We start from the raw sequence: 57,671 nt of genomic DNA, 5'->3' as shown, positions 1-57,671 counted from the left end.
TCTCGTGCAGCTCCTGCAGACGTTCGTCGATGACGGCATCACTTGTGGCCCGCTTCGAGACAGGCCTACTCTTGCGGGCATAATAGGAGCTTGGGGCGATCGCGATTCCAGTCTCTTTCAGGACCTCGCAGATCGGCTCGACCCCATGCTCGTCGCGGTGCGCGGCAATGAACGCATCGACGTCTACGGTCGGCGGTCGAGCTCCGCCTGAGCGAAATAGGCACTCGCCTGGCGCAGAATCGTATTCGCGCGCCGCAGTTCGCGGTTCTCCTTCTCCAACTCTGCGATCCGGGCCGCGTCCGTACTCGTTGTGCCGGGGATCTCTCCGTCGTCGATCCGTTCGCGTTTGACCCAGTTCCGCAGCGTGTCGCCGTTGATCCCGAGCTGCTCACCGGTCAACCGGCACGCACGCGAGACCGCCAAGCCGGGCTCGGCGGCGATCCGGTCGCGAACCAACCGGATCGCTCGTTCACGCAACTCGTCGGGGTACCTCTTCGGTGCAGGCATGACTCCATCCTCCTGGGGAGATCAAGCCCTCCACCCTTCCCGGGGCGATCCAGTGCTCGGAGTCGTGACCAGCACACTGGATCTGGCCAAGGCCCGGTTGGTGAGGCTGGACCAACTGCTGGGCGAGGGACTGATCCTGCCGGCCCTCTACGCCCGCAGTTCCTCGTTGCAGGGAGAGGCGGGGCTGGATTTCGCCGCGTTGCGGGACATCTCGAGGATCCACTCGCTGCTGCCCTTCGTGAGGGAGACGACGTCATGAGCGACTTCACCCCCGTGTCCTTGGTCTCCGAGGTGCTGGTCTCCGAAGCCCTTCGGAAGCTGCTCACCAGGCCGCCGGCTCTCACGCGTCTGGAACCGCAGACCGTGTCGGGCGACCCTCGGCCCGGCGCGGAGGCCGTGATCGCCGACCCGCTGTGGATGATCGGCCGACAGTGGCAGCTCGGTGAACTGCTGGGCGAGGACGTGGGCACGGCCGTCTCCGTGACGGTCAGGTCGCGGGCGCTCCCGGTGACGGCGTGGGCGCCGGGCGGGCAGCCTGACGACACGGATGGACCGAACTCCGAGCCGACGTGGCGGAGGTGGCCGACCGGGGCGATGCTGGAGGAGATGGTCGAGCACGTTCCGAAGGCGAGCTCGGGCCTCCGGTGGCGGGCCGAGGCAGGCGCCGCGCTGATCGAGGCGCTGACCGATGCCGGCCACCCCGACGCGGCGGACGGCGCTCGGACGGCTTATCCGCTCACGGACTCGGATGACCCCCGCGATCCCGACCGTCGGCTCGACCCGGTCGCGGACGACCTCGCGCTCTGTCTCGTAGGCAGCGTCCCGGACGGAGAGGCCGCGCTGGCCGCGCTCAGGAGCGGCGTGCCCGAATGGATCGCCAGCGCGGCCGATCCGGCGGGCGCCGAGATCGCCGCGCGGGAATGGCTCGCCTGGGCGGACGGGCCACCGGATCGCGGCGGGTGCTGGACGACGAGCAGGCTCGAGCATCGTTTCCTTCTCCGATTCGGGCATGGGGACACCGCTGCAGTCGTCGCGGCGACCGGCTTCGGAGGCGGCTCGGCGCGCTGGCACCACCTGACGTGGTTGCCGGAGGCCATGGTTGCCCTCGACGGCGACGACGAGCTGGACGAGCCCGCAGAACGTACAGACGTTCTCCTCGCGACCCCTCTGCGGTATCCGGGACAGCCCGCCGACCGCTACTGGCAGCTGGAGGATGGGGCCGTCGACATCGCCGCCATCGAGGCGCAGCCGCACGACCTGGCTCGGCTGTGCCTGGCGGAGTTCGCGCTGAACAGCGGTGACGACTGGCTCATCGTGCCCGTCGACGGCCGGGCCGGTGCGTTGAACCAGGTGCGTTCGGTGGTGGTCCGCAACAGCTTCGGGGAGGAAACATCGATCGGCGACGCCTCCGCCGCACGGCGCGGGCGAGGTTTCCGGATCTTCGAGGTCACCGCCGAGGACGGGCGCGAACTCGACGGCGTGGTGTTGGCCCCGACTGGTCCGACGCCACTGGTGGGAGACCCGATCGAGGAGGTGGCGCTCCTGCGGGACGAGGTGGCCAACCTCGCCTGGGCGGTCGAGACGGTGGTTCCCGGACGCAGTGGTGACGGCCGGCGGCGGGACGGGGAGTCGCCATCGCGACGGCCGAGGACTCCGGACGACATCGAGCCCGGGGATCTGTGGTACGAGCTGGCCGGCACGGTGCCGGCCCACTGGATCCCGCTGGTACCGGTGCGGCTGGCACCCGGGCAGGTGGCCCTGCGCAAGGGCGCCATGCTCGACGCGGCCGGGGAACCGGTTCACCCGGCGGGGGAACTCCTGACGCCGACGCCGTTGACCTTCCCCATGGAGGAGATCCCGCGCGAGGGGGTGACGGTCCGGACGGTGCCGGTGCTGTCGCGGCGGCGGAACGGCAGCTATGCCCGCTGGACCGGCCACCGGGTGAACGTCGGGCGCGGCGAAGGCGCGAGCGCGTTCGTCTCCGACGCGGCGCATCTGCCCCCGGCCGCCCGTTGACCGGGCGACATCCGACCGATTCGGTGGCGCTGTAGTCGCCCGCCGGTCCTCGCCTCCATCAGCTCTTCGAAGACGCGGCCGCGGATCGCGCCTCAGGTGGCATCGGTCGGTGGCGCTGCGGCGGACGACGACGCTCGCCTTCACCGCCGCCGGCAACAACTTCGAGCTCGCGATCGCGGTGGCTATCGCGACCTTCGGCGTCGCCTCCGGACAGGCGCTCGCCGGAGTCGTCGGTCCGCTCATCGAGGTGCCCGTGCTCGTCGGCCTCGTACGTCTCGCTGGCCCTACGTTCCCGCTACCCTCACCGATCCGTCACGGAGGCCGTGTCATGACCAACCCTTCCCGCCCGTCCGTCCTGTTCGTGTGCGTCAAGAACGGCGGGAAGTCCCAGATGGCGGCCGCGCTCATGCGACAGGTCGCAGGCGACGCCGTCGAGGTGCACTCGGCCGGGACCGCGCCCGGCGGCGCACTCAACGAGCTCTCCCGCGAGGTCGTCGAGGAGATCGGCGCCTCCATGGCCGGCGAGCATCCCAAGGCGATCGACCCGGCGCTGCTCGACCGTGTCGACCGGGTCGTCGTCGTCGGGGGCGAGGCGAGCATCGAGCGTCCCGGAAGGGGCCCGGTCGAGACGTGGGAGACGGACGAACCCTCGACGCGCGGCATCCACGGACCCGAGCGGATGCGCCTCATCCGCGACGACCTGCTCGTCCGCATCCGCGCCCTGCATGCCGACCTGACCGGCGAGCTTCCGGCCACATGACCGGTCCACCCCGGCGCGCTCGTCGGATGCCACCCAGGCGGAGATCAGGGGTCACCCAAGATCGAGCACCTGTCGCATTCCACGGTCGATCGCGATCATGAGCTGTTCGCGCACAGAACCGACGGGATGAGGGTCGAGGTCGCGTCGGTCCACTGTCACCATCGCGGTGACGTTCGCGACGGAGTCCTTCGGCAACCCGGTGAGGACAGCGGACAGGAAGACGTTCCCGGGCATGGCGGCCAGAGCCGTGTTCGAGGTGAGGACAAGAACGAGAGTCGTCGCCAGACGGCTCCTGTTGTACACGTCGCTCTGCACCACGAGTACTGGTCGTCGTGTCGCCGACGCACTGCCCGCCGGCTCGCCGAGGTCACACCAGTGAATGTCCCCCCGCGTCACCATGCGTCATCGGCGGCCGCAAGCCTGCGACGTCCCAGCGCCACCGCATCTGCGGCAGAACCGTCCTCGCCGATCTGCGCGAGCACGTCGTCGATAGCGGCCGTCAGGTCACTGCCCTCCAACTCACGCGCGTACCGCTCGGCTGCCGCCGCGTAGAACTGGGACCGGTTCATGCCGTGCTTGCCGGCGGCAGCCTCGGCACGCCGAAACGTGTCGTCGGGAACGGAGATCGCTGTCTTCATCCTCCGAGTATAACCGGGTATGAAACATGGTCACCGCGCTCGTGCCACCGGCGGGAGTCGACGATCGCCGACGACGGCGCCCTCATCGTCAGCGCGTCGACGTCACGCCCGTGACCTGGACGAACGGGGTTCGAACGGGAGGACGTCGCCGTGGCTGTGGTTGCCGGCGGGACGTCGCCGCCGCCCTCAGCGGTCGCCCGAGCCGGCCGCAGCCTGCATAGTGGGACGCGGGGCTCGTTCTCGACACCGAAGGTGACCATGCCGATGACTCCGGCGCCGCTGCGCCGGCGATCCGCGCCTGCCGCGGCGGGCCCGGGCCAGCACCTGCAGGCCGATGCCGTTCTCACCGGCGAAGGTGACGTGCACGATCACGTCCGCGGCATCTGCTTCAAGACCGGGCCGCCCGGCACCGTCGGCGCCGAGCTCGAATGGCTCGTCGTCGATCCCACCCATCCCGCGCGTGCTGTGGCCCTCCCCCGGCTGCAGCGCCTCCTCGCCGGACCGATGCCCGGCGGCAGCCTCGTCACCTTCGAACCCGCGGGTCAGGTCGAGCTCAGCTCCCGGCCCGCCCCCGACGTCATGACCTGCGTCGCCGACCTGCAGCGTGACGTCGCCCACCTCCTCGCCGTGCTCGCCTCCGACGGCCTGACCGTCGTCCCGGCGGCGACCGACCCGCACCCGCGGCGTCCCCGGCAGCTCGACCGGCCGCGCTACGCCGCGATGGAGGCCTACTTCGACGCCCTCGGTCACGATCTCGGCCGCACGATGATGCGCTCGACGACCGCGGTGCAGGTCAGCCTCGACGCCGGCGCGGACGAGGCGGACGTCGCCGCGCGGTGGCGTCTCCTGCACACCGTCGGACCGACCCTCGTCGCCGCCTTCGCCAACTCGCCCCGACTCGGCGGCCGCGCGACCGGGGCAGTGTCGACGCGCCAACGCGTCTGGCGCGGCCTCGATCCGGCGCGCACCCATGCGCCGACGCCGAACGGCGACCCGGCCGCGGCGTACGCGGAGTTCGTGCTCGACGCGCCGCTGATGTTCACCGGCGAGGGCTGCCGGCCGCACCCCGGAGGCACGCTGCGCGACTGGGTCAGCGGCCGCCTGCCGCACCTCGACCCGCCGACGACGGCCGACCTGCAGCGCCACCTGACGACGCTCTTTCCGCCGGTGCGGGCGCGCGGCTGGTTCGAGGTCCGCTATCTCGACGCGCTGCCGCCGCAGTGGTGGCCCGTGCCGGTGACGGTCCTCGCGACCCTGCTCGAGCGGCCCCGAGCCGCGGCGGCCGCCGAACACGCCTGCGCCCCGGTCGCCGACGCCTGGGATCGCGCCGCGCACCTCGGCCCGCGCGACAAGGCCCTCGCTCGCGCCGCGGGCGCTCTCTTCGACGCCGTCGAGGCCGAACTTCCCGCCGTGACGGGCGATCCCGCACTCGCCCGGCTCGTCGCGGACTATCGGCAGACCTACGTCGACCGGCGCCGCTGTCCCGCCGACGACCCCGCCTTCCACGACTCTCCGCTCGTTCATGGACCCGACGCCACCACCCCCGCCCGGCAGGAGACGGCATGAGCATCGACCCCCGCGCCCTCGACACCGAGGGACTGCGTACCGCGATCGCCGACGAACTCGAGCGGGTCCGGCGGCGCTCGACGGCGCTGACCACGGCGATCCTCGACGAGGACGAGCTCACCGCCCAACACAGCCGGCTCATGTCGCCGCTCGTGTGGGATCTCGCGCACGTCGGCAACTACGAGGAGCTGTGGCTGCTGCGGGCCGCCGCGGGCATCGAACCGATGCGCCCCGAGATCGACGACATCTACGACGCCTTCGAGCACCCACGCGCCGAACGGCCCACCCTGCCGTTGCTCTCACCGCAGGAGTCGACCGGCTACCTCGACCTCGTCCGGCGCAAGGTGCTCGACTCCCTCGACGGGCTACGCCTCGACGGCGACGCGCCGCTGTTACGCGACGCGTTCGTCTACGGCCTCGTCCTCCAACACGAGCACCAGCACGACGAGACGATGCTCGCGACCCACCAACTCCGGCGCGGGGCACCGGTGCTCCCGCTCGACGACGAGCGGCCCGCGCCGCGCTCGAAGGGCGCCCTGCCGCGCGAGGTGTTCGTCCCCGGTGGCCCGTTCGTCATGGGCACCGACGACGACCCGTGGGCCTACGACAACGAACGCCCCGCGCACGAGGTCGACGTCGCCGCGTTCTGGATCGACACGACACCGGTGTCGACGGGTGACTACCGCCGGTTCGTCGAGGCGGGCGGCTACGACGACGAGCGCTGGTGGCACCCCGACGGCCGCGAATGGCTCGCCCGCTCCGGCAAACGGACGCCCGCGTTCTGGGTGCGGGACGGCGGGGGCTGGGCGCGGCGGCGCTTCGGCCGGCTCGAGCCGCTGCCCGAGGACGAGCCCGTGCAGCACGTCTGCTGGTTCGAGGCCGACGCCTACGCCCGATGGGCCGGACGCCGGCTGCCCACCGAGGCGGAGTGGGAGAAGACCGCCTCGTGGGATCCGGCCACCGGCACCAAGCGCCGATTCCCCTGGGGCGACGCGCCGCCCACCGACGAGCTCGCCAACGTCGGGCAGACGCCCTACCGGCCGTCGCCGGTCGGGTCGTTCCCCGCGGGCGCCTCCCCCACCGGCGCGCTGCAGCTCATCGGCGACGTCTGGGAGTGGACGAGCAGCCGCTTCCACGGCCACCCGGGCTTCTGCCAGTTCCCGTACCCCGAGTACTCCGAAGTCTTCTTCGGCGGCGACTACCGCGTGCTGCGCGGCGGCTCGTGGGCGACCGACGGCCTCGCCGCGCGCGCGACGTTCCGCAACTGGGACCACCCGATCCGCCGGCAGATCTTCGCGGGCTTCCGCACCGCGCGCGACGAGGATGCCCGGTGATGTATCGGTACAACATGTCATCCGCGCCCCTGTCGCGTCACGCGCCTGTTGGACTCGCTGATCGCGACGCGCGCACGGTCGTGGAAGCGCGCCCCTGATGTGTCGACACATCGCGTGGCTCGGGCCGCCGCGCACGCTCGACGACCTCATCCTCCGACCGGAGTTCGGGCTCCTGCGCCAGTCGTGGGCGCCCCGCCGGCAGCGGCACGGCACGATGAACGCCGACGGCTTCGGCGCGGCCTGGTACGTCGACGGGCGAGAGACGCCCGTGCGCTTCCGCCGTGCTCAGCCGATGTGGACCGACGCCTCGTTCGCGTCGATCGCGCCGACGATCGACTCGGGCTGTGTGCTCGCGGCCGTGCGCTCGGCGACGGTCGGCACCGCGGCCGACGAGTCCTGCGCAGCGCCCTTCGTCGACGGCACCTCTGCTCTCAGCCACAACGGGGCCCTCCGTGATTGGCCGGGCGACCGGGCGCGCTTCGCCTCCGCGGTGGCGAGCGTCCCCGAGGCCGCGGCCGGAGTCGACTCCGCCCTGCCGTTCGGCCTCGCGGCCACGGCCTGGCGGGCCGGCGTCGACCTGGCCGGCGGGCTCGCCTCCGCGGTGCGACAACTCGAAGAGGGGGCCGCCGGCGCGGGCCGCCTCACCCTCCTCGCCACCGACGGCCAAGCGATCGCGGGGGTCGTCGTCGGCGAGCCGATGTACGTCACGCGCCGCGACGGCGGTGTGCTCGTCGCCTCCGAGCCCGACGACGACGGCGAGACCTGGGAGCAGATCCCCGACCGGCACCTCATCACCGTGACCCGCGACGGGGACGAGTTCACCGTCACCATCGATCCCCTCGACCAGCCCTCCCGCACGCCCGCCACGACAGGAGAACCGCCATGGCCGACCGCACGATGACGATCGACGTCCACCTCTCCCCCGGCGACCTGCGGGAGGCGATGCGCCGCGACGTCCGCGACGGCCTCGGCTCCCGGCCGCGGACGCTACCGCCGAAGTACTTCTACGACGCCCGCGGCAGCGAGCTCTTCGTCGACATCACCCGGCTGCCGGAGTACTACCCGACCCGCGCGGAGGCCGGGATCCTGCGCGCGCGGGCCGACGACATCGCGGCGGCGAGCGGCGCCGACGTGCTCGTCGAGCTCGGCTCGGGTGCGAGCGAGAAGACCCGGCTGATCCTCGACGCGCTGGACCGCACCGGCGGCCTGCGACGGTACGTGCCGTTCGACGTCAGCGCCGACGCCTTGCGCGAGGCGATGGACGCACTCGCGGGCGACTACCCGCAGATCGACCTCCATGGCGTCGTCGGCGACTTCGACCACCACCTCGGGCTCCTGCCCGACGGTGGACGGCGGCTCGTCGCGTTCCTCGGCAGCACGATCGGCAACCTCGACCGGCAGGAACGGCACGCCTTCCTGCGTCGTCTCCGCGACGGGCTCGGACCACAGGACTCCCTGCTGCTCGGCACCGACCTCGTCAAGGCCCCGGCACGCCTCGTCGCCGCCTACGACGACGCGGCCGGCGTGACCGCGGAGTTCAATCGCAATGTGCTGCACGTCCTCGTCCGCGAGCTCGACGCCGACGTCGACCCCGAGGCGTTCGCCCACGTCGCCGTGTGGAACGAGGGGACCGAACACATCGAGATGCGCCTGCGCGCCCGCCGCGACCTGCGTCTTCGCATCGCCGAACTCGACCTCGACGTGCCGTTCGACGAGGGCGAGGACATCCTCACCGAGATCTCGGCCAAGTTCCGGCCCGAGGGTGTGCGCGAGGAGCTCGCCGCGGCCGGGTTCGAGGTGACCGGGTTCTGGACCGACGACGCCGGCGACTTCGCGCTCGTCCTCGCCCGGCCCGCGTGAACACCGCTCCCCGCACGCATAGGGTCCGCCGCAGGCAGAACCTCACCGGAGCCTGACCGACTTGCGGCGTTCGCCCTCTTTGCCCGAGCCCTCGGGGCGGAAACGACGGCTGTTTCGGCGGCTGGGGAGGCGGTCGGCGGGGTCGCCGGGCGAGGGACGGCGAATCTCGCGCAACAAAGACCGGTCAGTTCCGCCTCCCGCGCCGCACCTTCGCGCGTCGTGCCTGGTCAGAAGTCTGCGCCTTCGTGGAGCCGGTTCAGTGACCGGTCTTTCTTGCGCGAGATGGAGCGACACCCCCTCCCGGCCGGCGACGGCACGGGTGTGTCACGCGCATCACCCGCGCCACGGCCGGTGCCCGCGAGGCCGTCGCACATCCCGCACCTCGACGCCGTCGCCCTTCGAGGCTGATACGTTCATCGCTCGTGAACCTGTGGACCCTGCACCGCGATGGTGCCCTCGCCGGCCCCGACGACGTCGTCGCTCCGTCAGAACGTCTTTCCTGGGGCCGCACGGTCGGCCTCGGAATGCAGCACGTCGTCGCGATGTTCGGCGCGACGTTCGTGTTTCCCCTGCTCATGGGGCTCTCCCCGCAACTGGCGATCATGATGTCGGGCATCGCCACGCTGCTCTTCCTCGCCCTCACGGGAGGCCGGGTGCCGAGCTATCTCGGCTCGTCGGCCTCGTTCGTCGGTGTCACGGGAATCATCGCGGCCCAGGGCGGCACGACGTCGGACAAGACGGGCGCACTGCTGTGGGTCGGCGTGGCGCTCGTGCTCATCGGCCTGGCGATCCACGTCCTCGGCGCCACGTTCATGCACCGGCTCATGCCACCGGCGGTCACGGGCGCCGTCATCATGCTCATCGGCTTCAACCTCGCCCCCGTCGTCGCGAACACCTACTGGCCGCAGGACCAGTGGATCGCCGTGATCGTCATGCTCTTCGTCATCGTCGTGAGTGTCGCCTCGCGCGGATTCCTCTCGCGCATCGCGATCTTCGCGGCGGTCGTCGTCGGGTACACGCTCTCGTGGCTCACCGACGTCGTGGCCGGCCCGATCACCGCCCCGACGGCCGCCGGCGAGGTGACGACCCACCTGCGCGTGGACTGGAGCGCCGTCGCCGCCGCGCCGTGGTTCGGCCTACCCGGTCACACGACGGCGACGACACCGGGTTGGCACCTGCCCACCTTCCACGCGGGATTCGCCCTGGTCGCCTTGCCGATCGTCGTCGCTCTCGTCGCCGAGAACATCGGCCACGTCAAGGCCGTCGGTGAGATGACCGGCGCCGATCTCGACCCACTCATGGGGCGCGCCGTCGGCGCGGACGGTGTGGCGACGATCCTCGCGACCTCCGTCGGTGGTGCTCCCACCACCACGTACGCCGAGAACATCGGGGTCATGGCCGCGACCCGCGTCTATTCCACGGCCGCCTACGTCGTCGCAGCGATCACCGCCATCGCCTTCGGGTTCTCCCCCAAGTTCGGCGCGGTGGTCTCGGCGATCCCCGGTGGCGTCCTCGGCGGCATCACCGTCGTGCTCTACGGGATGATCGGGCTGCTCGGCGCGAAGATCTGGGTCGAGCACAAGGTGATGTTCGGCCACCCCGCCACGCTCGTTCCCCTGGCCGCGGGCATCATCATGGGCGTCGGCAACGTGAGCTTCCACCTCACCGAGGGATTCGAGCTCTCGGGCATCGCGCTCGGCACGGTCACGGTGATCATCGGCTACCACCTCGCCCACCAGCTCTCCCGGCGCACCCGCCCACAAGCCGGAGTTCCCGACTTCTCGGGCACCGACCTCGAGGTACCCGACCTCAACGATGTCGAGAAGGGTTGGGACGGCCGCGCCTGAACGACCGCACGCCTGCTTCGTCGTACGGTGGACTGGAGTCCGGCCCCAATCCGGTTGCGCCGCCACGACCTTCAGGTGAGGAGACCATGCCCCCCACCGCGCCCTCCCCCGTCGTCATCGGCATTCCCACCTACCGGCGGCCCGAGCTGCTCGCGCGACTCCTCGATTCGCTGAAGCCGGAGATCGACGGACGGAACGTGCTCGTCGTCGTCGGAGACAACGACGCGGGCACGGAAGCCCCGCAGGTCGTACACGCGAGCGGACTCGACGCCGTCTGCGTGCCCGTGCCGCGGCCCGGGATCGCCGAGGTGCGCAACGCCCTCGTGCGCGCGGCGACCGAGCACCGGCCCGATTGGGAGTGGCTCGTCATGCTCGACGACGACGGGTTCGTGACCCCCGGCTGGTTCGAGGCACTCACGTCGGCCGCATCGACGAACGGCGCAGACGTCACGGCCGGGCCCGTCCTCGGCGAGTTGCCTTCGGGCGCCTCGCTCCTCGCGCGCAACAGCATCTATGCAGGCCGTACCCGGCACCCCTGCGGGCGCGTCGACATGCTCAACGGTGCCCAGAACATCTGCATCCGGCGAGGCATCGCCGACCGGATCGGTGACCCGTGGTTTCCCACCCACCTCGCCGGAGCGGGCGGGGAGGATCACTTCTTCTTCCGCGCTGTGCTCGATCAGGGTGGCGCCCTCGCGTGGTGCGACGATGCGGTCGTCGTCGAGCCCACCGATCCGGCCCGTCTCGTCGCCTCGACCCTGCTGCGACGGGCCTTTCGCAGCAACGTCGTGGGTGCCCAGACCGATCTGGCGTTTCACGGCCGCGCCTTCGTCGCCCGGGAGCTTGCCCGTGGGATCGGCCGCACCATGCGCAACACCGCTGCCGGTGTCGTCCGACGCGACCCCGACCGCCTGGCGCGGGTCGTGATCGACGCGGCTGCGCTCTCGGGGCGTGCCGTGGGTCTCGTCCGTCGCACTCCGCCGTCGGGCTCACACGCCGGTCACTGAACGACACCGAACGTCACCGAACGACACCGACACTGACGTCGCTGAACAGCGCCGACACCACTGATGCCGTGGACCTCACACGTGCGTGTGGACGACGCTGCCTCGACCGGTGAGCGGGATCTGCCAGGTGGGCACGCGACGGTGTCGCACGACGTCGGGGATACGAGCTGCGGCAGCGATGAGTCCGTCCTGGGCCCGTTCCACGGCGGCCATGTCGGCCGGCCTCGCGGCGGCCGCGACCTGAGCGAGCGAGGACACGTCGGCGGCGTCGATGTCGCGAGCTCCGGAGGGCCGGACGACGCTCTCGTGGTCGTGGAACTTGAAGTCACCGCCGTACAACGACCTCGGCATCCGGATCCACGCCGCCGGAATGCCGAACGCGTCGGCCGTGATGACACCGTGCAGGGACGTCGACACGATCGCGCGACAGGAGGCCACCTGGCGGGCCACGGCGGAGGGGCGCTGGGCGACGTCGATGGGCAGCACCGTGTTCGCATGATCGGGATGACCGGAGACGAGGTCGTGGAGCCACTCGTCGTCCGCATGGACGTAGTGCGCCACCACCCCGACGTCGTACGACACGCCCGGCCGCCGAACCCGGCGGGAGACCAGCAACCCAGGATCACCGAGCGCATCCACGTGCGGCGAACCCATCCGGTCCCGCGTCAGATCCCCGCGCAGCGCCAGACAGGTCGCGTCGGGCAACTCGGTACGCCGGTCGTGGACGAGTCCGGTGCCCCACAGGGCTCCCCCGAAGTCGGGCGGCAGGTGCTGCACGAGTGATCCCACACCGACGAGGTCGGCCTGCGCGGGCGGCGTGAGCACCGGCACGATGCCGCAGTCGCGCAGAAGGTAAGGGGTGAGCAGGTCGCCGAAGTTCTTGACCTTCTCCCACCAGAAGGTCGAGACGAGCACGGCATCCGGCCGGCAGGAGGCGTTGAGAACCGCCCGGGCGATGCGCTCGGCCTCGCGCCCCTGGCTGCGTACCCGACCCGTGTAACCCATTCGCGGCCGGGCGACCGTGCGGCCCACGCGCTCGATCGCCGATTCCCACTTGCTCATGGCGTCGACAATAGGCAACGAGGTTCAGTCGAGGATCTAGCCACGCTCAAGCGTCGCCCATGTGTGTCTCCGGAGCTGGGCAGCGTTCAGGCGCCGTGCGGTACGCCGATCGCGTCGAGGAGGACCTGGTCCTTGTAGACCTCGTCGGTGGCGTGCGCTCGCACCCAATCCCGCGCCCGACGACCCATCTGTGCGTAGCGCTCGGCGTTCGCCGGATCCATGACGTCGAGGATCGCGGCCCGCAGGGCCTCCGGCTCGGGAGGAACGACCACGCCGGTCACCCCGTCCTCGATGTAGTCGTGGACACCGGGGGCCTCGGTGACGATGACCGGCTTACCCAACGCCATGGCGTTGAGGTACGACTGCTGCCCCGCCGAGCGCCACCGTTGCTCCAGCGGCACCACCGACGCCCTGCAGCCGGCCAGCAGCGAGACGAACTCCTCGTGCGACACCGGACCGGCCGCGATCTCGGACGCTGCGGAGGGCTGCCACTCACTCGCCACCCGACAGGGGACGTCGGTGCCCGCCAGCGCCTTCTCCAGCAGGGAGTAGTCACGCAGAGAGTTGCCGCCGGCGAACAGATAGTCACCGTCGCTCGTCGGGGTGTCGGGATCGATCGTGGCGGGGAACGGCGTGAAGAGCACCCGGTGCGGGTCCACGCCCCAGAGCTGCGGGAAGGTCTCGACCTCGTCGGAACTGAGGACGGCGTAGCGCACGTGCGGACCGTCGATGAGCCGGACGATGCCCCGCTGCAGGGCGGAGAACCAGCGCGGCGGGATGTGGGTGAGCCGCGAGAGGGCCTGGCTCTCCGGCTGCCACGTGGCATCGGTGACGAGGACGCGAGGACGCTTCGACGGGCGGTTCGTGAGCTTGAGCAGCAGCGCGAAGACGAAATCACGGTAGAGATGACGACGGGTGACAGAGCCGAGAAGCACGACACCTGCCTTGCCTCGGGCGAGTCTCAGCAGACGCCGCAGGTCGCCGGGCGTTCCGAAACGTTCGGTCACGTAGAAGTCGACGTGCTCGCCCCAGCGGGGCGTGGTGCCCCACATGGTGCTCATCACGGGGCGATCCGTGGGCACTGCGTCCTCCGGCAGCGCGCCCTTGCTCGCGTCGTACCGATCACGGTGGTCGGTCACGGGAAGCCTTTCGTCGGTGCGGATGGTCGTGAGTCGCCGTGAGGCATTCGGAGTCGGCGGAGTGGGAAGCACGTCGGCCGGACGCCGGAGGCACGAGCCTCTCACCGCAGAGGTGTCGGCGCGAGAGCGCACGCTCAGGACCGGGAGGTCTCCCCCGCACGGACCCGCTCGCGCCAGGCGTAGAACGACCCCGCGCCGGGCACCGAGCGCAGGGCCCTCGCCTTGAGCTGCAACGGCCGATCCCAGGGCACGAGGGATGAGGCGTCCGCGAACTCGCGGGCCGCGTCCCGGGTACGTCCCTCGCGCAGGGCCGCATCGCCGCGGTCGAGGTAGACGTTCTGCGTCTCCATGCCGGCGACCCGGTCCAGATATCGGCGCTCGTCGTCGGTGAGGTCGGCGTCGTGGCGCTCGCGCACCTGCGCCCGCAACCGGTGCTCGTACTCGGCCATGCGCGCGAGCTGCGCCGACAGGCTGGTGCCGGTGCGCCGGTAGAGCGCGGTGGGCTCGGTCTCGTAGAGGGTCGTCCATCCCGCGAAGGCCGCCCGGACCCAGAAGTCGTAGTCCTCCAGCACGCGCATCTGCGGGTCGAAGCCGCCGATCTCCTCGTGCATCGCGCGCGGGTACACCGAGAGCACCGACACGATGTTGCGCTGCAGCAGCGCGAGCCGGTGCCCCTGCTCGGCCGGGGCCTTACGGGGCAGCACCGTGCGCCGGGGGACGATGCCGGCCGCGCCCATCGTGTACGCGTTGCACGTGACGTACGCCTTCTCGGTGCGCCGTTCCCGCCATCGGGCCACGGCGCGGTCGACGTGGGGCGGCAGGAGGACGTCGTCGGCATCGAGCAACGCGACGAGCTCACCGGACGACGCGGCCACGGCGGCGTTGCGGGCGCTGGACAGCCCCTGGTTCTCCTGGCGCACGACCCGTACGAGGTCGCCGTACGCATCGACGATCGCCGCGCTGCGATCGGTGGGTCCGTCGAGACAGACGACGACCTCGACGTGCGGATAGGTCTGCATGAGCGCGCTGCTGATCGCCTCACCGACCGTGCGCTCCGACTGGTAGACGGGGATGACGACGCTGACGAGCGGGCCGTCGGCCATGGGTCGGTCCTTTCGCCTCGATCCGTGGACGCCGGCGCGATCGACTCGCTGGCGATCGGGCGAGGTCGACGCGAGTCGCACTCACCGGACCGTGCCGGCCGGTCGATCCCACCCTACAGGCCGCCGGTCACGGCCCCGGCGTCCCACCTGCTCGTCGCCTCGCTTGGGGTGCCCGCCGCCGCCGTGTTGGACATATGTCCATTCGCCGTCTTGGACAGATGTCCGAGATGAAATCGCCATCGCTCGTGAGTAGGCTTGTGACGCAATCGGATTCGGGGGGTCCGCCAGTCGTAGCGAAGGTGAGTCCCCTGATGCCCGATCCCCGCGTCTCCGTGCTCGTGCCCGCCTACAAGCGCGCCGACACCATCGTCGCCGCCGTCCGCAGTGCCCTCGATCAGACGTGGACCGACCTCGAGGTGATCGTCGTCGACGACCATTCCGAGGACGGCACCGCCGAGGCCCTCGCCTCGATCGACGATCCCCGTCTGACGCTTCTCACCCATGACTCCAACCAGGGCGGCAACGCGGCACGGCGCACGGCGATCCGAGCCAGCCGCGGCGAGTTCCTCGCGTTCCTCGACGCCGACGACCTGTGGTTGCCGACGAAGCTCGAGAAGCAGGTGCGCTCACTCGAGGAGGCCGGCCCTGGAGCCGGTCTCTGTTACACGTGGTACGACCTGCGCTACCCCGACGGTCGCCTCGAGCCCGGACGCCGCCCGACGGCCGAGGGCCTGCGACTCACCGAACTGCTGCAGGGCAACCTCATCGGCACGTTCTCGTGTGTCCTCGTGCGGCGCGAGGTCGTCGACACCGTCGGTGTCCCCGACCCCACTCTGCGCTCCTGTCAGGACTGGGAGTTCTACCTTCGCGTCAACGAGGCCTACGGGATCACCAGCGTGCCGGAGGTTCTCGTCCACTACTGGCGCGACGACTCCGACGCGGACCGCATCTCGGCGAGCGCCGAGAAGGTGGTCGCCGGCCACCAGGAGGTCTACGCGCGCATCGTCGAGAAGCTCGACGCGTTGCCGCCGCGCGAGGCGTCGGTCGGGCGTCGGTACTTCCTCGAGACGTTCGCCAACCATGCGTCCCTGCCCGGAGTCGCCTCCGTCGCCGCCGACACCCGGCTCCGCGACCTCACGGCGACCGACATCCGGTTCATCGTGCGGATGGCGATGCGGGCAGCCCGCAAGAGCGCCCAGGCCCTGCGACGCTGATCCGTCGGACAGGCGTCATCCCGACACGCCCGGGCCGAACGCCTGTCCGCGCGCGTTCTTCGGTGTGACGCGCCGGTGTGAACGAGCGGGCCCTCAGCGGCGACGGACCAGCGCGATCGACTCACGGGCGCCGCCGATCCCCAGCGAGGTGAGAACGAACAACACCGCGCCCGGAACCGCGATGAGGCCGGCGAGCAGGAGGCCGATCGGGCCGCCGGGAAGAAACGGCGCAGCGAGGAGTTCGAGCGCGAGCGTCACGGCCGCCGCGAGCGCCGCCTGCCAGTACGGCACGTCCCGCATGAACCACCGGATGCGCGTCTGCACGACTCGGCGCACGTCGTAGGAGAGGAACATCGCGCCGGCGAGGTTGCCGAGCGAGGTTCCGGCGACGACGCCGAGCAGGCCGAACGGAAACCAGAGCACGACGCTGAGCAGGACGTTCGCCAGGAGCGAGACGACGCTCTGACGCATCGCCAGCCCGGCGTGGCCGAGCGTGAGGGCCCACGTGCGTCCGACGATGCACACGAGACCGAAGTAGTGACCGGCGAGCAGGATCGCCGCGACGTCACCGGCCAGGGCGTAGCTCTCGGGCAGCCAGGCTCGGACGCCGACGAGGGTGGCCGGCGCACCGACGGCGCACCAGCCCGTGACGGCGACGACCCAGATGTACTGCAGACGCTCGACCTTGCCTCGCGCCTCCGCCGGCCCGACCGCCCCGATCTCGGCGCCGATCAGCGCTTGGATGGGCGCGAGCGCGTTGAGCGGCACCATGCGCAGCTGGTTCGCGAAGTTCGTGCCCTGACCGAACGGCCCCGACTCCTGCGCCGAGACGATGCGCGCCGCGACGAGCTGGTCCTTCTGCGAGGCGAGGATCGCGGCGACGCCGCCGACCTGGATCTTCCAGGCGTAGGCAGAGAACTCCGCCGCCTCCGCACGGGTGATGAGGCCGACCCCTGCGCGGGTGAGGTACCGGATGCCGACGGGCACGGTGATGATCGTGCCCACGACCTGCTGCAGGATCATCGTGACGCCGACGCCGTAGAGACCCCAGCCGTTCTCGATGGTGAGCACGAGCCCGAGCGCGTACACCAGGTGACCCGCGATCACCGCGATCGAGAGGGTCTGGAACCGGTGCCGTGCCGAGACCACCGCGTTGTACAGGTTGCGCAGCAGCAGGAAGGCGACGACGACGGTGAGGGTGACCAGGAGGAACGTGGCCTCCGCCAGGTACGCGTCCTGCAGGTGGAAGAACGCGAGGATAGGCCCGGAGAAGGCCGCGACTGCGACCGAGATGAACACGCCGAAGGCGGCGATGACGATCGAGACCGACCACAGCAGGCGGGTCGTCGCCACCCGATCGTCACGACCGGCGTAGATCGTGAAGTAGCGAAGCGCCGACTGGCCGATACCGCCGTCGAACTGGCTGAGCAGCATCGTCACGGCCGTGATGAGCATGAAGATGCCGTACCGGGCGTCTCCCAGCCCGCGGATGATGTACGGGGTCATCCCCAGGTTGATGACCAGGGGGATGAACTGCGAGATCGCACTCCAGGAGGTGCCGCTGACGAGGGTGCGGGCCGACCCGCGGGAGGCGCCGCCCGGAACCTCGGCCGCCGGGGGCGGCGTCACGATCGGGTCGGGTTCGTGCTCCTCTGCCGGTGGCTGGGCCCCCGTCATCGGCTTCGGGAATCGTGTTCGGCGGTCCGTGGCACGGGGTTCATCGTAGAGGCCGTGAGCGCGCATGGCGCGCACCCGTGCCTGGGCCGGGCACCGCGCCGCACGCCCCCGTGGCTCGCCGAGGCCCGCGGAATGCCCTTGCACCCGAGCACGATCCCCACTGCCGTCGTGCGGATGTGGGGCGGCGACGCCCATCGAGGTAGGGTCTGCTGCGACCGCCTCCCGCCCACCGTCCCCTGCCGAGGAGTCACCAGTGTCCGCCCGTTCAGATCACGGTGAGCCCGTCGGGCCGATGACCTCGGTGCTTCGGCACCCCTTCCTCGTCGCGTTGTGCCTCGCTCTGGGTCTCGCGCTCGGCGTCGGTACCGCCCTCGCGATGCCCGCCACCCACACCGCCGAGGCGCGGGTGGCCGTCGTGCCCGCCGACAGCAACGCCTACACCGTGGCCGGTTACCCGGTCGGTGCGCAGAGCCTGGCGGCCGACTACGCCCGGTGGGTCCAGAACCGCGCGACCGACGGGTCCTGGGCGCCGGCCGGCACCAGCAAGGTGAGCGCCTCCCCCATCCCCGACTCCGCGGTCATCCGCATCGAGGTCGAGTCGCAGGATCGCGACGCCGCCGTCGCGGGCGCCGAGCAGGTGGCGAACACGCTCATCTCGACGGTCGCCGGCGCCAGGTCCGGCCACGACCCGGAGTCTGCCTACAAGGAGTTCCAGAGCATCGCCCCCAAGGTCGCGGCCGCACGGGGTGATGTCTCGGAGGCAGAACGCGTCTACGCGCTCGCCAGGGGCGCCGACGCGCGGGAGCGCGCGAGCGAGGCGTTGCAGAAGGCCCAGGTCGCGCTCGCCGAGCTGCAGCTCAAGCAGGACGCCGCGGGCGAGCTGTACCGCAAGCTGTTCGTCGACGTCGCCGGCAACAGCACGCTCAAGGTCGTCGCGCCGCCGGCCGTCCAGGGCGACGCGGCTCGTTCCGGGCTGATCCGGTACGGCATCGTCGGCCTCGGTGCGGGCGCGCTGCTCGGCCTGCTGCTCGCGGTGCTCGTGGACCGGCGTCGCGCCGGCCGAGCCCGCCGCCGGGTCGAGGACCCCGGTGTCGGGTGACCCGATGACGCCTCCGGCCGACGCCGCCTCGCACGACACCGCGTCCGCCGTGCCATCCCAGGCACGACAGGCAGACGGGCTCCGCGCCGGCGACCGGCCGTCGCGCGAGTCCCTGCGCGACGTGCCGCTCGCGTTCTGGCTTCTCGTGTCGGCCCTCCTGCTCAACGTCTTCTCGGGACGCTGGGGCGAGATGGGCATCCCACTCGGCCCCGACCGGCTGCTGCTCGTCGGCGGCCTGCTCCTCCTGCTGCTGGACCCGAGGATTCCCCGCCCGCGCCCCCGGCTCCTTCACGGGGCGATGCTGCTGTTCATCGCCTGGACCGCGGCGTCGATGATCCTCCACGGGGCACTCGGCACGGCCTCGATCTTCGCGGTGCTCGACCGCGTCGTCATGCCGTTCGTGCTCTTCGCCACCGCGCCGATGCTCCTCAGGAGCCGGCTTGAGCGCCTTCTGTTCCTGCGCGGGCTCGGCCTCCTCGGCGTGTACCTGTCGCTGACCGCGCTCTTCGAGTCCGCGGGTGTGTCGGCACTGGTGTTCCCGCGGTACATCGAGGTGCTCAAACGGCTGCCGGAACTCGGTGACAACGCGATTCGCGCCGGCGGCCCGTTCGTCTCCGGAGAGGCGAACGGTATGGCGCTCGCCCTGTGCGCCGTGGCCGCGTTCCTGCTCGCGCGCCTGGACCGGGGTGGATGGCGTGTCTTCGGCCTCGTCGTCGGTCCGCTGGCGACGGCGTGCTCGGTGCTGTCGATGACCCGCTCGGTGTGGCTCGGCGTCGCCCTCGCGGCCCTCGTCGTCGTCGGTTCTCGCCGGGGCCTGTGGCCGTGGGTGCCGTTCATGGCGATCGCCGCCGCGATCCTCGCCGTCGCGGGGGTGGCCGCGGTGCCGGACGTCGTCGAGAACATCGCGACGCGGGGATCGACGTCCCGGTCCCTCAACGACCGCCAGAACTCCAACGTCGCCGCCGTGCGAGCGATCGGCGAGCACCCCCTCGCCGGCGTCGGGTGGGGGCGATTCGTCGAGGTGGGGCCGGACTGGGTGCGTCAGGCCGACACCTACCCCGTGACCACCGTGAACATCGAGGTGCACAACGTCGTCCTCAGCCGGGCCGCGGAGCTCGGGCTGCCGGCGGCGGCACTGTACGTCGGGATCCTCCTCGCCGGCCCCGGTGCCGCGGCGATTCGACGCCGCCGGGACGACCCCGAGGCGGAGGACTGGCGCACCGCCACCCTCGCGGCCGGGCTCATCTGGTTCGTGCCGGCGATGACGAGCCCGATCCCGTATCCGTTCCCCACGTTCGTGTTCTTCACGCTCGCAGGGCTCGTCTGGGCGTTCCCCCCGCCGAGGGCGCGCACGACGAACGGCGACGAGAACGACCACGTGAACGGCGGGGATGTCGCGCAGAGCGGCGTCACCCGTGTCGAGGAATACGTCGAGGAGTACAAGGAGTAGCCGTGCCGCTCAAGGACTTCGCCCGCTCGCTGCGTGACGGCATCCTCGCGCGGGAACGACTCCGGCGGGCCAACCCGGGGGCCTGCGTCGCCGGCACGGTCATGTTCGCCGGTGACGCCCGGCGCACCCGCCTGGCGAAGGACGTATCGGTGCTCGGGCCGACCGCGTTGTTCGTCACCGACGGCGGCGGTCTCACCGGTGCCTCGCTGGAGGTGGGCGAGCGCACCTACATCGGCGAGTTCAACAACATCCGGTGTGCCGGCGCGTCCATCCGCATCGGTCGCGACTGCCTCGTGAGCCAGCACATCACGATCGTCGGCAGCAACCACGGCACCGAGCCGGGGACGCCGATCGTCGATCAGCCCTGGCACGGCGACGGCGTCGTCGTCGGTGACGACGTCTGGATCGGCGCGGGCGCGGTGATCCTGCCCGGCACCCGTCTGGGCGACGGCTGCGTGGTCGCCGCGAACTCGACGGTCAAGGGCGAGATTCCGCCGAACTCGGTCGTCGCGGGCTCCCCGGCACGAGTGCTGCGCACCCGCTGAGACCCGCGCACACGCCTCCGCCTCGCACGCGACCGACAACCGCCACCGGCACTGCCACCGGCACCCAGCAGGCGCACCCGACATGGAAGACGGGATGGCAGCGAACCCGGGGTGATCACCCCCGTTCGGCTGCCACCTCACCTTCCATCACGGCGACGCCGTGGACGGCTTGCCGTAGTTCGGCGCGATGACCTCCACCTTGTCCCAGGGGAAGTTCTCGAGCTGCTTGTAGGTGGGCGTGCCGCCGAGGATCTTCGGCCATGGATCGGTGCCGGTCTTCTGCTTCCACGGAATGCCGGACTCGGCCATCACCGCCACCGAGCCCGCCGTGTCGACGACGATGAACCCGTACTTCTGGGCGGCCTTGGCGACGGCCTTGCCGAGCGGGGTCAACTGGAGACTGTCGACGTCGAGGTTCGGATCGAGGCGCAGCCGCGCACCCTCGGGGATGGCATCGGGCGAGGCATCGGGACCGTCGCTGCGTTGGGCGGGGTACCAGAACCGGTCCCAGCGCGCCGGGCTGATGAGCGCGATGCCGATCGCGTGATCGATCTGCTTGCGGCGTGCCTCCTCGACCGTGATCATCGAGCCGGTCGTGACGAGCCCGGAGGCGCTGACGCCGTAGGGGGCGGGAAAGTAGCCGGGCGAGGTGGAGACATGGTCGATCCGGCCGCCCCAACACGCCGACCAGCCCTTGTCGGCGCGCTTCATCACCCAGAACTCCCAGAGCTGGTCGGTGGAGGGCGACCAGAGGGTGATCGTGGAGTCGGTCCCGACGGAGGTGCGCGCGTCCTCGGGCACCGGGACGTCGACGAAGTGCTTCGCACCGTCGAAGAGCCCGGGCGGGGTGCTCCCCTTGTCCTGGCAGTCGTCGAACTCGACCGTCGTGCGCGGGGTGCTCTCGTCGACGACGTAGAGGACGGGGTTGTACTGGTGCGTGTTGAGCCCGGCGATGCCCCCGTAGTGGGGCTCGATCTGCGAGCGCAGGTTGTCGATCATCGCAGGCGAGCGCGGGGCGACGGGCGCGCCGGTGAGGTCGACGCGAAAGACGTCGTCGGGACCGAAGGACGGGTACGCACCGAGTTGCCCGGCCGTGGGCTTCGGCGTCGGCGGGGGCGGCGGCGGAGGTTCCGGTGGCCGGCCGAGGAAGGTGGCGAGGAGCCCGAGGACCGCGAGGAGGACGACGACGACGCTCCCGATGATGAACGCCGATCGCTTGCGCGCGGAGGCATCCCGGCCGGGGGCGTTCGAGACGTGGTCGGGGCCCGAACCGTTCTCGGCGTCGACCGCACCTCGTGTCGCGTGGTCCTCGCCGGCCGGACCCTCGTGGCTCGCGTCGCCGCGCCCGTTCTCCTGACGGGCGCTCATCGGCCCGTCACCGTGGCGGGAACGCCGACGTAGGTGCGCCCGGGCTCGGTGTCGGTGGCGACGACTGCGTTCGCGCCGATGCCGCAGCCGTCGGCGACGTGCACGGGACCGAGAACGGCCGCGCCGGCACCGATCTCGACGTCATCGCCGATGGTGGGGCCGGGGCGGGAATCCCGTACGCCGAGCGACACGCGGTGGTAGATCGTCACCCCCGAGCCGATGCGGCAGGTCGAATGGATCATGAGGCCGCGACCGGCGTGCGGCAGCCGCAGACCCGGGCCGATCCACACCATCGTCGGGATCTCCGAGCCCATGAGCCCACGCACCCAGACCGCGTCGGCGAGGGCGACGACCCGGCGCAGCACGAGCGCGACCGGCCCCCGGCAGCGATACAGCACCTGACCGGCGCGAACGATCGCGACCGTGAGGCGCCACCACGGGTAGGGGTTGCGTGGGAGGTCGGAGGCGAGGAGGGCGCGGTACTGCGCGATGCCCTCGGCGAGCGGCCAGCCACGACGACCGGGATCGACGGTGGCCGGTCTCGGTGATGACGGGCGTGCGGGAGGTCGTGTGTGCGTCATGCGGCCGGATCGGGTCGGCGGATCGGAGTCGACACGTTCTTCACTCTAGTGCCGTCCCCGGGCCGGGCCGAACACGCCGCTAGGCTGGCGTCGATGCTGCAGGACCCAATGACGATGCCGCTGAGAGGAGTCGGGTCGTGAACGCTGGTGACGACGGCACGAGCGCGGATGCGGCGGTGATCATCCCGGCCTACGACGAGGAGCGCGTCATCGGCCGGTGCCTGGAGGCCCTGACGCCTCACACGCAACCCGGCTCGTCCCCCCGCGTGGAGGTCGTCGTCGCGGCGAACGGGTGCCACGACCGCACGGCCGACGTGGCGCGCAGCCATCGCGGGGTGACGGTCCTCGACATCCCCATCGGATCGAAGTCGCTGGCCCTCAACGAGGGAGACGGGGCCGCCTCGGCGTTCCCCCGGATCTATCTCGATGCCGACATCGCACTGTCGCCGGAGGCGCTGCCGGCCCTGGTGGCGGCCCTCTCGGGACCCGAGCCGCTCGTGGCCGCGCCCCGCATCCGGTTCGACCTGTCGCGTTCCTCGTGGCCGGTGCGCGCCTTCTACCGGGTGTTCTCCGAGCTGCCCTACGTCAAGGACGGTCTCGTCGGGCTCGGCGTGTACGGGCTGTCGCGTGCCGGGCGGGAGCGTTTCGAGCGCTTTCCCGACCTCGTGGCCGACGATCTCTACGTGCAACGCCTCTTCGCCCCGGAGGAGCGGCGCGTGACCTCGGGAACGTTCACCGTCGCCGCCCCGCGCACCCTGAAGAGTCTGCTCGCGGTGCGGGTACGAGTGGCCAAGGGCAACGCGGGCCTGGCCGCCCACGACGACGACGCGAAGTTCGCCGCGAGCACCACCTCGACCGGCCGAGCGCTCGTGGATCTCCTTCGCCGCCGGCCCACCCTCGCCCCATCGGTGGCCGTGTACCTCGCGGTGACCCTCGCCGCCCGCGCGCGAGCCCGGCGTCGAAGCGCCCGACACGCCGGTACGTGGGAGCGCGACGACTCCACCCGAAGCTGACGAGCCTCCGAAGCCGCGGCGCATCCCGGCAGACACGATCGGTCGAAGAAGGGACCACCATGACCGTCGCCTACCTGACGAGCCAGTACCCGGCGTTGTCGCACACGTTCATCGAGCGGGAGGTGCGTGCCGTCCGTGACGCCGGGGTGGACGTCGCCACGTTCAGCGTGCGGCCCTGCCCGCCCGACGAACTGCGTTCGGAGGCCATGCGCGAGGACGCCGAGCAGACCCCGACGCTGCGCGGCTCGTCCCTGTCGACGTGGGCGAGGGCACACGCGAGCCTCGGTCGGCGCAACCCCCGGGTGTTCGCGGCAGGGCTGCGGCGCGCCCTCGCCTCCGGACCCCGGACGCCGAAGGGCCGCACGTGGCAGCTCTTCTACCTCGCCGAGGCCGTCCTGTTGTACGAGCGCCTGCGCGCACGGGGCATCACGCACGTCCACGCGCATTTCGCCAACGTCGCGAGCGATGTCGCCCGCCTGGTGGCCTACCTCGGGCAGGTCGAGGACGGGCCGGGCTCGCCGTGGCGGTGGTCCCTCACCATGCACGGGCCGACGGAGTTCGAGGCCGTCGAGGCGTTCGACCTGCCGGCCAAGGTGCGCTCGGCCGACGGCATCGCCTGCATCAGCGACTTCTGCCGCAGCCAGCTCATGCGGTTCGTCGAGCCGGATCACTGGGACAAGATGGACGTCGTCCGGATGAGCGTCGACGCGGCGCGCTACCGGCCCGCCGACGACGCGGCCATGCAGGCCCGACAGACGGATGATCCGTCTGCGGGGGGTGGGGACGCCACCGGCCGGCCGCTGCGCCTGTTGTACGTCGGCCGGCTCGTACCGGAGAAGGGCTCCCCCGTGCTGCTCGACGCCATCGGCCGGCTCACCGACGAGGGCGTGCCCACGACGACTCGGATCGTGGGGGCCGGCGACCTGCGCGACTCGCTCGACACCGCCATCCGCGCGCGGGGTCTGGGCGAGCGGGTCGAGCTCGTCGGTCCGGTGGGTCAGGACCACCTGCCCGAGCTCTACCGCGAGAGCGACGTCTTCGTGCTCCCGAGCTTCTCCGAGGGGTTGCCCGTCGTGCTCATGGAGGCCATGGCCACGGGAATCCCCGTGGTGACGACGCAGATCGCGGCCGTCGGCGAGATGGTCCAGGACGGTGTGCAGGGACGCGTCGTCCCGGCCGGGCGGGCCGACCTGCTCGCCGACGCGATCGCCGATCTCGCACGCGATCCCGCCCGGCGCCGCGAGATGGGCCGGGCGGGTCGCGAGACGATCCTCGCCGAGTTCGTTCCCGAGGTGACCGGACCGGCGATGGCGCGGTTCCTGCAGGGAGTACGTCCGGCGCGCTGACGCGCGTCGTTCACCGATCGGTGGGCGGCAGACTCCTCACCGCGTAGCGGTCGGTGTGGCGGATGCGGTCGGCGTGGTGGTGGGCGTCGGCTCGCTCGGCGCGTCCTCCGGCTTGCCGTGGTCGGCCTCGATGAGTTCGACGCGCTCCCACGGGAACTTCGCCAGGGCCAGGTACGACGGCCCGCCGAGGAGCACGTCCCACGGGTTGAGGCCGGTCCGGCGCTCGTCGGGGCGGCCGGACTCGGTCGCGATCGCCACGGCCCCTCCGATGTCCGAGACGATGAACCCGTACTTCTGCGCGGCTCGCGCCACGGCCTGCCCGAAGGTCGTCAGCCCGAGCGTGGTCACGTCGATCGACGGGTCGAGGCGCAGTCGCTGACCCTCCATGGGCACGTCCTCCGCGTCGGTGCGCCCGTCGGTGCGGTTGGCCGGGTAGCTGAACCCGAGCGCCTTCGCCTCGGTGACCGTGAGGTAGAGGGCGTGGTCGATCTGGCCCCGGGCGGCCTCCTGGATGCTCACGACGCCACCTGCCATCGCCAGCCCGGAGGCGGAGACGCCGAAGGGTGCCGGGAACGCGCCGTGCGAGCTCTTGACGTCGTCGATCCGCCCGCCCCAGCACGCCTCCCATCCGCCGGTGGACGTGCGGCGCATGACCCAGAACTCCCAGAGCTGGTCGGTGCTCGGGTCGTAGACGCCGAGCTGGGCGTCGGTCCCCGTCGCGGGCACGGCCCCGTCGGGGATCGGCACGTCGACGAAGTAGCGCGGGCCGTCGTAGAGGCTCGTCGGGATCCAGCCCTTGTTCTGACAGTCGTAGAAGCTCACCGTGTGGCGGGGCGTGGTGGGCGTCGCGGTGTAGAACGCAGAGTTGTACTGGTAGGCGTTGACGCCCGCGGAGTAGCCGTAGCCCCCGTCGATGTTCTTGCGCAGGCGCTCCATGACCGCCCCGGAGTTCTCGGCGCGGGGGGCGTTCGTGAGGTCCTGGTGGAACACGCTGGAGCCGCTCAGGGGGATGAGGGAGGCCGACGGGAGGTCGATCGCCGCCGTGGGATCGGTGGAGGTGACCTCGATCCCGGCGATCATCGGAAGATCGGCCCGTGCCGGGAACTCGAGGGTGAGCATGCCGTCGGTGACCGGGGTGTCGAACACCACGTCATGGGCTGCGCGAGGTCCGGCGGCGGCGACGATGTCGACACCCGTGGCCACCGTCTTCCCCTCGGCGCGCACGTCGAACACCCGCTTGCCGGGCTCGGTCCAGTACCCCTCGGCGAGCAGCAGACGCACGCGGTAGTCGGCGGCGGCGGAGACGGGGACCAGCATCCCCTTCATGCCGAACGCCGAGGTCCGGTAGAGCGCGTCCTCCTCGGTGTTCGCGACCTCCTTGCCGACGAGGTTGGTGTTGAGACGCGTTGAGCCGAAGCCCGGGCCGCGGCGACGCCACGTGTTGCCGGCGGAGTCGACGACGTCGGTGGACGCGGCCACCATGCGGGAGGCGAACGTCTGCACCTTCTTCGGCGGGACGGGTGCCTCCTTCACCTCGGTGACCTCGATGGCGGTGACGACCGCGAGGTCGGCCTTCGCGGTGAAGCGCAGGTCCAGCGTGCCGTCGGCGACGCCCACGAGGAACGACACGTCGAACGCGGTGCCCTTGCCGACGGACCGGAAGATGTCGACGTCGCTCGCGGCGGGCAGGTTCTCGGCGGAGATGTCGAAGACGCGCTTGCCGGGGGCGCTCCAGTACGGCTCGGCGGTGAGCACACGCACCTGGTAGGTGCCGGGGCGCGGCACGGCGAGCCGGTAACCGGTCACGCCGATGGCGCCCACCTGGTAGAGGTCGTCCCGCTCGGTGCCGATGATGTCGGCGTTCTGCAGCAGGAGCGTGGAGCGGTTGGTGCCCAAGGAGGACGATCGCGGGTCCCACTTGACGCCGGTGCTGTCGGTGTAGGGCGTCCACCGCGCCGTCATGCGCGAGACGAAGGGTGCCGGCTCCTGGGCGACGGCCGGGGCAGCCGGCGAGGCGACCAGGAGTGCGAGCAGGGATGCGAGAACGGCGGCGAGGGCACCGGGAAGAGTTGCGCGCGCTGGGCGCGAGGGTGGGTGGGGGTGCGGGGAACCGTTCAGCGTTCCCCCGCTGGGAGACGGGCGGCGACCACGGGTCGCCGCCCGTGGGGCGGGCGGGGTCATCGGGCGAGCAGGCGATCGTCACCTCCCGACGGGTGGTGCGGGCGATCGGAGAGTCACCGGCAGGATCGACTGCCGGGCGCCGACCGTCGGGCGGTCTCCGGCGAGGTCGACGGCAGGGTGAACACGTCGCGGTCGCGACGACTCACCGGCTCAGCGCTTGCCGTAGTCCTTGGGCAGGACCTGCATCGAGGCCCAGGGGAAGCCCTGCATGGCCTGGTAGTCGGGGCCGGCGAGCAGCTTGTCCCACGGGTTGACGCCCGTGCGGGCCTTCTCGGCGTTGCCGGACTCGGTGACGACGGCGACCGCGCCCGCTCTGTCGGTGACGACGAAGCCGTACTTCTGCGCCGCCTCGGCGATCATCCGAGCAACGGGCGTCATCGGAATCGTCGACAGATCGAGTTCGGGATCCAGGCGCACCCGCTGCCCCTCCATGAGGGCGTTCGGGTCGGTCGAGTGCCCGTCGGTGCGGTTGGCCGGCCAGGAGAAGTTGCTCCACTTGGCGGGCTCGATGATCGCGAGATACATGGCGTGGTCGATGCGGCCACGACGGAACTCGTCGATCGAGATGACACCGGGTGTCATCGCCAGGCCCGAGGCCGTGGCGCCGTAGGGCGCCGGGAAGATGCCCTGGTTCTGCGAGACACGGTCGATGCGGCCGCCCCAGCAGGCGCGCCAGGTGCCACCCGCCTGCTTCTCCGTGACCCAGAACTCCCAGAGCTTGTCGGCCGCGCGGTCGTAGATCGTCACCTGCTTGTCGGTGCCCGTGGCGGGAACCGCGTCAGCGGGGATCGGCACGTCCTCGAAGTACTTCGGACCGTTGAACAGCTCGGACGGGGTGTAGCCCTTCTTCTGGCAGTCGTAGAACGCGACGCGGGTCTTCTTCTGGTTGCGCGGCACCTCGTAGAAGGAGTTGTTGTACCGGTAGGCGTTGAGCGCGGCGACGCCACCCCAGTGGTTCTCCACCTGGGCGAGCAGATGCGCGCTCGCGGCCGCGGAGTTGGCGGCCAGCGGCGCCTTGCTGATGTCGGTGTAGTAGAAGCTGCCGGGCGAGAGCGCGACCTTGGGCCGCGGGGCCGGCATCGGGGCGACCGGGACGGTGGAGGTCACCTCGACGCCCGAGACGATCGGCAGATCCGCCTTCGCCGTGAACTCGAGGTCGAGGAGTCCGTCACGCACGGGCACCGTGAACGTGACGTCGTACGCGGCGTTCTTTCCGACCGCCTTGACGATGTCGACCCCGGTCGCGACCCGGCGTCCTTCGGCGCTGACGTCGAAGACGCGCTGGCCGGCACGATCGAAGTAGTTCTCGGCGAGCAGCAGGCGAACGCGGTAGGTGGCAGGGGCGGGCACGCCGAGGCGGTACCACTTCACCCCGGGAGCGGTCGTGCGGTAGAGGTTGTCATCCGCCGTGCGGGCGACATCGCCGGTGATACGGCCCGTCCTCCACGAGCCGAGCGTCGCAGGACGGCGGGACCAGGTCGCACCGGACGCGGACTTCACCGGCCCGGCCGCCGCGACCACCCGCGAGGTGAACACCGACCTGGCGGGCGCGGCCTTGACGACCTTCTTCGCGACCGGCTTCTTGGACGCGGGCTTCTTGGCGGCGGGCTTCTTGGGCGCGGGCTTCTTCTTGGCGACGGACTTCTTGGCGACCGGCTTCTTCTTGGGGGCCGGCTTCTTCTTGGGGGTGGGAGCCTTCGCGCTCACGGACGCCGACGCGACACGCGGAGCGGCCTCCGCGAGCGCAGCGGTCGAGACGAAGACGGGCAGGGCGAGGACACCGCACGTGAGTGCGGCCAGACGACGAGACATAGCGGCAGGGGCCTTCCGTGGCTGTGGAGCATGCGTCCGCTCTCCTGGCGGCACCCATCTCTTCGGCATCGAAGGCCCGACGATGAGCCGTGACGCCCGATTCCTGCCCCGATCGAACGGTGCCCCGCCCGCCCGATTCGCACTCCGTCGCGACGACGTCGCAGCTCAGCGCACGAGTCGCGCGTCAGCGCACGGGTCGTGCGCGACGCCACCTCAACCAGGCCGGCGGGCCCTGCACGAGATACCGGCGGGCGAGACGCTTCGGCTCCTGAACGAGGCGGTAGGCCCACTCCAGGCCTCGGTTCTGCATCCAGCCGGGAGCACGTGAGACCTTGCCCGCGAGAAAGTCCGCCGAGGCGCCGAACGCCAGCAGCAGACGGGCTCCGGTCGCGTCGCCGTAGGTCTGGATCCACAGCTCCTGCCGGGGCTTGCCCAGCGCCACGTTGAGGATGTCGATCCCGGCCTCGTCGATCTCGGCGGCCAGCCGGCCGGATCCCTCGGCCGAGTCGACCACCTCGCGGGACGGCGCCCAGAACCTCACCTCGGGCAGGCGCGGGTAGCGCTCCTTCAGTGTCGGGCGTAGTGCTTCGTGGGACTCGGGCGTGCCACCGAGGAACCCGACCGTGAGCTGCTCGTCCTCGGCGATGCGCAGGATGTCGGGAAGCAGATCGGCCCCGGTGAGGCGCGGCCACTCGATCTTGGACACCCGGGAGGCGTGCCCGGCGATCGGCGCGCCGTCGGCCAGCATGATCCAGTCGACCCCGCTCTCGTCCGGGTCGTTCTCGAGGGGAATCCGCCCCTTGCCGAAGTGGTGCAGGTGGTCGAGGTTGATCGAGCCGATCGCCACCGCCGGCTCCGACGGTGCCGTCTCCCCCGCGACCGTGTCTCGTAGGTGGTCGAGCAACGGATCGGGCTCCCAGTGCTGCACCTGCACCCCGGCAGCACCGACGACAGGGCGTCGCCGACGAGCGGCGACCCCGGGAGATCGGTCATGGGACCGACGGGGAAACGACATGCCATTCTCCTCCAGGCTGGAGACACGGCCGAACGGGTGAACGACCTCTCGTGGATCCGTATGCGGTCCAACACTTTCCAGAGTAGGGGCGACGCGTGAGATCTCCACGCACCTCACCGGATGAGCATTGCGCCGTCATCGCGCGGTCATCTTCGCGTCACGCAGCGCCTCTGCGCGCCGCCCCGGACGGCGCGACGGGCCCCACAGCGAGTCGCTGTGAGGCCCGTCGTGTGTGGACCCGGTGGGTCACTTCTCCAGTTCTGCGGCCTGGCGCTCGACGTCGTCGAGACCACCGCACATGAAGAACGCCTGCTCCGGAATGTGGTCGTAGTCGCCGTCGCAGATCTTGGTGAACGCCTCGATGGTGTCCGAGAGCGGAACCGTCGAACCCTCGATACCGGTGAACTGCTTGGCCACGTAGGTGTTCTGCGAGAGGAACCGCTGGATGCGGCGAGCCCGGTTGACGAGGATCTTGTCCTCTTCGGAGAGCTCGTCGATACCGAGGATCGCGATGATGTCCTGCAGCTCCTTGTTGCGCTGCAGGATCCCCTTGACGCGCACGGCCGTGTCGTAGTGCTCACGGCTGATGTAGCGCGGGTCGAGGATGCGGCTCGTCGAGGTCAGCGGGTCCACGGCCGGGTAGATACCGAGCGAGGCGATCTCACGGGAGAGCTCGGTCGTGGCGTCGAGGTGCGCGAACGTCGTGGCCGGCGCCGGGTCGGTGTAGTCGTCCGCGGGCACGTAGATCGCCTGCATCGAGGTGATCGAGTGGCCACGGGTCGAGGTGATGCGCTCCTGCAGGACGCCCATCTCGTCGGCGAGGGTCGGCTGGTAGCCCACCGCGCTCGGCATGCGGCCGAGCAGCGTCGAGACCTCCGAGCCGGCCTGCGTGAACCGGAAGATGTTGTCGATGAACAGGAGCACGTCCTGCTTCTGCACGTCGCGGAAGTACTCCGCCATCGTCAGCGCCGAGAGAGCGACACGAAGACGGGTGCCCGGGGGCTCGTCCATCTGACCGAAGACGAGGGCCGTCTGCCCGAGGACGCCGGCCTCCTCCATCTCGACGATAAGGTCGTTGCCCTCACGGGTGCGCTCACCGACACCGGCGAACACCGACACACCACCGTGGTCGCGGGCCACACGGGCGATCATCTCCTGGATGAGCACCGTCTTGCCGACGCCCGCGCCACCGAAGAGACCGATCTTTCCACCCTGGACGTACGGGGTGAGCAGGTCGATGACCTTGATGCCCGTCTCGAACATCTGGGTCTTGGACTCGAGCTGGTCGAACGGCGGAGCAGAACGGTGGATGCCCCACCGCTCCTTGATGTCGAGGTGCTCGCCCGTACCGACGAGGTCGAGGCAGTCGCCCGTCGCGTTGAACACGTGACCCAGGGTGACGTCGCCGACGGGAACCGTGATCGGGCCACCGGTGTCGCGCACCTCCTGACCACGCACCAGGCCGTCGGTCGGCTGCAACGAGATCGCACGAACCATGTTGTCGCCGATGTGCTGAGCGACCTCGAGGTTGATGCGCTTGGACTCCCCGCCCAGGTCGACCTCGGTGAAGAGGAGGTTGTACTGGTCGGGCATCTCGTCGGCGGGGAACTCGACGTCGACGACCGGGCCGATGATCCGGCTCAGACGACCCACGCCGCCCTCGGTCTCACCCGAGGTCGTGGTCTCGACAAACGAAGTAGACATACCGTGCGTACTCCCTGCTCTCTCTTACTTGGAGTCCGCGAGGGCGTTGGCGCCGCCCACGATCTCGCTGATCTCTTGGGTGATCTCCGCCTGGCGTGCCTCGTTGGCCAGCCGGGTGTAGGTCTTGATGAGCTCGTCGGCGTTGTCGGTGGCCGACTTCATCGCGCGCTGGCGGGCAGCGAGCTCCGAGGCCGCCGCCTGCAGCAGGCAGTTGTAGATCCGGTGGGTGACGTACTGCGGCAGCACCGCGTCGAGCACCTCTTCGGCGTTCGGCTCGAACTCGTACAGCGGCAGCATCTCGGTCGGCTTCGCGGTGCGCCCGCGCGTCTCGTCGGAGGCCTCGTCGGCGTCGACCACCTGGATCGGCAGCAGCCGCAGGTTCTGTGGCTCCTGGGTCACCATGGTGCGGAACCTCGTGTAGACGACGTGGACCTCGTCGACCGACCCCGGGTTCTCCTTGTCGAGGAACGCCGTGAGCAGCGTGTCGCTGATCGACTTCGCCGTCTCGAACGTGGGCGCGTCGGTCGAGTCCTCCCACGACTCCGCGAACTCGCGGTGACGGAAGTTGTAGTAGCGGATGGCCTTGCGTCCGACGAGGTAGGGCACGACCTCCTTGCCCTCGCTGCGCAGGCGCTCGATGAGGCGCTCGCTCTCCTTGAGCACCGACGAGGCGTAGGCGCCGGCGAGGCCGCGGTTGCTCGTCAGGACGAGCACGGCGACGCGCTTGGGGTCCTCCGGCTCGGTGAGCATGGGGTGCTCCACCTCACCGTGGGACGCGACGGCCGAAAGCGCCCGCGAGAGGGCGGTCGAGTACGGCGTGGTGTCGTCCACCCGCTGCCTCGCCTTGACGACGCGCGAGGCCGCCATGAGCTCCATCGCCCGAGTGATCTTCTTGATCGAGCTGACGGAGCGGATGCGCTGCCGGTAGACCCGGATCTGCGCTCCCATGTGTTTCCGCCCTTCCTGGTTCGTGACTGCTCTCGATGCTGCCGGCGGTCACCCGCCGCGGGGACGACCGGTGCCGGCTCGCGGGCCGGCCGTCCCCTGGTCGTCCGCTCAGTGACGGACGATCTGCTCCTGGTCGCTCTCGCGAGCCTCTTCCTCACCCAGGTCGTCCTGCACCGCGACCTGCGGGTTGTCCTCGCCCGGACGGAAGTTGCGCTTGAAGGCGTCCATGGCCTCTTCCATCGCCTGCTTGGTCTCGTCGGCGAGCTTCTTGCTCTCGCGGATCGCCTCGAGGATGCCGCCGTGGTTGCGACGCACGTCGTCGATGAACTCCGCCTCGAAGCGGCGCACGTCGGAGGTCTCGATGTCGTCGAGCTTGCCGGTGGTACCGGCCCACACCGCGACGACCTGCTCCTCGACCGGCATGGGCGAGGACTGCGGCTGCTTGAGCAGCTCGACGAGGCGCGCACCGCGGGCGAGCTGCGCCCGGGAGGCCGCGTCGAGGTCGGAGGCGAACATCGCGAAGGCCTCCATCGCGCGGAACTGCGCGAGGTCGAGCTTGAGACGACCGGAGACCTCCTTCATCGCCTTGATCTGCGCGGCACCACCGACTCGCGACACCGAGACACCCACGTCGATCGCGGGGCGCACGTTGGCGTTGAACAGGTCGGCCTGCAGGTAGATCTGGCCGTCGGTGATGGAGATGACGTTCGTCGGGATGTACGCCGAGACGTCGCCGGCCTTGGTCTCGATGATCGGCAGACCGGTCATCGAGCCCGCGCCCATGTCGTCCGACAGCTTGGCGCAACGCTCGAGCAGGCGGCTGTGCAGGTAGAACACGTCGCCGGGGTAGGCCTCACGGCCCGGCGGGCGACGCAGCAGCAGCGACACGGCGCGGTAGGCCTCGGCCTGCTTGCTCAGGTCGTCGAACACGATGAGCACGTGCTTGCCCTTGTACATCCAGTGCTGGCCGATGGCCGAGCCGGTGTAGGGCGCGAGGTACTTGAAGCCCGCGGCGTCGGAGGCGGGGGCCGCGACGATGGTCGTGTACTCCATCGCGCCGGCCTCCTCGAGGGTGCCGCGCACCGAGGCGATCGTCGAGCCCTTCTGGCCGATGGCGACGTAGATGCAGCGGACCTGCTTCTCGGGGTCGCCCGACTCCCAGTTGGCCTTCTGGTTGAGGATCGTGTCGACCGCGACGGTGGTCTTACCCGTCTGACGGTCGCCGATGATGAGCTGACGCTGACCGCGGCCGATCGGGATCATCGAGTCGACGGCCTTGATGCCGGTCTGCAGCGGCTCGTGCACCGACTTGCGCTGCATGACGTTGGGGGCCTGGAGCTCGAGCTCGCGGATGTCCTCGCTCTCGATCTCACCCAGGCCGTCGATCGGCTGACCGAGGGGGTTGACCACGCGGCCCATGAACGCGTCGCCGACCGGGACCGAGAGGACCTCGCCCGTGCGCTTGACGGTCTGGCCCTCCTCGATGCCGGCGAAGTCGCCGAGGACGATGACACCGATCTCGTGGACGTCGAGGTTGAGCGCGAGGCCGAGGGTGCCGTCCTCGAACTGCAGCAGTTCGTTCGCCATGGCCGAGGGCAGGCCCTCGACGTGGGCGATGCCGTCACCGGCGTCGACGACCCGGCCGACCTCTTCGCGGGTGGCCGCGTCGGGCTCGTAGGACTGAACGAAGGAGTCCAGTGCGGCCCGGATCTCCTCCGGACGGATCGTAAGCTCCGCCATCGTTTCGTCTCTCTCCTGTCAGCTCCTCCGGCGGGGGCCGGGTGAGAAGCGGTGTGCTGCTGTGGTCTGGGTGGCGGCTGCCCGCCGGTGGGGTCGGGACTCAGCCCGCGCCCATGGTGCGACGGACGTCGTGGAGGCGCCGCGCGATGGTGCCGTCGATGATCTCGTCGCCGATGTTCACCTTGAGCCCGCCGATGACGGAGGGGTCGACGACGCCGGTGACGAACACGCTGCGGCCGTACAACTTGGACAGACCCTCGGCGAGGCGGGCCCGCTGCCGGTCGTCGAGCTCGACGGCGCTGGTGACGACCGCCGTGATCTGCTGTCGGCGCCGGGCCGCGATCTTGAGCTGTCGCCAGATGGCCGCCGAGTACTTGCGACCCCGCGGGTGCAGGATCGGGCGCTGCGCCAACCACACCGTGTCGGGCAACGTGCGCCCGGCCAGCAGGTCGACAACGAGCTTGGCCCGCAAGGACGCGTCGACGTCGGCCCGCGAGATCGCGCTCGCCAGCTCGTGGTCGGAGGCGACCAGACGCTCGAAGCGGAAGAGCTCGTCCTCGACCTTGTCGAGCACTCCGTCCTTCTCCGCGGCCGCGAAGACCGCGTCGATGCCGAGACGCTCGAGAGCGTCGACGAGATCCTGCTCCTGCGCCCAGCGGCCGGCCGCGACCTCCTCGACGATGCGCAGGGCCTCCGGGGAGACCTTGCCCTCGAAGAGGGAGTGCGCGAGCGCCCGCTTGGGGCCGGCGTCCCGCGACGGGTCGGACAGGGCCCGACGCAGCGGCAGGTTGGAGTCGACGGATTCTCCGATGGCGAAGATCTCACCCGCGAGGGTGCGGGCGTCGACGCCGGAGAGGACCTCGCTCAAGGTCTTCTCGGCGGCAGCCCACGATCCGCGCGAGGGGCCCTCCATCAGCGATCGCTCCCCTCAGGTCCCGTGAGGGACTCGCGGCGCACGTCGCCGGCCTCGAGATCGGCGAGGAACCGCTCGACGATGCCCTTCTGACGGGCCTCGTCGTGCAGGGACTCACCGACGATGCGGCTCGCGAGATCGGTCGAGATGCGGCCGACCTCGCCACGAAGCTGGGTGAACGCCTGCTGGCGCTCGGCCTCGATCTGCTTGTGCGCGGTCTCGGTGATGCGCGCGGCCTCGGCCTGCGCCTCGCCACGCATCTCGGCGATGATGCTCGCACCCTGCTCGCGCGCCTCCTCGCGGATGTGCGCGGCCTCGGTGCGGGCCTCGGTCAGCTGCTGCTCGTACTGACGCTTGGTCTGCTCGGCCTCGGCGAGAGCACGCTCGGCCCGGCCCATGTCGCCCTCGATGGCCTCGGCGCGCTCGGTGTACGCACGCTCGAGGTTGGGGACGACCTTCTTCCAGATGACGGCGAGCAGCACGAGGAAGACGACGAGGCCGAAGACGAGTTCCCCGGTGTGGGGAAGGATCGGCAGGCCTTCGCCGGTGTCACCGCCACCGCCGCCTGCGGCGGGTGCGAGCGCCACGACGTGCTGCGTCAGGCTGTTGTGCACGGGTTTCTCCTAGGACCGGGCTTCTGCTCCGTCCCGCCGAAGCGGGGACGGCCTGAAGTGGTGAGGTGGGCGCGCGCTGCGCGCCGGCTCACTGGATGAAGTAGAGGACGAAGCCCAGGATGGCGAGCGCCTCGGCGACGGCGAAGCCCAGGATGGCGAGCGGCTGGAGGACGTTGCGGGCCTCCGGCTGACGGGCGACACCGTTGATGAGCGCGGCGAAGATGAGGCCGACGGCGAGCGCCGGGCCGAGCGTCGAGATGCCGTAGCCGACGAGGGACAGGGAGCCGGTCATGGTGATGCGTTCCTTTTCGTGGGACGTTCCGGCGCGGGTCGCCGGGAGTTCGGAGTGCTATTCGGTTGTGGTCGCGACGCCGAGGCGTCGAGGTCGAGAGGCCGACTCAGTGGTCGTCGGCGAGCGCCGTGGCGATGTAGGACGCCGTGAGCAGCGTGAAGACGTAGGCCTGCAGGAACTGGATCAGCAGCTCGAACACGGTCATGAGTACGCCCATGCCGAGCGAGGCGACGCCGGCGGCCTTGAGCAGGCCCTCTCCGTGGAAGAGGAGGAACTCGCCACCGAGGATGAAGAGCACGAGCACCATGTGGCCGGCGAACATGTTGCCGAAGAGACGCAGGGCCAGGGTGAGCGGCCGAGTGATGAAGTACGTGATGAGCTCGAGCACGAAGATGACCGGCGCGATCCACAGGGGCAGGCCCGGCGGGATCATGTGCTTGAAGTAGCCGAAGAGGCCGTACCGCTTGAGCCCCACGTAGTGGTAGGCGATGTAGGCCACGAGGGTGAGGGCGATCGGGAACCCGATCCGCGCCATCGGCGGGTTCTGGAAGGGCGGGATGACGCCCATGAGGTTGTTCACGAGGATGAACGTGAAGAGCGCGAAGAGCAGAGGGAGGAACCGCTTGAAGTGGGCTCCGCCGATCATGTCGCGCGCGATGCTGTTACGCACGAAGTTGTAGAGCAGTTCGAGGTAGTACTGCTTGCGGCTCGGCACGGCGGCGGCGCCACTTGACATCCACAGCGTCATGCCGCCGACGAACAGACCTGCGATGAGCAGCAGCGCCATCGGACGGGTGAAGGCCCAGGCCCCGGAGCCGATCAGCGGCTGCCAGAAGTCCGTCGGGTTCGGCGGCGTGAAGACCCCCTCACCGCCGGCCATCACTGCACTCGATGCCGTCATCGAGATGACGTTCACTGGCTCTCCTCGTTCGTTGTGATACCGGCGGAGACGACCTCGGAGGAGGCAGGATCCGCGTTGTGGCGCTCAGGGCACGGGTCACCCGACGCAGTCGGGGCGGGTGTTCCGTCACCGTATCGAAGCCAGATGACATAGATGGCCAAAGCCACGCCGCTCAGGATGCCGACAGCGACGATCCAGGTCGTGCCCAGCCACCGGTCCAGACCATATCCGATGCCGCCGAAGGTCAGGGGTCCCGCGAGAAGGTAGGCGGTCACACCCGTCGCTGCCTCGGTCTCGATCCCCTGCCCACGGATCTCGGACTCGGCGAGCGTGGAGCCCGCGCGAGGGCCCGAGAGACCCGACGCGGTCCCGGCCGGTGTGGGCGAATTCACGACGCGTCACCCGGCATCTCGAGGTCGCCGTAGGTGAGGCGACGGGTGCGCAGCACGGCCCACGCCTGCCCCGCCTGCCAGGCGAGCGCGGCGACGAGGCCGCCCACCGCGAAGGCCCGTCCGTCGAGACCGGGAACGGCCTCGATGACGTCGACGAGACCGAGCAGCAGGAAGACCTGGACGAAGAAGACGCCGAGCGCCCCCGCCATCTGGCCAGAGGCCGGGCCGGCCAGGACGAGACGCAGGCACGCGAACCCGACGAGGAAGAACAGGGTGGCCAGACCCAGACCGAATAGCGCGCTCGAGGCCGTGGGGCTTCCGCCCATCGTCCAGCCCACCACGCCCGCGACCGGGGCGAGCCCGAGACAGGGCACGAGGCCACCGGCCAGCAGGGGTCGCCACATGGTCGAGGCGGCGGCACGTCGCGAGGTTCGCGCGCGGGTCGTCGTCAAGAGGTTCACGTGGGGGAAGGCCTGCCTGTCGTCCGCGGATCGGCGGTGGGAATGCTTTGCACATCCGAGCTGTGGCCTGCGGCGCAACACCGGGCAAAGCACGGTCAAGCTATCACAGGAGAATCACGACCGACCATTTCGCGTCCAGGACCGCCGCCCTCGAACGCCCACCCCTCGGACGCCTGACTCAGAGCGACTCGAACGGCTCGAACAGGCGGTTCGCCCCAACCGCGCGCGCCAACCCCCGCTCGAACAGGCGGTCCACCCCACCTCCCGCCCCAACCCCCGCTCAAACAGGCGGTTTGCCTTCTCGACCTCGGCTCGAACGACCTGTCGGAGCGCGATCGCCTCGGGTGACACGGGTCAGCGCGTCGCCCGACGTCGCCGGGTGAGCCAGGTGGGGAGCCGGGCGGTGAGCAGCAGCGCCGCGATGACTCCGGCCGCGATGAAGAACAACGGCAGCGGGCCACTGACGAACGCGAACGACGTCGCTCCGAACGCCATGATCGCCGCCCACAGGTAGAGCAGCAGCACCGCGCCGCGGTGGGAGTGGCCGAGCTGGAGCATCCGGTGCTGGAGATGCTGGGCGTCCGGGTGCCAGGGCCGCTGACCTCGACGAGTGCGGCGGACGACCGCGAGGGTCATGTCGAGCAACGGGATCGACATGATCGCCAGGGGCAGGGCGATGGGCAGGATGATCGCGACCGTCGCGTTGCGGCTCACCTCGACGCTCGGGTCGATGTTGCCCATCATCGAGATCGTCGCGGCCGAGAGCAGCAGCCCGAGCAGCAGCGCCCCCGCGTCGCCCATGAACAACCGGGCGGGGTTGAAGTTGTGCGGGAGGAACCCGACGCAGCATCCGAGCAGTGCCGCCGTGACGAACGTCGCCGTCGAGAAGACGTTGGGCGGGTTGTACTGGAACGACAGCTGGTAGGCGTACAGGAAGAACGCGAGCGAGGCGATCGCGACGATGCCGGCGGCGAGACCGTCGAGGCCGTCGATGAAGTTCACCGCATTGATCGTGACGATGACGATGACGATCGTCAGCGCCATGAGCACCGGGGCCGGCAGCACGGTCACCCCGAACAGCGGCAACGAGAGCAACTGGACGCCGAGGCCGGCCATCACCCCCGTGGCGATGATCTGGCCGGCGAGTTTGGTGAGCCAGTCGAGCTCGCGCACGTCGTCGATCGCCCCGACGAGCGTGATGAGGATCGCGCCGAGGCAGATGCCGAGGATCTCCTGGCTCGCGAAGATCTGCGACAGATGCTCCAAGCGCGTCGCGACGGCCACCGAGGCGAGGAACCCGAAGAGCATCGCCACTCCCCCGAGCCGGGGCACCGGAAAGGTGTGCACGTCACGAGCCCGTACCGCCGTCATCGCCCCGATGCGCACGGCGATCACGCGCACCAGTGGCGTCAGCGCGTAGGTCACCGCCACTGCGACGACGAAGACGAGCAGGTATTCGCGCATGCGACGTCGTCAGTCCTCGCTGTCGGAGTGCGAGCCGTGGTTCGAACCGCCTGTCCGAGCGGGTGCACCGGCATCCTCCCCGTTCGAACCGCCTGTCCGAGCCGGGGCGTCGGTGTCCTCCCCGTTCAAACCGCCTGTCCGAGCGGGCGCGTCGGTGTCCTCCGGGTGGGAACCGCCTGTCCGAGCCGGGGCGTAGGTGTCCTCCCCGTTCGAACCGCCTGTCCGAGTGGGGGCCCCGGCAACCTCCGGGGGCAAACCGCCTGTTTGAGCGGGGGCATCGGTGTCCGCGTCGTGGTCGTCGTGGTCGTCGTGGGACACGGCGAGGATCTCGGACTCCGGGATGGCGCCGTGGCGGAGGATCACCGGGGCGTCGCCGGTGCAGTCGACGATGGTCGAGGCCTCGCTGTCGCCACTCGGGCCGGCGTCGAGGTAGACCGTGACGCTGGGGCCGAGCTGGCTCGCCGCCTCGGTGACCGTGCGGGCCGGCGGTTCGCCGTGACGGTTGGCGCTCGTCACCGCCAGGGGGCCGGTCTCGGCGAGCACGGCGAGGGTGAGCGGCTGGTCGGGCATGCGAACCGCGACGGTGCCGTTGGTGTCCCCGAGATCCCACATGAGGGAGGCCTGCGCGCGGACGACGATCGTCAGCGCCCCGGGCCAGAACCGGTCGATGAGCCGGCGGGCGTAGTCGGCGACGTCGACGGCGAGCCCGTCGATCGTGCGGGGACTCGGGACGAGGACGGGAGGTGGCATCTCGCGACCTCGCCCCTTGGCCGCGAGCAGGGCGGCGACGGCCTGCTCGTCGAAGGCGTCCGCGCCGACCCCGTACACGGTGTCGGTGGGCAGGACGACGAGGTGACCTGCGCGAACGGCATCGACGGCCGCGGAGATGCCCTTCTCGCGGCCGTCGTCGTCACTGCACGCGATGACGGGACTCATGTCTCGCAGTCTAGGAGGCCACCTGGTGGATCGAGGTGCGGCGTGCGGAGACGGCGCGGGGTCGACCGGTGAGATCGGCGTGGGCGGCGACGTCGCGCCAGCGTTCGTCGGCGGCGAGCACGGCGACGAGGACGTCTGACTGCACGTCCGCGTGTTCCATGACGATCATGCCGCCCTCGACCAGGAGAGCCGCGGCCGCCTCGATCACCGCGCGGGGGATCTCGAGGCCGTCGACGCCGCCCCCGTAGAGGGCCTCCGTCGGGTCGTGGTCGGCGACCTCGACGTCCACCGGCACGGCGTCCGACGGGATGTACGGGGGATTGCTGACGACGACGTCGACCCGCCCGCGCAGTTCGGCCAGCGAGTCCAGTCGGCCGGTGACGTCGTCCTCGTGCAGCGTGACGGGCAGACCGGTGGCCTCGATGTTCGCCGCGGCCCAGGTGACGGCCGCGGGCGAGAGCTCGACGGCGTGAACCGTCGCGCCGGGCACCTCGTCGGCCACCGCGAGGGCGATGGCCGCCGAACCGGTGCACAGGTCCACGCACACGCCCCCACCGGCGAGAGCCTCGATCGCGAGGCCGGCGACGACCTCGGTCTCGGGTCGAGGGACGAAGACGCCCGGGCCGACGGCGAGGTCGAGGCGCCGGAAGGGGGCGGTGCCGGTGAGGTGCTGCAGCGGCTCCCGGGCGCAGCGACGGTCGAGGAGCTCGGCGAACCGCGGGGCGAGTTCGGCCGGCAGGTCGCGGCCGAGGATGACGCGGCGGTGCAGCTCGCCCGTGTCGGTCTCGAGGACGAACGCGAGTAACGTCGCAGCGTCGGCGCGCGGCGAGGTGACTCCCGCGTCGGTGAGACGCATCGTCGCCTGTCGCAATACCTCGGAGAGGGTCGCGGCCCTCGGCTCCCCCGGCCTGGTGGGCGACGACGGCCTCGGTGTCACGGGCGCCGGCCCGCGGCGCTCCGGGCCGCTCGAGCTCGTCCCGTTCCCCCGACCGTCGGCCTCGCTCATTCCCCTCCCCCGGCGAGAGCGGCCATGCGGGCGGCGTCGTCGGCCTCGATCGCCGACCCGACGACGGGGTCGAGCTCGCCGTCGAGCACGACGTCGAGGTTGTACGCCTTGAACCCCGTGCGGTGATCGGCGATGCGGTTCTCGGGGAAGTTGTACGTACGGATGCGTTCGCTGCGGTCGACGGTGCGTACCTGGCTGCGCCGGGCTGCGCTCGCCTCGGCATCGGCGGCGTCACGGGCGGCCTGCAGCAGCCGGGCACGCAGCACCCGCAGCGCGGCCTCCTTGTTCTGCAGTTGGCTCTTCTCGTTCTGACACGAGACGACGATGCCCGTGGGCAGGTGGGTGATGCGCACGGCCGAATCGGTCGTGTTGACCGACTGGCCGCCCGGCCCCGAACTGCGATAGACGTCGATGCGCAGGTCGTTGGGCCCGATCTCGACCTCGCCCTCGTCCTCGACCTCGGGGAGCACGAGCACGCCCGCGGCCGAGGTGTGGATGCGGCCCTGGCTCTCGGTGACGGGGACGCGCTGCACGCGGTGCACCCCGCCCTCGTACTTCAGGCGCGCCCACGGCGCCTCGCCGGGGCCGGGAACTCCCTTGGCCTTGACGGCGATCCGCACGTCCTTGTAGCCGCCGAGGTCGGAGTCGGTCGCGTCGATGATCTGCGCCGACCAGCCGCGCCGCTCGGCGTAGCGCAGGTACATGCGCACGAGATCGCCGGCGAAGAGGGCCGACTCCTCACCACCCTCCCCCGCCTTGACCTCGAGGATGACGTCGCGGTCGTCGTCGGGGTCGCGGGGCAGCAGCAGGAGCCGCAGCTTCTCCGCCGCGTCGTCGCGGGTGGCCTCGAGCGCCGGGATCTCCGCGGCGAAGGCCTCGTCGTCCGCGGCGAGCTCACGGGCGGCCTCGAGGTCGTCCTCGGCGGACTCGAGGGCGTGGTAGGCCGCGACGACGGGGCCGAGCGCGGCGTAGCGCTTGTTGACCTTGCGCACCAGCGCCGGATCGGCCAGCACCTCGGGGTCGGCCAGCCGGGCCTCGCATTCGGCGTGCTCGGTCAGCGCCGGCCGGGCCGAGGACGCGAGTGCCGGATCGGTCCAGGTCATGGGGGTCACCTCTGGTGCGCCGAGGGCGCGGTCGGACGGGTCGGGTGCGGGCGCATCGGGCGTGCATCCGTCGAGCGAGTGTCACGAAGTCACGGAATCCCGGATGCGCAGACAGCAGAACGCCGACCTCCCGCGCGGGAGGTCGGCGTTCTGGAGAGTGCTACTTGGCGGCCTTCTTGCCGTAGCGCTGCTGGAAGCGGGCGACGCGACCACCGGTGTCGAGGATCTTCTGCTTGCCCGTGTAGAACGGGTGGCACTGGCTGCACACGTCGGCGTTGATGCGGCCGCTCGTGGAGGTGCTGCGGGTGACGAACTCGTTGCCGCAGGTGCACGTCACGGTCGTCTCGACGTAGTCGGGGTGGATGTCCTTCTGCACGGTGATCTCCTAGGCGTCGTGAGGTCCACCGGGTCGCGGGCGAGGGGTTCCCTCGAAGCGGGAACGGCTCGCAAGAACATCAGAGATTCTTCGGTGCGTGAACCGGCAGCCAACGGTCAATGATGCCAGACGAGCGGCCACGACGTCGATTTCGCTGGTCGCGGCCTCGACGACGGCCGTCGCCTCCCCCTCAACACGTGACGGGACCACATCATTCCCCCGGCGTGCTCGCCTCGGAGCCGCTCGCGCCCTCGCTCGCCGCGGCACCGACGCGGGCCTCGGGGTGGACGGGCAGGATCATGCGCACGGTCGTGCCTCGCCCCTCCTCGGAGTCCAGCTCGAGCCGGCCGTGGTGGCGTTCCACGATGCCCTGCACGACGACGAGGCCGAGCCCCGTCCCGGGCACCTGGGCGGAGGTCGCGTTGCTCGCCCGGAAGAACCGGGTGAAGAGGCGTTCCTGGTCGCTCGCGGGGATCCCGATGCCGGTGTCGACGCAGACGACCTCCACCGCGGGCTCGTCCCCGTCGACGATCCGGCGCACCGAGAGGTCGACCCGGCCGCCCGCCGGCGTGAACTTCACGGCGTTCGACACGATGTTCGTCAGGGCGCGTCCGAGCTGGAGCCGATCGCCGAGGACGGTCCCGCTCGCCCCGATCGTCTGCGACGTCTCGGATGGCTCGATGTTCTCGACGTCCTCGGGCGGCCGGCTCAAGCGCAGGTCGACCCGCCCCTTCGCCGCCGCGGGACGGATCTCTTCGACGGTGTCGGCGACGAGTGAGACGAGATTCACCCGCTCCCCGCGAGAGGGTGTGACCACGGACTCCATCCGGTTGAGGACGAGCAGGTCCTCGATGAGTGCCCGCAAGCGCAGCGCGTTGCGGTCGACGACCTCGAGCATGGCGTTCTGCTCGGGCGTGAGCTCCCCCGCGTCGCCGTCGTGCAGCATCTCGAGGTAGCCCGAGATCGACGTGAGCGGGGTGCGCAATTCGTGGCTCACCGTCGACATGAAGTCGTTCTTCTGCCGGTCGAGATCCTCGAGCCGTCGCACGTGTTCCGCGCGGGCGGTCTCGGACTCCCCCGCCACGACCCGGGTCGCCACCTCGCCCGCGATGTGGGCGATCGAGGAGATCGTCGATTCGTACCAGCGCCGGCGACGGTCGTCGTAGGAGGCGACGATGACGCCCATCGGCCGTTCTCCGAGGCCGAAGGGTTTGATGACGAGACCACCCGCCCCGGTCGTGCCGAGGACGGCCACCGCGAGACCCATGGCCCCGGTGTCGTCGGAGTCGGGTTGCATCACGACGGTCTGCCGCGCCGCCCACATGCCCGCGACGGTCCGGCCCAGGTTGCGGCGCAGGCCCGGTGGGAGGGTGAACCGGCGCACGACCGATTCTCCCGACTCACCGTCCGGCACGCGCAGCGACAGGGTGACCTCGCCGAGGCCGCCGTCGTCGGAGAACATCGCGCAGGCGACCCGGTCGAGGTGCAGACCCTCGGCGACGCCGACGACCGTCTCCTCGACCGCCTCGTCGACCCCACCCGTCTCGCGGATGCGGCGGCTCGTCATCGTCTCGGCGTTCTGGGCCCGGCTCGAGATCCACTGTTCGTCGAGGAACCGGTTGTAGGCCGCGGTCAGTGCGTTGACATCGGTGGCGAGCTGACGCACCTCGGTGGCCCCGGTGGTGGTGTCTGCCATGACCTCGCGGTCTCCGGCGCGCTGCCGGCTCATCGTGTCGCGCAGGGCGACGATCGGCTGGGTGAGCTGCCGCGAGGTGCGATAGCCGACGAACAGTGCGGCCGCCATCGCCACGAAGGTCGCGACGACCACCGACCACGACGTGGTGACGGCGACGTCGCGTGCCGAGCGCCGCAACTCCTGACGACGGGCGATGACGAGGGCGTCGACCTGCCCGCTGACGGTGGAGAAGCGCTCGAAGCGCCGTCGCGACTCGGCGAACTGGTCCGGCGTGGCGGATCCGGCCTCCACCAGCGGCCGGGCGTAGGACCACCAGTCGTCGACGGCCGCCCGCTGCTGCGCGAGCAGGCGGGGCAGCACGTGCTGACCAGTACCTCCGCCGTAGGCCTCGCTGGTCACGTGCGCCTCGAGCTGCTCGAGCTCGGATCCGATCTGGGCCCGGTTGCGACGGAACGGTTCGGCCACCTGCCGGCCCGTGATGCTCTCGCGCTGGTCGGCCGGGATCATGAGCACGCCCCGAAGCGAGCTCTGGGCCTCGAGCATGAGGTCGCGGATCTGTCGGTTGCCGTCCACGGCGGGGCCGACGACCCCGAGGTTCGTGTCGGCGGAGTTGCGGATCTGGTTCAGACCGACGAGCCCGACGACGGTGATGATGAGCATGAGCGAGGCGAGGGTGATCGACAGCGTTCGGAGGCGGCCCGCGACCGACATGGCCCGGTGAGGTCTGGGGCGCGACGGCGCGGTGTTCGCGGGCATCGTCGTCTCGTCGTCGCTCATGCCGCGCTCCCCGCACCGCTCACGGCCGGCGTGTCGTCGAACCCCGTACGTGTCATCGTTCCCCACTCCGCCTTCGTGCCTCGAATCCCGGCGACGAGGCCCTCGCACCGCCACCACGCGGTCAGCTGTCGATAGCCGACGTTCTCGGCGATCGAGGCCGCGAGGGCCACGACCAGGTCCCGCCACCTCGTGTACTTGTGAAAGGTCAGCTCCTCGATGGCGAGCGACGCGCAGCTCACGAGCAGGGCGTAGCCGTAGGCCAGGACGAGGAAGAGCAGTGCGTAGACCGGGTCGACGACGCCGAACACGAGGCCGACGGTCACGAGCACGAGGCCGACGAGCTCGATCGCCGGAGCCGCGAGCTCGAAGGCCCAGAACCAGGGCAGCACGAGAAGCCCGATGCGGCCGTAGCGGGGATTGCCGAGCATGCCCCGGTAGGACCACAGGACCTCCCACAGGCCGCGATGCCACCGCCGCCGCTGCGCCCGAAGCACGCGCAGGGTCGTCGGCACCTCCGTCCAGGCGATCGGCTCGGAGACGAACTCGATGCGGTAGTCGCGGTGCTGCCGGGTCATCCGTTCGTGCATCCGCATGACCAGCTCGAAGTCCTCCCCGATGCTGCCCGCGCGCAGCCCGCCGACGTCGACGAGGACGTCGCGGCGGAAGAGCCCGAACGCGCCGCTGATGAGGATGAGACACCGCAGCCGCGACCAGCCCGAGCGTCCGAGGAGGAAGGAGCGCAGGTACTCGACCACCTGGATCCGGGCGAGCCAGGAGCTCGGCATGCCGACCTCGACGACGCGCCCGTCGCGGATGCGGCATCCGTTCGCCGCCCGGATGACCCCGCCGGTGGCGACGGTACGGACGGGGTCCTCCGCGAACGGCGCGCTCACCGAGACGAGCGCGTCGGGATCGAGGATGGAGTCGGCGTCGATGACCGCGACCAACGGTTCGGACGCGATGTTGATGCCGGTGTTGACCGCGTGCGTCTTGCCGGCGTTGGCCTTGCGCACCACGGTGAGACGCGTCCATCCGTCGTCCGGGACGTAGACCCCGCGCACGTCCCCCTCGCACGCGATGTCGGCCGGGACGGGCCGGTCGACGCCCACGAGCGAGAAGGCCCGGACGAGACGGTCGAAGGTGTCGTCGGTGCTCCCGTCGTCGACGACGACGACCTCGTGCCGTGGATGGCGCAGGGAGAGCATCGACGACACCGACGGCACGATTCCGGCGGCCTCGTTGTACGCCGGCACGACGAGCGAGACTCCCGGCAACAACCGGGACGAGACCGCGTCGAGGCGCCAGGAGTGCGCCGACCTGCGCAGGTGCCGCGCGAACTCCGCGGCGGCGCAGACGATGAGGAACAGGTAGGAGGAGTTGATGAGCACGAAGTAGACGAGGATCGGCCCGTCGATGGCGTCGAAGATCGCCCGGAGCGTCTGCTGCACCTCCGGGTTCACGACGCCGGCCTCAAGCCGCCGCGCAGTCCGGCCAGGTGCAACGCGGCGGAGACGACGCGGCCCGTCCGCGGATGCCGCCGACGTTCCTCGTGGAGCACGGCCGTTCCCGCGGGCCCCATCTCGACGAGGGCCTCCGCGGCCACCACCGCCGTCGCGCGGTCGTCGTCGGAGAGGAGCTCGCCCAGACGGGTCGCGGCCGCCGGCCCGCCCAGGCTGCCGAGGGCGCGCACGGCCTGCCGTCGCAGTCCCGGCGCCGTCCCGGCGCGGGTGAGTCCGAGCAGGAGTCTGGCGTCCTCGGCCCCTCCCACCCGACCGAGGCAATCGACCATCGCCCCGAGCACGTCATGGTCCGGTTCCGTGGCGATGCGGTCGCGTGCCAGGTCGACGGCCCCGGGGAGCACGCCGTGCGTGGCCACGGTGACCGCGACCGACCTGACCACCGGATCGGTCGAGCGCACCCCCTCCTCCACGGCGCCCGCGGCCTCCTCGCCGAGGGCGAGCAGCACCTCCGCCGCGATCCACGCCGGGAGTCCCGGCAGACCGCCGGAGGCACCCGTGCGAGGCCCCGCCGCGCGCAGCACGGGCACGGCCGCCGTCGCGTCGCCGATCCGGCCCAGCGAGCGGGCCGAGACCACCCGGACGTCCTCGTCGGGGTCGTCGAGCAGCCCGACCAGGCCGGGGACCGACGCCGCATCGCGCACGAGACCCAACAGATGCGCGGCCCGCGCGCGTCGCACCCGCGAGCGCGCCGAGAGCTTCGTGCGCGCCCGATCGACCTCTCCGCGCTCGCGGATCACCGAGATCAGGGCATCGGCCGGCGCTCCGCGCACCTTGCCGAGCAGCCCGAAGACGGCCGGACGCACGCCGACCCACTCGTCGGGGGTCAGGGCGGTGAGCTGATCCAGGGCCTCGTGGTCGTCGTCCTCCCCGGAGGCGACGCGCAGGAGCAGCAGGCGATGCGGCGCGGACAACGCCTGCAGGCGCCGGTCACGCCGCCGCCGGGCGATCCGTGCCGTCACCGTCAGCGCCACGAGCCCGACGCAGATCGCGCCCACCGCGATGAGCGCGACGACGAGGATCGCCTCGGCACTCACGTGCGCCGGCCGACCACCGAGCTCACGCGGTGCACGAGCTCTCGAGGACTGAAGGGCTTGATGACGTAGTCGGTCGCGCCGGAGGTGAACCCGCTGTCCACGTCGCTGTCGCGACTGCGCGCGGTGAGGAGGATGACCGGCACGTCACGGGTCGCCTCGTCCTCGCGCACCTTGCGCAGCACGTCGAGTCCGGAGAGCCCGGGCATCATGACGTCGAGAACCGCGAGCACCGGAGGCGCGGAGACGATCGACTCCCACGCCTGGCCACCGTCCTCCACCGCGTCGACGACGAAGCCGGCCTGTTCGAGCTTGAACTGCACCAGCTCACGAATGTCGGCGTCATCGTCCGCCACGACGATCCGGTTCGGATCCGTGCTCATTCCGCGTGCTCCTCGAGGGTCGACGGCCGCGGCTTCTCGCGGTCTCACGCTCCCATCGGCCGTCTCGGCCGGCCCTTGAGCGCACGGAGCCCTGCGTACTGCCCGCGGGTGACGACGATCTCGTCCGTCGCACAGGCGGATTGGTCGTTCGCACACCCCCCGGCCCGCCGACGAACGACGCGGGCCCGCCACCTGGAGGTGACGGGCCCGCACGGTGTCGAGCGTTCGGCGACGCGTCGATCAGTCGTCGTCGAGCTTGATGTTCGAGGTCTGCTGCACCTGCATGAGGAACTCGACGTTGTTCTTCGTCTTCTTGAGCCGGTCGATGAGCAGCTCGATCCCCTGCTGCTGGTCGAGCGCGGCCAGCACGCGACGCAGCTTCCACATGATCTTGAGCTCCTCGGCCGAGAGGAGGATCTCCTCACGCCGGGTGCCCGAGGCGTTGACGTCGACCGCCGGGAAGATGCGGCGGTTGGCGAGCTGCCGGTCGAGCTTGAGCTCCATGTTTCCGGTGCCCTTGAACTCCTCGAAGATGACCTCGTCCATCTTGCTGCCCGTCTCGACGAGGGCCGTGGCGAGGATCGTCAGGGAGCCGCCGTTCTCGATGTTTCGAGCAGCACCGAAGAACCGCTTGGGCGGGTAGAGGGCCGCCGAGTCGACACCACCGGAGAGGATGCGCCCGCTCGCGGGGGCCGCGAGGTTGTAGGCACGGCCGAGCTTGGTGATCGAGTCGAGCAGCACGACGACGTCATGACCCATCTCGACGAGGCGCTTGGCACGCTCGATGGCGAGCTCGGCGACCGTCGTGTGGTCGGAGGCAGGCCGGTCGAAGGTCGAGGAGATGACCTCGCCCTTGACGGCGCGCTGCATGTCGGTGACCTCCTCAGGACGCTCGTCGACCAGGACGACCATGAGGTGGCACTCGGGGTTGTTCGTCGTGATCGCGTTCGCGACGGCCTGCATCACCATCGTCTTACCGGCCTTCGCGGGGGCGACGATGAGACCGCGCTGACCCTTACCGATCGGGGCGACGAGGTCGATGATCCGGGTGGTCAGGATGTTGGGCGCCGTCTCCAGGCGCAGGCGCTGCTGCGGGTAGAGCGGGGTGAGCTTGGTGAACTCGACGCGCTTCTTGCCCTCCTCGGGCGTCATGCCGTTCACGGTGTCGAGACGAACGAGCGCGTTGAACTTCTGTCGCGCGGGCAACTGCTCGCCCTCGCGCAGCGCCCGGACCGCACCGGTGACCGCGTCACCCTTGCGCAGGCCGTTCTTCTTGACGATGTTCATCGGCACGTACACGTCGTTCGCGCCCGGCAGGTACCCGCTCGTGCGCACGAACGCGACGTTGTCGCCCAACTCGAGGATGCCGGCGACCGGGACGAGCACGTCGTCGGCGCCGAGCTGCTGCTCGACGTCCGGAGTGTCGTCGTAGCCCCCGCCACCCTGGCCGCGGTTGCCGCGACGCTTGCGGTCACGGCTGCGCTGCCGGTTGCGGCGACGACGGCCGCCGCCCTCCTCGTCGCGGTCGTGTCTGTCGTTCCGGTCGTTCCGGTCGTTGCCGCGCCGGTCGGCCCGGTTGTCGGACCGGTTGTCGTCGCGGGCGTCGCCGCCTCGGTTGTCACGCTGGTCGCGGTTGTCGTGGCGGTCTCCGCGGTTGTCGTGTCGGTCGCGGTTGTCGTGCCGGTCGCGGTTGTCCTGCCGGTCGCGGTCGCCGCCCTGGTCGTGGTGGTCACGACGCTCGTCGCGCTGGCCACGATCGTGTTCGCGCTGGTCGTGCTGGTCGCGCCGACCATGCTGCGGGTCGCGCTCGTCGCGTCCGGAGCGCTGATCGTCGCCGCCTCCGGTGCCACGGTCCGCCCGCTCGGCGTCCTGCCGGCCCTGCGTGTGCTCCTCGCGCGGCGCCTCGGCCGTCTGCGGCGCGGAGCTCTGCCGGGAGGGCTCGGCGGTGGTGACACCGGCCGCGGCGCGGCGGCTGCGACGCACGGGGCGAGCGTCGTCCTCACCTCCGGAGTCAGGCCGTTCGGCCACAGCGGTCGGCTGCGTGGTCGACGTGACGGGCGCAGTGGGCGCGGACGAAGCAGACGAAGCAGGTGAGGAGGACGAAGCGGACACCGGAGACGAGGCCGCCCGGGTGCGGGGGGCGGGGCCACCCTGACGCTCACGAATGGCGGTGATGAGGTCGCCCTTGCGCATCTTCTCCGTGCCGGGGATGCCGAGTCCTGCCGCGACATCCTTGAGTTCGGCCAGGCGCATCGCAGTGAGGCCGCGGCGCTTCGCCGGTTCGGGCGCGCCTGCGGGCTCGATGGTGTCGGTCACGTGGGTCCTTCCCCTCGACCCCGGATGGACGGTCGAGGTAGGGAGAGTCGGTTCCTCCCGGCCGAGCGCGGAACGTGCAGCGATGGCGAAGGAGGTGGTGGAGCCGCAACGGCGACCGGGCCCTCGTCGTGGACCCACGTGGTGGATTCGGCGAGAGGAGGTGGCCGCTCACAGCGGCGGTACTGCGTCCACGGGAGAGAATGCCGTCGACCGCCTCGAGACGGTGCACCACTCGGCCGGGGCCGGAAGGGTGATGGTCTCGAACACGTGATCGTCACAGATCGTCGGGCGGGCCGACCGTGCGCTCTCCGAGAGACGTCCCCAATGTAGCACGCACCACGTCGACGCCCGTGGACGGAACTCCGGGCCGCAACGCGTGCCACGTCTCGCCGGCCTCCGGCGGCGTCGTCACGGCCTCCGCGGAGGTGGTGAGCACGAGCACGCTCGGCCCCGCACCGGAGACGACGGCCGCGTGCCCTTGTGCGCGCAGCGCGTCCACCAACGCCATCGCCTGCGGATAGGCGGGCCGGCGTTGTTCCTGGTGAAGCCACTCGCGGGTCGCCGGGAGCAACGCGTCGGGGTCGCTGGTGAGGGCGTGGACGAGCAACGCCGCGCGGGCGGAGTTGCGGGCCGCGTCGCCGTGGGCGATGTGCGGCGGAAGGGCGGCGCGCGCCGTGCGGGTCGAGAGCTGGGAGGCGGGAACGAACACGACGGGTTCGATGTGCGGATGCAACGCGAGCCTCGTGGTGTGCACGCGCGGCAGTCCCTCGCCCGTCTCGTCGGCGTACGACAACGTCGCGCCGCCGAAGACGCTCGCCGACGAGTTGTCCGGATGACCCTCGAGGGCACCGGAGAGGTCGTTGACGAACGTGAGGTCGACGGGCACGGAGGCTCCCTCGGCCGCCCCCTCCTGCGCCTCCTCACGGCACAGCGCGTCGGCGAGCGCGACGCCCGCGACGATGGCGGCGGCCGAGCTGCCCATGCCACGACCCATGCGAATCGTGTTGCGGCACACCAGTTCCAGACCGGCGGGCCGCTCGACCCCGAGCTCGTCGAAGGCCCGGTGCATCGTCGCGACGACGAGGTGGCGTTCGTCGCCGGGCACCCCCGGGGAATTCGAACCGAGGTCGACGCGCAGACCGGGCTGCGTGCGGACGACGGCGCGGTAGGAGTCGAGAATCCCGAGCGCGAGCCCCATCGAGTCGAACGCCGGGCCGAGGTTGGCGGCGCTGCCGGGCACCGTGAGGTCGACGGCGGCGCCGGGGCGCAGCCTCACTCCCCCTCCACCCGCATCGCCGACGTGACGCCCACGACGACCTCGAGGTCGCTGATCTCGCGGACCGTGGCCGCGAGCGCCTCGTCGGTGGCGGTGTGGGTGACGATGACGAGCTCGGCGGAGGACTCCTCGCCCTCACCGACGTTCTGGCGCACCTGCTGGATCGACACGCCGTGCCGGGAGAACACCTCCGCGACCTGGGCGAGCACGCCGGGACGGTCGGCCACCTCGAGGCTGAGGTAGTACCGCGTGCGTGCCTCGCCCATGGGCAGGACCGGCAGGTCGGCGTACGCGCTCTCGGCCGGCCCGAGGCCCCCGAGCACGCGGTGGCGGGCGACCGCGACGACGTCGCCGAGGACTGCGGAGGCCGTGGGATCGCCCCCGGCGCCCGGGCCGTAGAACATGAGTTCGCCCGCGGCCTGGGCCTCGACGAACACGGCGTTGAACGCCTCCCGCACCCCGGCCAACGGGTGGGTGCGCGGAATCATCGCCGGGTGCACCCGCACCGAGATTCCCTCGTCGCCCGACTCGAGCCGCGTGCGTTCGCAGATGGCGAGCAGCTTGACGACGCAGTCCATGTCGGCGGCGGCGCGCACGTCGGAGGCGGTGACCTCGCTGATGCCCTCGCGGTGCACGTCGGCGGCCGTGACCCTGCTGTGGAAGGCCAACGAGGCGAGGATCGCCGCCTTGGCCGCTGCGTCGAAGCCCTCGACGTCGGCGGTCGGGTCGGCCTCGGCGTATCCGAGCGCCTGCGCCTGCTCCACGGCCTCGGAGAAGCCCTGACCGGTCGAGTCCATCTTGTCGAGCACGTAGTTCGTCGTGCCGTTGACGATGCCGAGCACCTTGCTCACCTCGTCGCCGGCGAGAGACTCGCGCAGCGGGCGCAGCAGAGGGATGGCGCCTGCCACCGAGGCCTCGTAGTACAGGTCGACGCCGTGTCGCCGCGCGGCCTCGTACAGCGTCGGGCCGTCCTCGGCCAGCAGTGCCTTGTTGGCGGTGACGACGCTCGCGCCGTGCTCGAAGGCCCGCAGGATGAGGGAACGCGCCGGCTCGATGCCGCCGACGACCTCGACGACGATGTCGGCGCGGGTGACGAGCCCCTCGGCGTCGGTGGTGAACACCTCCGGCGGCAGCAGTGTCTCGCTGCGGTCGCGCCCTTCACGGCGAACCGCGACGCCGACGACCTCGAGCGGTCGCCCGATGCGCGCGGCGAAGTCGTCCCGACCCTCGACGAGCAACCGTGCCACCGACGTGCCCACCACGCCGCAGCCGAGCAGAGCCACCCGCAACGGGGTCTGATCCGACGCTTGCACCACGCTCACCGGCATTCCTTCACGCTGGGGGTTCGAGGACACTGCACCATCCTGCCCGGCGGCCACCAGGTGAACGGACAGGGGTCCGCATCACGGGACTTCGTGTCGTCCACGCCGGCGTTCAGCCGGCACGGCCGACGTCAGCGACGCGCGCGGTCATCGGTCACGCCTCGCCGTTCACCCTCGTCACTCCACGTCGAGCGCGAGGATGTCGTCGATGCTCTCGCGTCGCACGATCAGGCGTGCCCGTCCGTCGCGGACCGCGACGACCGGAGGCCGGGGCACGTGGTTGTACTGACTGCTCAGAGCGCGACAGTAGGCACCGGTGCCGGGGACGGCCAAAAGGTCACCGGGGCGCACGTCGGTGGGCAGGTACTCGTCCATGACGACGATGTCACCGCTCTCGCAGTGCTTGCCGACGACGCGGGAGAGCATCGGCGGCGCCTCACTCGCCCGGACGGCCATCGTGCACGAATAGTCGGCGGCGTAGAGGGCGGTGCGGGCGTTGTCGCTCATCCCGCCGTCAACCGAGACGTAGGCGCGCCGACCACCGCCGCCGAGCTCGACCTCCTTGACCGTGCCGACCTCGTAGAGCGTGTATCCCGCCGATCCGACGATCGCGCGGCCGGGTTCGATCGAGATCCGCGGCACGGCGACGCCCTCGGCCTCGCAGGTGCGACGGGTGATCTCGGCGAGGCCGGCACCGAGGTCGTGCGCGGCCATCGGGGTGTTCTCGCTGGTGTAGGCGATGCCGAAGCCGCCGCCGAGGTCGAGTTCGGGCAGGACGTGGCCGCGGCGCGCCACCTCGGCGTGCAGGCCGAGAAGTCGCCCGGCCGCCACCTCGAAGCCCGCGGTGTCGAAGATCTGGCTGCCGATGTGGCTGTGCAGACCGCGCAGGTCGAGGGCGTCGGAGGCGGCGAGGATGGCCTCGACCGCGGCCGCAGCCTGTCCGCCGGCGAGGCTGAAGCCGAACTTCTGGTCCTCGTGCGCCGTGGCGATGTACTCGTGCGTGTGTGCCTCGACGCCCACCGTGACCCGCACCATGACCGGCGCTCGCACGCCGAGGCGGCGCGCGATCTGCGCGACGCGCTCGATCTCGTGGAAGGAGTCGACGATGATCCGTCCGACGCCGTACTCCAGCGCGGCCTCGATCTCGGCGGACGACTTGTTGTTGCCGTGCATGCCGATGCGCTCGGCCGGGAATCCGGCGCGCTTCGCCACAGCGAGCTCGCCACCGCTGCACACGTCGAGGAACAGGCCCTCCTCGCCCACCCAGCGCGCGACCGCCGTGCAGAGGAACGCCTTGCCCGCGTAGTAGACGTCGAGCCCGGTACCGATCTCGGCGAAGGGGGCCGCGAACTCGTCGCGGAAGGCCTGGGCCCGGCGCCGGAAGTCGGCCTCGTCGAGCACGTAGGCGGGCGTGCCGAACTCGGCCGCGATGTCACCGGCCCGCACTCCCCCGACGACGAGCTGGCCGTCGGCGTCGCGATGGGCGTCGGCCGGCCACAGCTGGGGCAGCAGCGCGTTGACGTCGCTCGGATACGGCAGCCACTGCGGCGGGCCGCCGTACCCCTCCGCGTGCAGGGCACCGGCCTCGTGGGCGCGCATGTTCATGGATCGTCCTCGCGTGGGTTCGGGTGCGTTCGCACGCGAACCGATGAGGCGCGTGCGTTCTGACGTGGTGCATGAGACCGCGGCTCAGCATGACCGGGACACCGCAGACAAGGGCGCGGTGTCCGACGACCGGACGCACCGCGAACGTGGGTCGGCCACGGATCCACCGAAGGCCGTCGGACGACGTGCTCCCGCCGACCCTCGCCTGTCACCGTTGTCCGCGGAGGTCCCGACGTCGAGGGTTCGACGACCGAGCCGAAATGCCGCCGTCGCCGGCTCGGCCCTGCCGTCAGAGGCGGTCGGGGGCGCTGACGCCGAGCAGGTCGAGACCGTTGGCCAGCACCTGCCGGGTGGCGTCGTTGAGCCACAGGCGCGTGCGGTGCAGGTCGGTGGTCGGCTCGAGTTCGCCGTCGACCATGCCCGGGCGCACGCGGCACTCGTCGTACCACTTGTGGTACTTGGCCGCGAGATCCTCGAGGTAGCGCGCGACCCGGTGCGGCTCCAGCAGACGCGCCGCCTGCGCGACGATGCGCGGATAGTCGCCGAGCGTCGCCAACAGCGCGGCCTCGGTCTCGTGGGTGAGCAGCGAGGGCTCGAACGCGTCGTCGCGGTTCACCCCGTCCTCGGCGGCGAGCCGCGAGACGTTGCACGTGCGGGCGTGCGCGTACTGCACGTAGAACACGGGGTTGTCGTTGCTGCGCTTGCGCATCTCCTCGCCGTCGAGCGACAGCGGGCTGTCGGCGGGGAACCGCGCGAGGCTGTACCGCACGGCGTCGGAGCCGATCCATTCGAGCAGGTCGTCGAGGTAGATGGCGTTGCCGCGACGCTTGCCCATGCGCTCGCCGCCGATGTCGACGAGCTGGCCGATCTTGACCTCGATGTTGAAGTCCGGATCGTCGCCCGCGCACGCCGCGATGGCCTTGAGCCGGCCGATGTAGCCGTGGTGGTCGGCGCCGAGCAGGTAGATCTTCTCGGTGAACCCGCGGTCCTTCTTGCTGAGGTAGTACGCGGCGTCGGAGGCGAAGTACGTGGGCTCGCCGTTGGCGCGGACGAGCACCCGGTCCTTGTCGTCGCCGAACGTCGTGGTGCGCAGCCAGATCGCGCCCTCGGCGTCGAAGACGTGACCCTGCTCGCGCAGCCGCGCGATGGCCTTCTCGACCGCGCCGCCCTGGTGCAGGCCGCGCTCGGAGAACCACACGTCGAAGCGAACCCCGAACTGTTCGAGGGTGTCCTTGATCGCCTGCAACTGCGCCTGGCACCCGAAGTCACGCGCCACGGCGACCGCCTCGTCCTCGGGCAGGTCGAGCAGGTCGGGGCGCTGCGCGAGCACCTCCTGCGCTCGGACGGCGACGTCGGGACCGGGGTAGCCGTCGGCGGGCGGCTCCTCGCCGCGCGCCCGGGCGAGCACCGAGGCGCCGTACCGGTTCATCTGCGCCCCCGCGTCGTTGATGTAATACTCCGCCGTGACGTCGGCGCCGGTCGCGGCGAGGAGGCGGCGCATCGCATCGCCGAGGGCCGCCCAGCGCGTGTGCCCGATGTGCAACGGCCCTGTGGGGTTGGCGCTGATGAACTCGAGGTTGACCACCCGGCCGGACTCGGACGCGCCCCGGCCGAAGGAGTCCCCGGCCTCGACGATCTGCCTGGCCAGCTCCCCGGCCGATGCCGCGTCGAGTGTGATGTTGAGGAAACCGGGGCCCGCGACGTCGGCCTTGGCGATGCCGTCGACGGTCAGGAGCCGCTCGGAGATCGCGGTCGCGAGATCGCGCGGATTGATACCGGCCCGCTTCGCGAGTTGCAGCGCGACGTTGGTCGACCAGTCGCCATGCTCCCGGTTCTTCGGCCGCGCCACACGCGGGACGACGATGGTGTCGGCCTCGAGCGCGAGGTCGCCCGACGCGGCCGCGTCGGTGAGGATGCGGTGCAGGGCTTCGGAGAGGTCTTCGGGAGTCACCCGCATAGTTTACGAAGCGCACCGACGTGCTCTCGACCTCCCTCACCCAGGGGCCGCCAAACCTCGCCTCCCACCCCCCGGATGCGGGGCGAATCACTTACTACCGCAGCATCGCTCATGGCCTGAGACGGTAACCGCGCAGCCGCGTCCCGCGACGTGTCATCGGCTCCGCCGGGTGCTGGTAGGCTTCTGCGGTGCCGTCGGCCGAAAGGTTGACGCCGTTGCGCAGGCCCCCGTAGCTCAGGGGATAGAGCACCGCCCTCCGGAGGCGGGAGCGCAGGTTCGAATCCTGCCGGGGGCGCAGCGACAGAAGGGGAGCCGCTTCACTCCAGAGGTGGCTCCCCTTCTGCCTGTCGCGAGCCCGGCCCGTCCTGTGCATCCGTTTGGACCGGGACGGGAACGAGGTCCCCCAATCTCGCGAAATCCCGCGTGGTAGGTAAGCGACGGCCGTACGGTTGGTGGGTTCTCGGGACGGTCGCCCCGTCCTCAACTCGAACGTCCTGGTAGGAGCGTCAACAGCGCTCGAGAAGGAGGGTGCGATGTCCGCACCGGTCACCCCCGCCACGCCGTCGGCCCACCGGCCGACGGGTCTGCGGGAGCTCACGATCCGTGGCGTCGTCATCGGCGGCATCATCACGTTGGTCTTCACCGCGGCCAACGTGTACCTGGGTCTCAAGGTAGGTCTGACGTTCGCGACGTCGATTCCCGCCGCGGTGATCTCGATGGCCGTGCTGCGGATGTTCCGCGATCACAGCATCATCGAGAACAACATCGTGCAGACGATCGCGTCGGCGGCGGGCACGT

Annotated in this window: 51 protein-coding genes, 1 tRNA gene and 1 other annotated feature (2 of these 53 running past the window's edge); of the genes, 17 read left to right on the top strand and 35 right to left on the bottom strand. The window is 70.8% G+C overall.

What is annotated here, in order from left to right; genetic code table 11:
* A protein-coding gene (locus BN1197_RS01755; protein ID WP_245851760.1) for an IS3 family transposase occupies window positions 1–507 on the bottom strand; the annotation gives its coding sequence in 2 pieces (ribosomal slippage) (window positions 1–219 and window positions 219–507; 1,269 coding nt in all) (it extends 761 nt beyond the left edge of the window).
* Window positions 92–223, bottom strand: a sequence feature (AL1L pseudoknot). It overlaps the preceding gene by 132 nt.
* A 64-nt stretch (window positions 508–571) precedes the next feature.
* Between BN1197_RS01755 and BN1197_RS01750 the strand changes: the two genes are divergently transcribed.
* The 3 genes from BN1197_RS01750 to BN1197_RS01740 all read left to right on the top strand — a co-directional run bounded on the left by BN1197_RS01750 (window position 572) and on the right by BN1197_RS01740 (window position 3,283).
* On the top strand, window positions 572–766 hold the full coding sequence (locus BN1197_RS01750; RefSeq protein ID WP_141397177.1) for a hypothetical protein: 195 nt from the start codon (window positions 572–574) through the stop codon (window positions 764–766).
* A gap of 335 nt (window positions 767–1,101) precedes the next feature.
* Window positions 1,102–2,523, top strand: a complete 1,422-nt coding sequence (locus tag BN1197_RS01745; protein WP_141397176.1) for a hypothetical protein — start codon at window positions 1,102–1,104, stop codon at window positions 2,521–2,523.
* A 109-nt stretch (window positions 2,524–2,632) separates the two neighbouring features.
* Window positions 2,633–3,283 (top strand): arsenate reductase/protein-tyrosine-phosphatase family protein, encoded by a 651-nt coding sequence (locus BN1197_RS01740; protein ID WP_315969795.1) that lies wholly within the window; start codon window positions 2,633–2,635, stop codon window positions 3,281–3,283.
* A gap of 51 nt (window positions 3,284–3,334) precedes the next feature.
* On the opposite strand, the gene BN1197_RS01735 is transcribed toward BN1197_RS01740, so the two are convergent.
* Entirely contained in the window at window positions 3,335–3,682 is a 348-nt protein-coding gene (locus tag BN1197_RS01735) for a type II toxin-antitoxin system PemK/MazF family toxin (RefSeq protein WP_040155564.1), read from the bottom strand.
* On the bottom strand, window positions 3,676–3,921 hold the full coding sequence (locus BN1197_RS01730) for a hypothetical protein (protein ID WP_040155562.1): 246 nt from the start codon (window positions 3,919–3,921) through the stop codon (window positions 3,676–3,678). The genes BN1197_RS01735 and BN1197_RS01730 overlap by 7 nt, the downstream gene beginning before the upstream one ends.
* Before the next feature lie 258 nt (window positions 3,922–4,179).
* Here BN1197_RS01730 and egtA point away from each other — a divergent pair, with 258 nt between their 5' ends.
* From egtA to BN1197_RS01700, 6 genes are all read left to right on the top strand, one after another.
* Window positions 4,180–5,487 (top strand): ergothioneine biosynthesis glutamate--cysteine ligase EgtA, encoded by a 1,308-nt coding sequence (egtA, locus tag BN1197_RS01725; protein ID WP_217991129.1) that lies wholly within the window; start codon window positions 4,180–4,182, stop codon window positions 5,485–5,487.
* On the top strand, window positions 5,484–6,821 hold the full coding sequence (gene egtB, locus BN1197_RS01720; protein ID WP_052465854.1) for an ergothioneine biosynthesis protein EgtB: 1,338 nt from the start codon (window positions 5,484–5,486) through the stop codon (window positions 6,819–6,821). Before egtA ends, egtB begins: the two co-directional genes overlap by 4 nt.
* A 97-nt stretch (window positions 6,822–6,918) precedes the next feature.
* Window positions 6,919–7,722: an ergothioneine biosynthesis protein EgtC gene (gene egtC / locus BN1197_RS01715; protein WP_082043531.1), complete on the top strand. Its 804-nt coding sequence runs from the start codon at window positions 6,919–6,921 to the stop codon at window positions 7,720–7,722.
* Entirely contained in the window at window positions 7,704–8,681 is a 978-nt protein-coding gene (egtD, locus tag BN1197_RS01710) for an L-histidine N(alpha)-methyltransferase (RefSeq protein WP_052465853.1), read from the top strand. Before egtC ends, egtD begins: the two co-directional genes overlap by 19 nt.
* A gap of 422 nt (window positions 8,682–9,103) precedes the next feature.
* The gene (locus BN1197_RS01705; RefSeq protein WP_040155560.1) at window positions 9,104–10,528 is read left to right on the top strand and encodes a uracil-xanthine permease family protein; all 1,425 of its coding nucleotides are present in this window, start codon (window positions 9,104–9,106) and stop codon (window positions 10,526–10,528) included.
* Between the two features lie 86 nt (window positions 10,529–10,614).
* Window positions 10,615–11,535 carry a glycosyltransferase family 2 protein gene (locus tag BN1197_RS01700; RefSeq protein ID WP_052465852.1) on the top strand — a complete coding sequence of 307 codons (921 nt, stop codon included), beginning with the start codon at window positions 10,615–10,617 and terminating at the stop codon, window positions 11,533–11,535.
* A 75-nt stretch (window positions 11,536–11,610) separates the two neighbouring features.
* Here BN1197_RS01700 and BN1197_RS01695 read toward each other — a convergent pair whose 3' ends face one another.
* The 3 genes from BN1197_RS01695 to BN1197_RS01685 form a co-directional block, all read right to left on the bottom strand.
* Window positions 11,611–12,597: a polysaccharide pyruvyl transferase family protein gene (locus tag BN1197_RS01695; RefSeq protein ID WP_040155557.1), complete on the bottom strand. Its 987-nt coding sequence runs from the start codon at window positions 12,595–12,597 to the stop codon at window positions 11,611–11,613.
* An 86-nt stretch (window positions 12,598–12,683) separates the two neighbouring features.
* Window positions 12,684–13,736: a glycosyltransferase gene (locus BN1197_RS01690; protein ID WP_052465851.1), complete on the bottom strand. Its 1,053-nt coding sequence runs from the start codon at window positions 13,734–13,736 to the stop codon at window positions 12,684–12,686.
* Window positions 13,737–13,870: 134 nt separating this feature from the next.
* Window positions 13,871–14,839 carry a glycosyltransferase family 2 protein gene (locus BN1197_RS01685; RefSeq protein ID WP_040155556.1) on the bottom strand — a complete coding sequence of 323 codons (969 nt, stop codon included), beginning with the start codon at window positions 14,837–14,839 and terminating at the stop codon, window positions 13,871–13,873.
* A gap of 311 nt (window positions 14,840–15,150) precedes the next feature.
* On the opposite strand from BN1197_RS01685, the gene BN1197_RS01680 reads away from it, so the two are divergent.
* Entirely contained in the window at window positions 15,151–16,053 is a 903-nt protein-coding gene (locus tag BN1197_RS01680) for a glycosyltransferase family 2 protein (protein ID WP_052465850.1), read from the top strand.
* Window positions 16,054–16,146: 93 nt separating this feature from the next.
* Here the strand turns inward: BN1197_RS01680 and BN1197_RS01675 are convergent, their stop codons facing one another.
* Entirely contained in the window at window positions 16,147–17,730 is a 1,584-nt protein-coding gene (locus BN1197_RS01675; RefSeq protein WP_040155554.1) for a lipopolysaccharide biosynthesis protein, read from the bottom strand.
* Window positions 17,731–17,983: 253 nt separating this feature from the next.
* Here BN1197_RS01675 and BN1197_RS01670 point away from each other — a divergent pair, with 253 nt between their 5' ends.
* The 3 genes from BN1197_RS01670 to BN1197_RS01660 are packed head-to-tail and all read left to right on the top strand — an operon-like array spanning window position 17,984 to window position 20,824.
* The gene (locus tag BN1197_RS01670; RefSeq protein ID WP_040155553.1) at window positions 17,984–18,829 is read left to right on the top strand and encodes a YveK family protein; all 846 of its coding nucleotides are present in this window, start codon (window positions 17,984–17,986) and stop codon (window positions 18,827–18,829) included.
* Between the two features lie 4 nt (window positions 18,830–18,833).
* A complete protein-coding gene (locus tag BN1197_RS01665) occupies window positions 18,834–20,279 on the top strand; it encodes an O-antigen ligase family protein (protein WP_141397175.1) in 1,446 nt (481 codons plus the stop codon).
* Between the two features lie 2 nt (window positions 20,280–20,281).
* Window positions 20,282–20,824 carry an acyltransferase gene (locus tag BN1197_RS01660; RefSeq protein ID WP_040155548.1) on the top strand — a complete coding sequence of 181 codons (543 nt, stop codon included), beginning with the start codon at window positions 20,282–20,284 and terminating at the stop codon, window positions 20,822–20,824.
* Window positions 20,825–20,971: 147 nt separating this feature from the next.
* Here BN1197_RS01660 and BN1197_RS01655 read toward each other — a convergent pair whose 3' ends face one another.
* On the bottom strand, window positions 20,972–22,192 hold the full coding sequence (locus BN1197_RS01655) for a hypothetical protein (protein WP_052465849.1): 1,221 nt from the start codon (window positions 22,190–22,192) through the stop codon (window positions 20,972–20,974).
* Window positions 22,189–22,773, bottom strand: coding sequence for a serine O-acetyltransferase (locus BN1197_RS01650; protein ID WP_052465848.1), 585 nt, complete (start codon window positions 22,771–22,773; stop codon window positions 22,189–22,191). Before BN1197_RS01650 ends, BN1197_RS01655 begins: the two co-directional genes overlap by 4 nt.
* Window positions 22,774–22,910: 137 nt before the next feature.
* On the opposite strand from BN1197_RS01650, the gene BN1197_RS01645 reads away from it, so the two are divergent.
* Both BN1197_RS01645 and BN1197_RS01640 read left to right on the top strand, forming a co-directional pair.
* Window positions 22,911–23,786, top strand: a complete 876-nt coding sequence (locus BN1197_RS01645; protein WP_052465847.1) for a glycosyltransferase — start codon at window positions 22,911–22,913, stop codon at window positions 23,784–23,786.
* Between the two features lie 59 nt (window positions 23,787–23,845).
* Entirely contained in the window at window positions 23,846–25,132 is a 1,287-nt protein-coding gene (locus tag BN1197_RS01640) for a glycosyltransferase family 4 protein (RefSeq protein WP_040155546.1), read from the top strand.
* 36 nt (window positions 25,133–25,168) lie between these two features.
* Here the strand turns inward: BN1197_RS01640 and BN1197_RS01635 are convergent, their stop codons facing one another.
* The 26 genes from BN1197_RS01635 to argS form a co-directional block, all read right to left on the bottom strand.
* Window positions 25,169–27,094 (bottom strand): malectin domain-containing carbohydrate-binding protein, encoded by a 1,926-nt coding sequence (locus BN1197_RS01635; RefSeq protein WP_052465846.1) that lies wholly within the window; start codon window positions 27,092–27,094, stop codon window positions 25,169–25,171.
* Window positions 27,095–27,463: 369 nt separating this feature from the next.
* Complete coding sequence (locus BN1197_RS01630; RefSeq protein WP_052465845.1) at window positions 27,464–29,125, bottom strand: malectin domain-containing carbohydrate-binding protein; 1,662 nt, start codon at window positions 29,123–29,125, stop codon at window positions 27,464–27,466.
* A 184-nt stretch (window positions 29,126–29,309) separates the two neighbouring features.
* Window positions 29,310–30,140, bottom strand: a complete 831-nt coding sequence (locus BN1197_RS01620; RefSeq protein ID WP_082043527.1) for a WecB/TagA/CpsF family glycosyltransferase — start codon at window positions 30,138–30,140, stop codon at window positions 29,310–29,312.
* Between the two features lie 246 nt (window positions 30,141–30,386).
* Window positions 30,387–31,844 carry a F0F1 ATP synthase subunit beta gene (gene atpD / locus BN1197_RS01615; protein WP_040155543.1) on the bottom strand — a complete coding sequence of 486 codons (1,458 nt, stop codon included), beginning with the start codon at window positions 31,842–31,844 and terminating at the stop codon, window positions 30,387–30,389.
* Window positions 31,845–31,868: 24 nt separating this feature from the next.
* Window positions 31,869–32,792, bottom strand: coding sequence for a F0F1 ATP synthase subunit gamma (locus tag BN1197_RS01610; RefSeq protein WP_040155540.1), 924 nt, complete (start codon window positions 32,790–32,792; stop codon window positions 31,869–31,871).
* 108 nt (window positions 32,793–32,900) lie between these two features.
* On the bottom strand, window positions 32,901–34,532 hold the full coding sequence (gene atpA / locus BN1197_RS01605; RefSeq protein WP_040155537.1) for a F0F1 ATP synthase subunit alpha: 1,632 nt from the start codon (window positions 34,530–34,532) through the stop codon (window positions 32,901–32,903).
* Window positions 34,533–34,632: 100 nt separating this feature from the next.
* Complete coding sequence (locus BN1197_RS01600; protein WP_040155535.1) at window positions 34,633–35,445, bottom strand: F0F1 ATP synthase subunit delta; 813 nt, start codon at window positions 35,443–35,445, stop codon at window positions 34,633–34,635.
* Window positions 35,445–36,059, bottom strand: a complete 615-nt coding sequence (locus BN1197_RS01595; RefSeq protein ID WP_082043526.1) for a F0F1 ATP synthase subunit B — start codon at window positions 36,057–36,059, stop codon at window positions 35,445–35,447. The genes BN1197_RS01600 and BN1197_RS01595 overlap by 1 nt, the downstream gene beginning before the upstream one ends.
* Before the next feature lie 88 nt (window positions 36,060–36,147).
* Window positions 36,148–36,357 carry a F0F1 ATP synthase subunit C gene (locus BN1197_RS01590; RefSeq protein WP_425437364.1) on the bottom strand — a complete coding sequence of 70 codons (210 nt, stop codon included), beginning with the start codon at window positions 36,355–36,357 and terminating at the stop codon, window positions 36,148–36,150.
* A 100-nt stretch (window positions 36,358–36,457) separates the two neighbouring features.
* Window positions 36,458–37,267 (bottom strand): F0F1 ATP synthase subunit A, encoded by an 810-nt coding sequence (atpB, locus tag BN1197_RS01585; protein ID WP_315969794.1) that lies wholly within the window; start codon window positions 37,265–37,267, stop codon window positions 36,458–36,460.
* The gene (locus BN1197_RS01580) at window positions 37,264–37,527 is read right to left on the bottom strand and encodes an AtpZ/AtpI family protein (protein WP_217991128.1); all 264 of its coding nucleotides are present in this window, start codon (window positions 37,525–37,527) and stop codon (window positions 37,264–37,266) included. Before BN1197_RS01580 ends, atpB begins: the two co-directional genes overlap by 4 nt.
* Window positions 37,528–37,640: 113 nt before the next feature.
* Entirely contained in the window at window positions 37,641–38,096 is a 456-nt protein-coding gene (locus BN1197_RS01575) for a hypothetical protein (protein WP_141397174.1), read from the bottom strand.
* 363 nt (window positions 38,097–38,459) lie between these two features.
* Window positions 38,460–39,569, bottom strand: a complete 1,110-nt coding sequence (locus BN1197_RS01570) for an MraY family glycosyltransferase (protein WP_040155526.1) — start codon at window positions 39,567–39,569, stop codon at window positions 38,460–38,462.
* Between the two features lie 9 nt (window positions 39,570–39,578).
* Window positions 39,579–40,505: an L-threonylcarbamoyladenylate synthase gene (locus BN1197_RS01565; RefSeq protein WP_082043525.1), complete on the bottom strand. Its 927-nt coding sequence runs from the start codon at window positions 40,503–40,505 to the stop codon at window positions 39,579–39,581.
* 10 nt (window positions 40,506–40,515) lie between these two features.
* The gene (prmC, locus tag BN1197_RS01560) at window positions 40,516–41,442 is read right to left on the bottom strand and encodes a peptide chain release factor N(5)-glutamine methyltransferase (protein WP_261795836.1); all 927 of its coding nucleotides are present in this window, start codon (window positions 41,440–41,442) and stop codon (window positions 40,516–40,518) included.
* Window positions 41,443–41,507: 65 nt separating this feature from the next.
* On the bottom strand, window positions 41,508–42,614 hold the full coding sequence (gene prfA, locus BN1197_RS01555) for a peptide chain release factor 1 (RefSeq protein ID WP_052465842.1): 1,107 nt from the start codon (window positions 42,612–42,614) through the stop codon (window positions 41,508–41,510).
* 160 nt (window positions 42,615–42,774) lie between these two features.
* Window positions 42,775–42,990 carry a 50S ribosomal protein L31 gene (gene rpmE, locus BN1197_RS01550; protein WP_040155522.1) on the bottom strand — a complete coding sequence of 72 codons (216 nt, stop codon included), beginning with the start codon at window positions 42,988–42,990 and terminating at the stop codon, window positions 42,775–42,777.
* Window positions 42,991–43,201: 211 nt separating this feature from the next.
* Window positions 43,202–45,463 carry a sensor histidine kinase gene (locus tag BN1197_RS01545; RefSeq protein WP_052465841.1) on the bottom strand — a complete coding sequence of 754 codons (2,262 nt, stop codon included), beginning with the start codon at window positions 45,461–45,463 and terminating at the stop codon, window positions 43,202–43,204.
* Complete coding sequence (locus BN1197_RS01540; RefSeq protein WP_040155640.1) at window positions 45,460–46,911, bottom strand: glycosyltransferase family 2 protein; 1,452 nt, start codon at window positions 46,909–46,911, stop codon at window positions 45,460–45,462. The genes BN1197_RS01545 and BN1197_RS01540 overlap by 4 nt, the downstream gene beginning before the upstream one ends.
* Window positions 46,912–46,919: 8 nt before the next feature.
* Window positions 46,920–48,017 (bottom strand): HEAT repeat domain-containing protein, encoded by a 1,098-nt coding sequence (locus tag BN1197_RS17215; RefSeq protein WP_052465840.1) that lies wholly within the window; start codon window positions 48,015–48,017, stop codon window positions 46,920–46,922.
* Window positions 48,014–48,397, bottom strand: a complete 384-nt coding sequence (locus BN1197_RS01530) for a response regulator transcription factor (RefSeq protein ID WP_040155519.1) — start codon at window positions 48,395–48,397, stop codon at window positions 48,014–48,016. Before BN1197_RS01530 ends, BN1197_RS17215 begins: the two co-directional genes overlap by 4 nt.
* A 240-nt stretch (window positions 48,398–48,637) precedes the next feature.
* Entirely contained in the window at window positions 48,638–50,713 is a 2,076-nt protein-coding gene (gene rho, locus BN1197_RS01525; RefSeq protein WP_040155517.1) for a transcription termination factor Rho, read from the bottom strand.
* A 274-nt stretch (window positions 50,714–50,987) separates the two neighbouring features.
* Window positions 50,988–51,989, bottom strand: a complete 1,002-nt coding sequence (locus tag BN1197_RS01520) for a homoserine kinase (RefSeq protein WP_040155516.1) — start codon at window positions 51,987–51,989, stop codon at window positions 50,988–50,990.
* Window positions 51,986–53,305: a homoserine dehydrogenase gene (locus BN1197_RS01515; protein ID WP_390622695.1), complete on the bottom strand. Its 1,320-nt coding sequence runs from the start codon at window positions 53,303–53,305 to the stop codon at window positions 51,986–51,988. The genes BN1197_RS01520 and BN1197_RS01515 overlap by 4 nt, the downstream gene beginning before the upstream one ends.
* 183 nt (window positions 53,306–53,488) lie before the next feature.
* Window positions 53,489–54,910: a diaminopimelate decarboxylase gene (gene lysA, locus BN1197_RS01510; RefSeq protein ID WP_040155635.1), complete on the bottom strand. Its 1,422-nt coding sequence runs from the start codon at window positions 54,908–54,910 to the stop codon at window positions 53,489–53,491.
* 295 nt (window positions 54,911–55,205) lie between these two features.
* The gene (gene argS, locus BN1197_RS01505; protein WP_040155633.1) at window positions 55,206–56,867 is read right to left on the bottom strand and encodes an arginine--tRNA ligase; all 1,662 of its coding nucleotides are present in this window, start codon (window positions 56,865–56,867) and stop codon (window positions 55,206–55,208) included.
* A gap of 229 nt (window positions 56,868–57,096) precedes the next feature.
* Here argS and BN1197_RS01500 point away from each other — a divergent pair.
* Window positions 57,097–57,168: transfer RNA gene (locus BN1197_RS01500), tRNA-Arg, on the top strand.
* Between the two features lie 238 nt (window positions 57,169–57,406).
* Window positions 57,407–57,671, top strand: the 5' end (the start) of a protein-coding gene (locus BN1197_RS01495; protein ID WP_040155513.1) for an OPT family oligopeptide transporter. It continues 1,763 nt past the right edge of the window; only the first 265 of its 2,028 coding nucleotides appear in the window; the start codon lies at window positions 57,407–57,409; its stop codon lies off the right edge, out of view.

This window comes from Mobilicoccus massiliensis, assembly GCF_000826525.2.
GTDB classification, from domain to species: domain Bacteria; phylum Actinomycetota; class Actinomycetes; order Actinomycetales; family Dermatophilaceae; genus Mobilicoccus; species Mobilicoccus massiliensis.
The sequence above is the reverse complement of the archived record's forward strand: the minus strand, read 5'-3'. Positions and strand labels throughout refer to the sequence as shown.

Bases quoted from the DNA above. Each gene is read 5' to 3' on its own strand.
- egtA (WP_217991129.1), top strand. From the start codon at position 4,180: ATGCCGATGACTCCGGCGCCGCTGCGCCGGCGATCCGCGCCTGCCGCG.
- prfA (WP_052465842.1), bottom strand. From the start codon at position 42,614: ATGACCTGGACCGATCCGGCACTCGCGTCCTCGGCCCGGCCGGCGCTG.
- atpD (WP_040155543.1), bottom strand. From the start codon at position 31,844: ATGTCTACTTCGTTTGTCGAGACCACGACCTCGGGTGAGACCGAGGGC.
- BN1197_RS01630 (WP_052465845.1), bottom strand. From the start codon at position 29,125: ATGTCTCGTCGTCTGGCCGCACTCACGTGCGGTGTCCTCGCCCTGCCC.
- BN1197_RS01600 (WP_040155535.1), bottom strand. From the start codon at position 35,445: ATGGAGGGCCCCTCGCGCGGATCGTGGGCTGCCGCCGAGAAGACCTTG.
- BN1197_RS01610 (WP_040155540.1), bottom strand. From the start codon at position 32,792: ATGGGAGCGCAGATCCGGGTCTACCGGCAGCGCATCCGCTCCGTCAGC.
- BN1197_RS01545 (WP_052465841.1), bottom strand. From the start codon at position 45,463: ATGAGCGACGACGAGACGACGATGCCCGCGAACACCGCGCCGTCGCGC.
- BN1197_RS01680 (WP_052465850.1), top strand. From the start codon at position 15,151: ATGCCCGATCCCCGCGTCTCCGTGCTCGTGCCCGCCTACAAGCGCGCC.
- BN1197_RS01695 (WP_040155557.1), bottom strand. From the start codon at position 12,597: ATGAGCAAGTGGGAATCGGCGATCGAGCGCGTGGGCCGCACGGTCGCC.
- BN1197_RS01620 (WP_082043527.1), bottom strand. From the start codon at position 30,140: ATGTCGTTTCCCCGTCGGTCCCATGACCGATCTCCCGGGGTCGCCGCT.
- BN1197_RS01565 (WP_082043525.1), bottom strand. From the start codon at position 40,505: ATGAGTCCCGTCATCGCGTGCAGTGACGACGACGGCCGCGAGAAGGGC.
- BN1197_RS01640 (WP_040155546.1), top strand. From the start codon at position 23,846: ATGACCGTCGCCTACCTGACGAGCCAGTACCCGGCGTTGTCGCACACG.
- BN1197_RS01675 (WP_040155554.1), bottom strand. From the start codon at position 17,730: ATGACGGGGGCCCAGCCACCGGCAGAGGAGCACGAACCCGACCCGATC.
- BN1197_RS01530 (WP_040155519.1), bottom strand. From the start codon at position 48,397: ATGAGCACGGATCCGAACCGGATCGTCGTGGCGGACGATGACGCCGAC.
- atpA (WP_040155537.1), bottom strand. From the start codon at position 34,532: ATGGCGGAGCTTACGATCCGTCCGGAGGAGATCCGGGCCGCACTGGAC.
- BN1197_RS01650 (WP_052465848.1), bottom strand. From the start codon at position 22,773: ATGACGCACACACGACCTCCCGCACGCCCGTCATCACCGAGACCGGCC.
- BN1197_RS01665 (WP_141397175.1), top strand. From the start codon at position 18,834: ATGACGCCTCCGGCCGACGCCGCCTCGCACGACACCGCGTCCGCCGTG.
- egtC (WP_082043531.1), top strand. From the start codon at position 6,919: ATGTGTCGACACATCGCGTGGCTCGGGCCGCCGCGCACGCTCGACGAC.
- egtB (WP_052465854.1), top strand. From the start codon at position 5,484: ATGAGCATCGACCCCCGCGCCCTCGACACCGAGGGACTGCGTACCGCG.
- BN1197_RS01685 (WP_040155556.1), bottom strand. From the start codon at position 14,839: ATGGCCGACGGCCCGCTCGTCAGCGTCGTCATCCCCGTCTACCAGTCG.
- BN1197_RS01700 (WP_052465852.1), top strand. From the start codon at position 10,615: ATGCCCCCCACCGCGCCCTCCCCCGTCGTCATCGGCATTCCCACCTAC.
- egtD (WP_052465853.1), top strand. From the start codon at position 7,704: ATGGCCGACCGCACGATGACGATCGACGTCCACCTCTCCCCCGGCGAC.
- BN1197_RS01745 (WP_141397176.1), top strand. From the start codon at position 1,102: ATGCTGGAGGAGATGGTCGAGCACGTTCCGAAGGCGAGCTCGGGCCTC.
- BN1197_RS01655 (WP_052465849.1), bottom strand. From the start codon at position 22,192: ATGAGCGCCCGTCAGGAGAACGGGCGCGGCGACGCGAGCCACGAGGGT.
- BN1197_RS01570 (WP_040155526.1), bottom strand. From the start codon at position 39,569: ATGCGCGAATACCTGCTCGTCTTCGTCGTCGCAGTGGCGGTGACCTAC.
- BN1197_RS01635 (WP_052465846.1), bottom strand. From the start codon at position 27,094: ATGACGGCGCGGTGGACGCCCTACACCGACAGCACCGGCGTCAAGTGG.
- BN1197_RS01735 (WP_040155564.1), bottom strand. From the start codon at position 3,682: ATGGTGACGCGGGGGGACATTCACTGGTGTGACCTCGGCGAGCCGGCG.
- lysA (WP_040155635.1), bottom strand. From the start codon at position 54,910: ATGCGCGCCCACGAGGCCGGTGCCCTGCACGCGGAGGGGTACGGCGGC.
- BN1197_RS01730 (WP_040155562.1), bottom strand. From the start codon at position 3,921: ATGAAGACAGCGATCTCCGTTCCCGACGACACGTTTCGGCGTGCCGAG.